This window comes from Pseudomonas brenneri, assembly GCF_007858285.1.
Lineage (GTDB): Bacteria > Pseudomonadota > Gammaproteobacteria > Pseudomonadales > Pseudomonadaceae > Aquipseudomonas > Aquipseudomonas brenneri.
On the sequence record NZ_VFIL01000014.1, the window covers coordinates 56,650 to 112,223 of the forward strand.

A 55,574-nucleotide genomic window follows, 5' to 3' on the forward strand; every position below is an offset into this window, starting at 1 on the left:
CGCTGGTACGTAGTACGTATCATGAGTCGACATGTATCCGTTCTCCTAATCGAGCCCGCAGGCACGCCTAGCCGCCGGTATGGACAGCCACGGGCGGTTGGCGCGCAGTGATATCGAACAGCGTGTACGCCAGGGTCAAATGCTTCACATCCTTGGGCATGTCGCGATCGACAATGAAGCGCACCGGCATCTCGATGCGCTCCCCCGGCTGCAGCACTTGCTGGGTGAAGCAAAAACACTCGGTCTTGTGGAAGTACATCGCCGCTTCGGCCGGGGAAATACTCGGGATCGCCTGGGCCGTCATCGGCTTGTTGCTGGGGTTGAAGGCCACGAACACCATCTCGTTGACCGCGCCAGGGTTGACCACGATTTCGTCGGCCTTGGAGTGGAATTCCCAGACCATATCGATGGCATTGGTCGACAGGAACTGCACCCGCACCTGGCGCGACGGATCGACCACTTGCGAGCCTTCGTACTGCCCAGCGGTCTTGCCATTGATACCGAACGCCTTGCACATCACGTCGTAGATCGGCACCAGGGCAAAGCCAAAGGCGAACATCGCCAGCACCAGAATCAGCAGGCGCGTGACCAGGCGGTTGAGGGGCACGGAATCAGCCATGGCGCCCACCCCCGCGTGACGGTTCTGTAGGAGCGAGCTTGCTCGCGAAAAACCAGAGCGCGCCGCGTTTATCCAGGCAACCCGCGTTATCGTTCACGCCCTTCGCGAGCAAGCTCGCTCCTACAGGTGGGCGGCCGCTGTTCATTTGACCTCCGGCGGCGTAGTGAAGGTGTGGTACGGCGCCGGCGAAGGAATGCTCCACTCCAGCCCTTCGGCACCATCCCACGGCTTGGCCGGCGCCGGCTTGCCGCCACGGATGCACTTGATCACGATAAACAGGAAGAAAATCTGCGTGGCGCCAAACATGAAGGCGCCAATCGACGACACCATATTGAAGTCGGCGAACTGCAGGTTGTAGTCCGGCACCCGGCGCGGCATGCCGGCCAGCCCGACGAAATGCATCGGGAAGAACGCCATGTTCATCCCCACGAACGACAGCCAGAAATGCAGCTTGCCCAGGGTTTCGTCGTACATGTGGCCGGTCCATTTCGGCAGCCAGTAGTAGGCCGAGGCGAAGATCCCGAAGATCGCCCCAGGTACCAGTACGTAATGGAAGTGCGCCACCACAAAGTAGGTGTCGTGATACTGGAAATCCGCCGGGGCGATGGCCAGCATCAGCCCGGAAAAGCCGCCGATGGTGAACAGGATCACGAAGGCCACGGCAAACAGCATCGGCGTCTCGAAGGTCAGCGAGCCTTGCCACATGGTGCTGACCCAGTTGAACACCTTGACCCCGGTGGGCACGGCGATCAGCAACGTGGCGTACATGAAGAACAACTCGCCCACCAGCGGAATGCCCACCACGAACATATGGTGCGCCCACACGATAAACGACAGGAACGCGATGCTTGCCGTGGCGTAGACCATCGAGGTGTAGCCAAACAGCGGCTTGCGCGAGAAGGTCGGGATGATCGAACTGACAGCACCGAAGGCCGGCAGGATCATGATGTACACCTCGGGGTGGCCGAAGAACCAGAACACATGCTGGAACAATACCGGGTCACCACCACCGGCGGCGCTGAAGAAGCTGGTGCCGAAGTGGATATCCATCAGCATCATGGTCACGCAACCGGCCAGTACCGGCATCACCGCGATCAGCAAGAACGCGGTGATCAGCCAGGTCCAGACAAACAGCGGCATCTTCATCAAGGTCATGCCGGGCGCACGCAGGTTGAGGATGGTGGCGACCACGTTGATCGCGCCCATGATCGAGCTGATCCCCATCAGGTGGATGGCGAAGATAAAGAACGTCACGCTTTCCGGGGCATAGGTGGTGGAGAGCGGGGCGTAGAAGGTCCAGCCGAAATTCGGCCCGCCGCCCGGGGAAAACAGGGTCGAGACCAGCAGCAGGAACGCCGCCGGCAGCAGCCAGAAACTGAAGTTGTTCATACGTGGCAAGGCCATGTCCGGCGCGCCGATCATCAGCGGGATCATCCAGTTGGCCAGGCCGACAAACGCCGGCATCACCGCGCCAAACACCATGATCAAGCCGTGCATGGTGGTCATCTGGTTGAAGAATGCCGGCTCGACGATCTGCAAACCTGGCTGGAACAACTCGGCCCGGATCACCATGGCGAACGAACCGCCGAGCAGGAACATGGCGAAGCTGAACCACAGGTACATGGTCCCGATATCTTTGTGGTTGGTGGTCAGCACCCAGCGCATCAAGCCCTTGGCGGGGCCGTGGGCGTGGTCAGCGGCATGACCGTGGTCGTCGATCACAGTGCTCATGGCCGTTCTCCTGCAAGCGGATGGGCGGGGCGGTTCAGGGCATACGCAATGAAGAGGTTCATTTGCTTTCCGCCTGTTTGATGGCCAGCACGTCTTTAGGCGTGACCATGTCGCCTTTGTTGTTGCCCCAGGCGTTGCGCTCGTAGGTCACGACCGCCGCAATATCGACTTCCGACAGCTGCTTGCCGAACGCCGCCATCGCGGTACCGGGCTTGCCGTGGTAGACGATGCTCAGGTGATCTGCCGCAGGTCCGGTGGCGATTTTCGAGCCCTTGAGCGCCGGGAACATCGGCGGCAGGCCCTGGCCTTCGGCCTGGTGACAGGCCACGCAGGTGGTGTGGTAGACCTTGTCGCCACGCGCCACCAGCTCTTCAAGTGTCCACTCCTTGGAGGTCAGCTCCTTGAGCTTGGCAGCCTCGACCTTGCGCTCGCCGAGCCAGGTTTCGTAGTCGGCCTTGGACTTGACCTCGACTACGATGGGCATGAACCCGTGGTCCTTGCCGCACAGCTCTGCGCACTGGCCACGGTAGATGCCGGGCTTCTCGACCCGGGTCCAGGCCTCGTTGACGAAGCCGGGGATGGCATCGCGCTTGACCGCAAACGCTGGCACCCACCAGGAATGGATCACGTCGGCCGCGGTCACCAAAAAGCGCACCTTGGCGCCCACCGGCAGCACCAGCGGCTGGTCGACTTCCAGCAGGTAGTGTTCGCCCTTGGTGGCCTTGTTCTGGATCTGCTCGGCGGGGGTGGCCAGGTTGCTGAAGAACTCGACGTCCTGGCCCAGGTATTTGTAGTGCCACTTCCACTGATAGCCGGTGACCTGGATATCGATATCCGACTCACTGCTGTCGTAGATGTTGATCAGGGTCTTGGTCGCCGGAATGGCCATGGCGACGAGGATCAGCAGGGGCACGACGGTCCAGAGAATCTCGACCGTGGTACTTTCGTGGAACTTGGCCGCCACCTGGCCCGTAGAGCGTCGATGCACAATCATCGACCAGAACATGGCGCCAAACACGATGATGCCGATCACCACACAGATCCAGAAAATGGTCATGTGCAGGTCGAACACGGCGTGACTGACTTCAGTGGCCCCTGGTGCCATATTCACCGTCCAGGCGGCCTGCGCCTGGCTGAATACTGACCACAAGAGTAAGCCCATCCAAACATGTGGATGTCGCGTCATTGCGGGTTCCCCTTATCGTTCTTGTTATCCCGCCGGTTTGCACCTGCGGCCAAGGGGGCGGCTTCCAAACTGCTTACATCCGCCAAGCCTTGCCTGCCTAATGCAGTCGGGCGTCATCAGCTAATTACGTACAAACCCGAGTATAGACAGCGACTGCGACCCCGCAATGTGTGGGGGCAAATCAGTAAAAAGAGACGAACGGCGCTAGCCGGCCAGCATATTCAGGGCCTATCCGACGAACGATGGCATTTCGATATAACAGCGGCGCATAACCATGAAATAATTATGACAAATGCGTCTTAGGGGCTCGTATAAACGAGCTACCTTATGCAGTCCCCTTTCCTACGCCCGTATTCCTGGAGCTTTCATGAACACCGCCGCATTGCGCGAGCAGATTTCCCGTGCCCATCAACATGAAGCGTCCACCGGCCAATTGGCTAAACAACTGGACGCTCAGTTACCCCACCTGCACTCGGCCATTTCCCTGGCCGAGGGTGATCGTAATGCCGTGATGACGCGTTTCGTCACCGCCTACATCGATCAGGTCCCGGACCTGCTGGATGCCGCCAACGACGTGGCCCGGGAAGCCGGGATTGAAAGCCAGATCAAGCCGGTGCTGAAAATCGCCGAGCATTTCTTTCTCCAGCCGCCCGCCATCCTGGCGGCTCATGAAGGCCTGAACGGCCTGCTGGACGAAGCCTACCTGGCCCACCGGCTGGTAGAAGAAGTAAACGATCTGTATATCAAGCATTTCGGCCAGCCGTTGATTCCTGCGGACACCACCGTGGCCAACGTGATTGCCCACCAACTGATCGGTGAAGATTTCGCCAATCAGCTGGACGAGGCCGTGCACCTGGCGGTGGATGAAATGCTCAATGAAGAGAGCTTCGCCCTGGAGTCCGTCGAAGCCTATCGCGAGCAACTCAAAAGCCCGGCAACGGAAGCCGCGTGGAAGCGCTGGCCGTGCCTGTCGCGCCAGTTGGGTGTGGAGTTGGAGCTGGATCAGCCGGCCTGAGTTTTCCTGCCTGACATAGAACAAATGTGGGAGCGGGCTTGCTCGCGAATGCGGTGTGTCAGCCAAGTAGCTGGTGACTGACACTACGCCTTCGCGAGCAAGCCCGCTCCCACATTTTTTAGCCGGTTTCGTCAGCCAACTGCGGGGCAGAGCCGATCCGGGTCGTGGTGCGTATCCGGCCTTCCAACCGACGCTTCAACCCGCGCGCTTCGATCACCAACTTCGAGCCCTTGGCCGCATTGGCCCGCCCCCATTCCTCCAGCAACTCCAGGCACGAATGATCCACATAGCTCAGGTTATTGAGCGGCACATGCACGGTGCTTCCCGCCGGCACTGTCGCCAGTACCTGGGTCAATGCGGGCACCTTGAGAAAGGTCGCCGCGCCTATCAACCGCAACTCCATTTCACCGTCCTGGGGCAAGTCGATCAGGCTGATTTTCAAGCGCGAAGCCTTCCACGCCAGTTTCACCAGGGTCAGGCCGAAGCCCACCAACACACCCGTCAGCAAGTCGGTGAAGATGATCGCCAAGGCCGTGGCAGCGTAGGTGAACATCGGCATCCGACCATAGCGCGCCAGGCCACGGAACGCCTTGAGGTCCACCAGCTTGATCCCGGTGTACACCAGCACACCCGCCAGGCTCGCCACCGGAATGCTTTGCAGCACGCTCGACAGTAGCAGCACGAAGGCCAGCAGCCAGAGGCCGTGGAACATCGCCGACAGACGCGTGGTTGCGCCCGCCTGGACGTTGGCCGAACTGCGCACGATCACCCCCGTCATGGGCAGTGCACCCACCAGCCCGCAGAGCATGTTGCCTACACCCTGGGCAGACAATTCCTTGTCGAAGTCCGAGCGCTGGCCGTTGTGCATCCGATCCACAGCCGCCGCCGAGAGCAAGGTTTCGGCACTGGCAATAAAGGCCACCGCGAAAGCAGCGATCAGCAGGTTGGGGTCGGCCAGGTTCAGCAGGTCGCTGGGGCGGAGCCAGTCGATGGCATCGGCGAGGTTTTCTGGCACTTCCACACGCTTGACCTGCAAGGCCAGCAGCAGGCTGGCTGCTGTCGCCAGGCCGACACCCAGCAACGCACCCGGTACAAAACGCAGTTTTTGCGGACGAAATTTATCCCACAACCACATCACCAGAATCGTCGACAACCCCAGCAGACCGGCTTGCCAGCCGAGACTGGGAATGGCCTGGGCCACTGCTGCGGGGAAGCCGGCAAGGTTATCCAGCCCAGACGGCTTGGGCGCGCCATCGAGCATCACATGCATTTGCGACAGGACAATCAACACCCCAATCCCCGCCAACATGCCATAGACCACCGCCGGCGCCGTCACCCGGAACCAACAACCCAGGCGCAGGCGCCCGGCCACCAATTGCAGGAAGCCCGCCAACAGCAGGATCGGCCCGAGCATAAGCATGCCGTGTTGGCGCACCAGCTCGAACACCAGCACCGCCAGGCCGGCCGCCGGGCCGCTGACTTGCAGGGGTGAACCGGCCAGCCAGCCCACCACCAGGCCACCAATGATCCCGGTGATCAGGCCCTTGGCCGGTGGCATACCCGATGCGATGGCGATCCCCATGCACAAGGGCAAGGCCACCAGAAACACCACCACCGAAGCCAACAGCTCCCGTGGCAGCACTGTTTTTAATTGAGCTGCACGCATGATGACTCTCCCGAGGCATTCGCCGGGCATGGCAAGGCCTGGCTGCATCCATGGCAGCCATCGCGTTACCCGGCAGGGGAATGTGTTAGAAGCGCGCTTTTGGCGTCGCCGAAGGGATTGGCCCGACGCCGTTCAACGGCAGGAACGTGGCCTGGTCAGCATCGTAGGCTTTGATTTCGCTGGTCTCGATGTTGTAGATCCAGCCATGGATAAACAAATGACCGTTGGCCATGCGCGAGGCCACGGAAGGGTGGGTGCGCAAATGTTGCAGCTGGGCAATGACGTTTTCTTCCGTCAACACCTGCATGCTTTCACCTTCGTTGGCGCAGTCGCAGTTGTCCTGGACCATGGTCTTGGCAACTTCGGCGTGGCGCAGCCAGGCTTTGACCGTGGGCATTTTTTCCAGGCTCTGGGGGTTGAGCACCGCCCGCATCGCGCCACAATCGGAGTGGCCGCACACAATGATGTGCTGCACGCCCAGGGCCAATACCGCGTACTCGATGGCCGTGGAAACACCGCCGTTCATCTGCCCATAAGGCGGTACGACGTTGCCCACATTACGGGTCACGAACAGGTCGCCTGGGGAGCTGTGGGTGATCAGCTCGGGAACAATGCGCGAATCGGCACAGGTGATAAACATCGCTCGTGGGCTCTGGGCCGTGGCGAGTTTCTTGAAGAGTTCTTCCTGCTGGGGAAAGACCTCGTTATGGAAATGCAAAAAGCCGTCAACGATGTGCTGCAGCGCTGCACCGGCAGACTCCGCCTCGTAAGGGGCTGAAGCCGACGCAGCCAACGGCTGTTTATCCTTGTCACTCATGATTCATCCTCTTGTTGGCGCAGGAGAGTTTTGCAGTTCAGCTCGACGCACGATTCGTAGCGCCGCCCCATGGGTCACTCGATAAACAAGGTAGCTGCCGAAACTTAACTCAAACTGAATGAACCGCTCTAGCTCGCTGCTTTCAGTGATGTCAAAACGCGACCACCCTCGCCGGGCTACCCACGTATTTGTGTCAGTCTACAACAAAGCCAGCTGCCTGCCGGGTGGACAGAATGCACTGCAATCGAGGTTGTACCCTTCCCGCCGATCGAGCCCCAAGCGCTTGATCGCCTTGGCAAATCGCTGTGCCAGCAGATCAGCAAACGGCCCCTCGCCGCGCATGCGTACACCGAAGCGGCTGTCGTAGACTTCACCACCACGCACCTGGCGCACCAGGCTCATCACATGGGCCGCCCGTTGCGGGTAATGGGCCGCCAACCACTCCTCGAACAGCGGTGCCACTTCAAGGGGCAGGCGCAGCATCATATAGGCCGCGCTCTGTGCGCCGGCAGCATGAGCCTCGGCCAGCAGGCTTTCCAGCTCGCTGTCGTTGATCATTGGAATCATCGGCGAACACAGCACGCCCACCGGGATGCCCGCCTCGCGCATCACCCGGATCGCCCGCAGGCGCGCCTTGGGCGCCGCCGTGCGCGGTTCCAGGATACGCTTGAGCTCATCGTCCAGGCTGGTGAGGCTGATCATCACCGCCACCAGCCGCTGCCGGGCCAGCTCGGTGAGCAGGTCAAGGTCACGCAGGATCAGCGAGCCCTTGGTCACGATGGTCACCGGGTGACGATAGCGCAACAGCACTTGCAAGATTTGCCGGGTGATCTTGTACTCGCGCTCGATGGGCTGGTATGGATCCGTGTTGGAACCCAGGTTGATCGGTGCACAGGTATAGCCGGGCTTGGACAGTTGCTGCTCCAGCACATCGGCGGCGTTGGTCTTGGCAATCAGTTTGGTTTCGAAATCCAGGCCCGGGGACATGTCCCAATAGGCGTGGCTGGGCCGCGCATAACAATAAATGCACCCATGCTCACACCCCCGGTAAGGGTTGATCGAGCGGTCGAACGGCAGGTCCGGCGAGGTGTTGCGGGTGATGATGGTCTTCGCCGTCTCGATGCGCACTTCGGTGCCCTGGGTCGGCGGGACTTCCTGATACCAGCCGTCATCCTCGGTCACGCTCACCGTGGGTGCGAAGCGATTATGCAGGTTGGTGGCGGTGCCTCGCCCGCGCGGCGGCAGAGGAGTGGACATAAAAGCACCTCGATACTGTTTTTATATACAGTATCGAGGCGCAGCGGATCTGACCAGTGCCATTGGGCGGCAAACGCCAAATCAGAACCTGCTCGTCACTCGCTGTGGTTTTTGCGCAAGTCTGCCACATCGCTGGCCTTGACCGGCGCCCCCTGGTTACCCCAACTGCCGCGAATGAAGCTGACCACCTGCGCCACTTCCTGATCCGACAGCCGCCAGGCAAACGCCGGCATCGTGAAGGTGGAAGGCGCGGCGTGAGTAGCCGGCAGGGTGCCGCCATTCAACACAATGTTGATCAGCGACGTGGCATCGGCCGTTTGCAACACCGGGTTGCCCGCCAGCGCCGGGAACACCCGGGTGTAGCCATGGCCATCGGTACGATGGCAGGCCGCGCAGTTGTCGATATACACCGCAGCGCCCGGCTGGCTGTCATCGCCCTTCCACAGCGCCTCGGCCACCTGTTTGTCGTACTGATGCGGCTGATCCTCGGGGTCCACCGCCGGCAGGCTCTTGAGGTAACGGGCGATAGCCGTCAGGTCATCTTCCGACATGTACTGCATGCTGTGGACGACCACATCGCTCATGCCGCCAAACACCGCGCTGCGATCACTGCGACCGGTCTTGAGGAATTGCACCAGTTGCTCTTCGCTCCAACTGCCGAGGCCATCCTTGTGGTCGCCGCGCAGGCTTTTGGCGATCCAGCCTTCCAACGGCGCACTGCCGGACAGGAACGCCGCACCTTCAGACGCGCTCAGGGCCTTTTCCTGCATGGTCAAGGCCCGAGGCGTGTGGCAGGCGCCACAGTGGCCGAGACCTTCCACCAGGTAGGCGCCACGGCTGATCACCGGGTCGGCACCGGCCTGGGCCTGATAGCCCGCCACCTCGGGTGCGAACATCCAGCGCCATGCGGCCAGCGGCCAACGCATGCTCAGAGGCCAGGGGATATCGCTGTCCTGGCTCTGCTGGGCGACCGGCTCCACACCTTTCATGAAGTACGCATACAACGCCTGCATATCGGTTTCGCTGACGCGTGCGTAAGACGGGTAGGGCATCGCCGGGTAAAGCGTACTACCGTTTTTGGCGACACCGTGGCGCACGGCCTTGTCGAAGTCTTCAAAGCTGTAGTCCCCCAGGCCGCTTTTGTCCGGGGTGATGTTGGTGGAGTAGATCACGCCGATCGGGGTTTCCATCGGCAGGCCACCGGCAAACGGCTTGCCGCCCTTGGCGGTGTGGCAGGCCACGCAGTCGCCGGCGCGGGCCAGGTATTCGCCTTGTTTGATCAGATCCGTTTGCGCGGCGCTCACCGAGCAACTGCTGATCAGGGCCAGGGTCGCGATAACAAATGCTTTCATGGTCGTCGCTCCTTATGCCTGAACCAGCGGGCCGGGGTTCTTGAGGTATTGCTCGCGAATCGCCCGGGCCGACCAGTAGGTCAGCGCAGCCACCAGGCCCGTAGGGTTGTAGCCCAGCCCTTGTGGGAAAGCTGATGCGCCCGGCACAAACACGTTGTGAACATCCCAGCACTGCAAATAGCGGTTCACAGCACTGGTTTTCGGGTCGGTGCCCATGATCGCGCCGCCGTTGAGGTGGGTAGTCTGGTAGGACGCAGTGTTGAAGTGTTCGCCGACTTTTTTGCCGAGCACGGCAATCGCCTTGGGGTTCATCGCTTCGGCGATCTTGCCCATTTTCTCGACCATGAAGCGGTTCATCTTGATGTCGTTTTCCTGCCAGTCGAAGGTCATGCGCAGCAGCGGCAGGCCGTAGGCATCACGGTACACCGGGTCCAGATCGAGGTAGTTGCCCCGGTAGGATTGATGGGCGCCGTGGGCGTCCATCGACACCTGGTGGGTGTAGTAATCGGCCGTGGCGCGCTTCCACGCGCTGCCCCAGGCCGGTGTACCCGGCGGGTTGGAGGTGCCGGCAATCGGCCGGCTGCCCGCCTGGTTGACCCACATCGGCGAGCCGCCGACGAAACCGTGGGGCCCATGATCGAAGTTGTCGGCGTTGAAGTCGTCCACCGCCACGCCATTGCCGCCAGCGCCGATGAAGTTGTTGGTGTGCACGTCTTTGTCGAAGTAGGCCTTGATGGTGGCCATGTTCTGGTAGGCGAAGTTCTTGCCCACCACCCCTTCGCCAGTGATCGGGTCGTAGGGTTTGCCAATGCCCGAGAGCAGCATCAGGCGCACGTTGTGGAACTGGAACGCGCCGAGAATCACCAGGTCTGCCGGTTGCTCGATCTCGCGGCCCTGGGCGTCGATATAGGTCACGCCGGTAGCCTTGCGCTTGGTGCTGTCGAGATTGACCTTGAGTACGTGGGAATTGGGCCGCAGCTCAAAGTTCGGCACCTGGCGCAACGCCGGCAGGATGTTCACGTTGGGCGATGCCTTGGAGTACATGTAGCAGACATAGCCGCTGCAAAATCCGCAGAAATTGCACGGCCCCATCTGCGCGCCGTAGGGGTTGGTGTAGGGCCCTGATGTATTGGCCGAAGGCAGGTTGTAGGGCTTGTAGCCCACATCGGCGGCGGCCTTCTGGAACAGCTGCGCCGAGTAGGTATTTTTCTGCGACTCCAGTGGGAAATGGCTGGAGCGATCCGGCGCGTAAGGGTTGCCGCCCTTGCCTTCTCCCACCCGTTGGCCGTTCACGGTCCAGGCCTGGCCGGAGGTGCCGAAGACTTTTTCGGCGTAGTCAAAGAACGGTTCCAGCTCTTCGTAGCTGACACCGAAGTCCTGGATGGTCATGTCCTTGGGTATGAAGTTTTTGCCGTAGCGCTCTTCGTAGTGGCTGCGCATGCGCAGCTCGATGGGATCGACCCGAAAATGCACGCCCGACCAGTGCAGGCCCGCGCCGCCCACGCCGTTACCCGGCAGAAAGGCGCCCAACTGGCGGTTGGGCAAGGCGATGTCATTCACGCTATGGCGAATGGTCACGGTTTCCTTGGAGACGTCCTGGAAGAGTTTCTTACGCACGCTGTAGGTCAGTTCATCGATCACTTGCGGGTAGTTACCGTCCGGGTAAGTGTCCTGCATCGGGCCGCGCTCCAGCGCTACCACGTGCAAGCCCGCTTCGGTCAACTCCTTGGCCATGATCGCGCCGGTCCAGCCGAAGCCGACAATGACTGCATCCACTTTCTTCATGATGGTCGCCACGTTTATGCCCTCTCGCCACGGATGGAAACAGCCGGGAAGGGGTATTGCTCGTTGCGTTCAACCCAATCCATGAAATCGGCGCGGGCGCCGGGGAAGCCGATCATGGTCCAGCCGACCATGCCTTTGTTGCCGCCGTGGATCGGGTCGCAGAAGAACCCTTCCTTGGTGTTTTGCAGCAACAAGTTGAAGAAAATCTTCGGCGGTACCGCCGCGAAATGCTCGCCGCTTTCGGCACCGCCAGCCTCCAGGCGGCGCAGCAAATCATCCTGGGTAGCGCTGTCTTGCCCAGCAAATGCTTTACCGTTGAACGCTTTCGACCAGGAATCCGTGGCAGCGATACCCAGGCGATAAATTTCCTTGGGCACCAGTTTGCTCTGCCAGCCCATCTCGGGCGGCGCGTCGGCATTGAACGGGCCTTGCATGAACCACAGGGCACCACTGGCGTAAGGGGTGTTCATCTGACGGTCGATGTATTCCGGCGCACCGGCCTCCAGGGCGCCTGGGCCTTGGGCATCGGCAGGAATCAAGCGCGCGACGGCGGCGTTGATAAAGGCCCATTCCTCAGCCGTGAAGTAGCTGGGCTCGTAGGCCTTTTCACTGGCGGGGGCCTTGGCCGGGCTGGCCTGGGCAGGCGCCGGCGTGGCCATCAGCATCGAGCCGCCAAGGCCGGTACTGGCAACCGTGACCACCGGGATCAAGGTCAAGGATTTGCGCAAAAAGTCACGCCGGGGGTTGTCTCGATCTTGATCAGACATGGTGGCACCTCATCATGTGGTCACGGTTTTTTAGCCACTTCTGGGAGTGGCTTGTGGTTTGGGCAGCGAATTGGGCCAAAAAGACCCTAGGAAATAGAACGCAGCGGTAATAAATAGTTACGAAATGATAGCAGCCTAAGCATCAGACGAATCGTTTCAGCCACAAAATATCCAGAAATAGCACACAACGCTGACCAAGGGCCTAATGAGCAAGTGGCTCCTGCCCCTGGAGCAAGATGCCCGGCGTCACACCGAGAAACACCTGCAATGACTCGCACAATGGCCGCGAATTACCTGGGGCCAATACGGTCTCCCGAAAAGCACGCCCCGCTTGCGGGCTGAACACCCCCTCACGCAGAAACCTTGAAAAAGCTTCTTTTGCGAGGACACCGGACCACCGGTAGGAATATAGGTTGGCCTCATAGCCTTGCATGATATGGGTCAGCTGATTGACCGGGCGCAGGCCGGACAGCTCGGTCAAATACCCGACTTGCACGGCGGCATCGTCGAAGACCTGCTCAATGCTGCGCCCGTCGCCCCAGGTCCTGTGCAATTCAAAATCGAATAGGGCAGCCATCAATAACTCGGCCGTGTCCCAGCACGTTTGAATGGAGAGATGGCTCACTTGCCTATGCGCCAAGCCGTCCGACAGACGCTCACCCGTCTGATGATGGCGGGACAGCCAAGTGAGTACTTCTGGCTGGAAGCACCACTGCTCAAGGAACTCGCCAATAAACTCCGAAGTGTCGCGCCCGTAGCCCGACGAACTCGAAACCTCACGGTGCTCGGCGCTTGTCAGTACTTGTTGCAAGCAGTGCCCAAACTCATGGAATAGAACTCTCAGTTGGGCGTGGTCAAGCAAATAGGGTTGCCCAGGCTCCTCCTGCATGAAATTACACTGCAAGACAACGCTCGGACGCGTCAGTAAACCCTCGGCATCCTTGTGCCGATCGCGCAAGGCAAAGCTGTTTGGAGCCTCATCCGCCCCCGCGCGCAAAAATGGTTCAAAGAACACATAGCCAAGGACTTCGTTGAACTCCTGCACCTCGAACAGACGAACAGACGCACTCCACCGATCAAAATCCGTGCGCTCAACGAACTGCACGCCAAACAATTGCTGGAAGAGTTCGCACAACCGAAAGAGCGTGTCATCCAACGTAAAATACTCACGTAACTGTTGCGCAGAAACACCGGCAACTTGCTGGCGAATCCTTTGCGCGAAGAACGCGTAGTCCCACAGTTTCAGATCAAAGACCCCATGGCTAGCGGCCATTGCCTGGAGTTGCAGTAGGTCACTGGCAAAGGTGGATTGCTCACTTGCCAGTTGTTTTTGCAAAAACGCCAGCACTTGGTCGGTGGACGTAGCCATTTGGTTTTCCAGCGCCAACTGGGCAAAGTTGTCGTAACCCAATAGTTTGGCGATCTCATGGCGCCCATCCATCACCACCCTCAGGTGGTCGCTGTTATCGTACAAGCCCGCGTGCGGACCGATATCAGAAGCACGACTATAAAATGCACTGCATACCTCCTGGCGTAGCCCCCGGTTCGCGGCTTGCGCGAGCAAACGTCGAACCGTCTCACCCTCCAATGTGACCAACCAGCCGGTCAATCCCTGCGCGCGGGCCTTGGCCGCCATCGAGTGCTTGAGGCTGGCGGGCACGCCCTCAAGCAATGTCTCATCCTGGATATGCTTGCTCCACGCAGCAGTTGCTTGAATGAGTTGGTAGGAAAAGTCGGCTTCAAGCTGCTGATTGACCGCTGTCAGGTAAGCCAGACGTTCACGGGACGTGGCCGGCAACATGGAGCCTGACCTTCGATACCGCGCCACGGTTTTTTCCAGTACGCGTTGACGCGACGGGTCGAAAAGCCGCGCTATCGGGCTCGCGCCAAGGCTTGCGTAGAGAGCATGCAGTTGCGGGCTGGCGGCCAGTTCTGCTCTATAAGCATTCAACTGATCATGGAAGTCGCTGGCGGCGCGCCTCCAGTCATCATCGATGGCTACAGAGTCCAGCACCATGACTATGCGCTGGGCCGCATCGAGGCGGGCGTAGAGATCACTCATGGCCAGCACCACGTCATCCCATGTAGGGAATAGCGCTTGGGTTTGTAGGGTTTCGTCCACCTGACGGCGGCTGTCGGCAATCAATGCCTGTGCCGCCGGCGCGAGGTGTTCGGTGTGGACCTGCGAGAACAGTGGTAGCTCACCGGTCTGTAGCAAGGGGTTGTGGCCAAACATGGGTTCGTTCCTTTTTGTCCTTCGAGTGGAACTCGAAAGTCTAAAAAAAACCAATCCGGGCCAAGCAATACCTATGTACATCGCCTTACGCCGCAGAGGGGCGAAAGGCGATGGGGTGTTTCAGTCAATCAGTGTTTTTTCAACTTGGGGTTGGGAAAGAACTGCACCGCCTGCACTTTGGCATCCGGTACTTTCAACGCCGAGGTGTTAACCCGAGTACCCAGCTCCCTGGGCACCGACAACCCCTGGTCATTGAGCGTGTCGGTATACCCACAAGCCACGCATTCGCGATGCGGCACGCTGTCCTCGGTCCACATCTTCAACTTGTCCGGCTCGCTGCACGCCGGGCACACGGCGCCGGCGATAAATTGCTTCTTGGTGATCACAGGTCCGTCACTCATGCTGCCGCGTCCTCACTCAGGCCGCTGTGGCGCAAGAGTGCGTCAATCGACGGTGCACGTCCGCGGAAGTCGACGAACAGCACCATCGGCGCCTGGGAACCACCACGGGCCAGGATCGCCTCGCGGAAGGCACGCCCGGTTTCAGGGTTAAGCACACCGTCCTCTTCAAACTTGGAAAAGGCATCCGCCGACAGCACTTCGGCCCACTTGTAGCTGTAGTAACCCGCCGCGTAACCACCGGCGAAGATGTGCGCAAAGCTGTTGGGGAAGCGGTTGTAGGCTGGAGGGCGCATCACCGAGACTTCGTCACGCACGCCTTCAAGCACCTGCGCCGCACTGCGGCCATCGCCGTGGGTGGCGTGCAGCTCAAAGTCGAACAGCGAGAATTCCAGCTGGCGCACCATCATCAGGCCGGACTGGAAGTTCTTCGCCGCGAGCATTTTCTCCAGCAGGTCCTGAGGCAGTGCTTCGCCGCTTTCATAATGGCCGGAGATCAGTGCCAGGCCTTCCGGCTCCCAGCACCAGTTCTCCATGAACTGGCTCGGCAACTCCACTGCATCCCAGGCCACGCCGTTGATGCCAGACACGCCCGCGTGTTCAACCCGGGTCAGCAGGTGGTGCAGGCCATGGCCGAACTCGTGGAACAGGGTAGTGACTTCATCGTGGGTCAGCAGGGCAGGTTTGCCGCTGTCGGCCGGCGTGAAGTTACACACAAGGTTAGCCACCGGGCTTTGCAGCACACCGTCAACGGTGCGGCGACGGTCGCGCGCGCCGTCCATCCAGGCACCACCACGCTTATTGGCGCGGGCGTACAGGTCGAAGAAAAAGCGGCCGACGTGCTGGCCGTTTTCCTTGATTTCAAACAGGCGGACATCCGGGTGCCAGGTGTCGAAGCCTTTCTGCTCGGCGATCTCGATGCCGTACAGGCGCTGGACGATGGCAAACAGGCCGCCCAGCACTTTGTCGATCGGGAAGTAGGCGCGCAGGGCTTCCTGGGACACGCTGTAGCGTTGCTCACGCAATTTTTCGCCGTAGAAACCGCTGTCCCAACTTTGCAGGTCGGCGCAGCCCTGTTCGGCGGCATAGGCCTTGAGCTGCTGCAGGTCCTGGGTGGCGAATGGCTTGCTGCGCTTGGCCAGGTCGCGCAGGAAACTCAGGACCTGATCGCTGGACTCGGCCATTTTGGTGGCCAGGCTCAGCTCGGAGAAGGAGGCGAAGCCGAGCAGTTGGGCCAACTCCTGACGCAGGTCGAGGATCTGTTCCATCACCGGGCCGTTATCGTTCTGACCGGCATTCGGGCCCTGGTCCGACGCACGAGTGCAGTAGGCAGCGTAAATTTCCTCACGCAGGGCGCGGTCCTGGGCGTAGGTCATCACCGCGTAGTAGCTGGGGAATTCCAAAGTGATCAGCCAGCCATCCAGCTCTTTGGCCTGGGCTGCGGCAGCCATTTGTGCCTTGGCGGAATCGGTCAGGCCGGCCAGGGTCGCTTCGTCGGTAACGTGTTTGGTCCAGGCCTGTGTGGCGTCCAGCAACTGGTTGGAAAACTTGCTGCCCAACTCGGAAAGCTTGCTTTGCACTTCGGCGTAGCGCTTTTGCTGTTCCGGCGGCAGGTCGATACCCGACAGGCGGAAGTCGCGCAGGGCGTGTTCCAGAATGGTTTTTTGCGCCACATCGAAACCGGCGGCTTCGGGGCTGCTGGCCAGGGCTTCGAACGCCTGGAACAGCTCGCGGTTCTGGCCCATCTCGGTAGAGTAGGCGCTCAATGCCGGCAGGCAGGCCTCGTAGGCTTCGCGCAGTTCAGCGCTGTTGCACACGGCATTGAGGTGGCTGACCGGGCTCCAGGCGGCGCCCAGGCGGTCGTTGAGTTCGTCCATGGCCAGGATCAGGCCGGCCCAGGTAGGATTTTTTCCCTGGCTTTGCAGGATGCCGTCGATGGCGACCCGGTTGTCGGCCAGGATCTGTTCGATCGCCGGTTGGACGTGCTCGGCACGGATCGCCGAGAACGGCGGCAGGTCGTAGGACTGCAAAAGAGGGTTGTTCGCGCTCACGGTTGGCACCTTGGCTGAAGAAACAGATAAGACAAAGATGGGGCCATCTTAATTACAATCAATGCCCACCGCAGCTATCAACCAAACAGAGAGAGGCTATCGTGACCCTTCGCACCTATCAGAATCACGCGCCAACCCTCGGCGCCGGGGCTTTTGTCGACGCTTCGGCGGTGGTGATCGGCGATGTTGAAATTGGCGCAGACAGTTCGGTCTGGCCGCTGACGGTGATTCGCGGCGACATGCACCGCATCCGCATCGGCGCACGCACCAGCGTGCAGGACGGCTGTGTGCTGCACATTACCCACGCCGGCCCCTTCAACCCTGACGGTTTCCCGCTGCTGATCGGCGACGACGTGACCATCGCCCACAAAGTCATGCTGCATGGCTGCACCGTGGGCAGCCGGATCCTGATCGGCATGGGCAGCATCGTGATGGATGGCGCCGTGGTTGCAGACGATGTGATCATCGGCGCCGGCAGCCTGGTACCGCCGGGCAAGAAACTTGAAAGCGGTTTTTTGTACGTGGGCAGCCCGGTTAAACAGATCCGTGCGCTGACTGACAAAGAACGCGCCTTTTTCACCTACAGCGCCGCGAACTACGTGAAGCTCAAGGACCTGCACCTGGCAGAAGGATTCGACCGATGACCCTGGATTACCAGACCGTTCTATTCGACCTGGACGGCACCCTGACCGACCCACGGGAAGGCATCACCCGTTCGATCCAGTACGCCTTGGGCAAGCTGGGCATCGATGAGCCTGACCTGACCAAGCTCGAACACTTTATCGGCCCGCCGCTGCTGCAGGCCTTTATGCAGTTCTATGACTTCGACGAGGCCCGCGCCTGGGAGGCCGTGAATTTCTATCGCGAGCGCTTCAAAGTCACCGGGCTCTATGAAAACCGCGTGTTCGAGGGGGTCATGCCATTGCTCGAAGCGTTGAATGGCCAGGGGCGCCAGCTGTATGTGGCCACCTCCAAGCCGTGGGAATTTGCCCGGGAGATCGCCCGGCATTTCGATTTCGCCAAGCACTTCAAGGTGATCTACGGCAGCGAGCTGGACGGTACGCGCACCAACAAGGTCGAATTGATCGCCCATTTGATGCGCGAAGAAGGGCTGGACCCGGCCAGCACCTTGATGGTCGGCGACCGCAAGCATGACCTGATCGGCGCGCGCAGCAATGGGCTGGATGCGGCGGCGGTGGGGTATGGGTTTGGTAGTTTTGAAGAGTTGAATGCCGAGGCGCCGCGCTGGCATTTTGAGACGCTGGCCGAGATGCATCAGGCGTTTTTGCGGCGGGTTTGAGCTCGCTATCGCGGGCAAGCCCGTTCCCACATTGGCCGGTGTTCACACATCAAAATGTGGGAGCTGGCTTGCCTGCGATGAGGCCCTAAAGGCCGCCTACCAACTGCCGCAACGCCACTTTGCGCGGCTCCACCGGCAAGCGCCCCAACTGTTCCACAGCCCTGTAGAACTTCAGCCAATCCCCACCTTCCTGCGCAAACAATGCCGCAAACGCCGGCACCCACTGGTCGTACAAACCAAACGGCAACAACCGCGCATTGTTCATCGGCTGGTTGATCCAGGCGTCATAACGCTTGTCGCCGGCCCACTGGTTGTCGCGCATCTGTCGATAATCATTGCGCAAACGCTCGAATTCGGCCGCCTTGGCCTGACGCATCGCATCCGCTGCCAAGGGCTGCGCATACAGGCGTTCCAGGCGGGTGCGGGTGTCGAGAATCAACTGGATAAACTGGTCGCGCTGTTTCAGGCTCGACTCGCTGGCAGGCGCAAGGCCACGGGCCGCGCGCCATTGCCGGGTGCCTTCCTGCTCGACAAAGGTGGCAAACGACTCATTGAACTCGGTGTCGTCCTTCACATAAAAACGCTGGTGAGCCAACTCGTGAAAAATCACCGTGGCCAAGCGCTCTTCGCCCCAGCGCATCATCGAACTCATGATCGGGTCGTCGAACCAGCCCAAAGTGGAATAGGCCTCGACCCCGCCAATCGACACATCCATGCCGCGCAGTTGCAGCAACGCCGCCTCGCCACGCGCCGCGCCCTGGCTGTAATAACCGCGATAGGCCACGCACCCGGCGATCGGGAAGCAATGGTTTTGGGGCAACAAGGAAAATTCTGAGGTAGCGAAGACATTCCAGACGACGTACGGCCGACCGATATCGGCATACAGCCGGTAACTCTGGTTGTCCGGCAGATGCAGTTGCTGGCTGGCGAAGCTACGCGCCTTCTGGGATTGCGCCAGGTGATCGCGCAGCACTTGTGGCCGCGCCGGGTCAGCAATGACCTCGGCCACCGGTTCGCGCGAGCGCAGCAACTGCCATTGGCCGCTGGCCAGTTGGCTGTAATAGCTGACACTGGAGCAGCCGCCGAGCACTACACACATCAGCCCCGCCAATAAATGCCATGCCATTTCAAACTGCTCCAGGGTGATGGGCCTGCCAGACTATCTGGCTTGTTGGCGCTATGCTCACACCATTCCTACCGTAGAGTGCCCAACATGCGTCAGCTCTTGCCTGCCCTGGTGGCGATTTTTCTCAGCGCTTGCGCTTCCACACCAATCCCGCCAGCCGACCCGCAACAGGCCTGGGTCGATTTCGCCACCCCGACGCCGGGCGCCAAGTTGGTCATGGCGCAGCGCCTGGATGGCAAAAATCTCAACGACGGGCGCTACTTCCAGGTGCCACCGGGTAGCCACGAATTGATGGTGCGTTTTGATTTCGAGGTGTATGCCGGCGGTGGCCTGGGCAGCGGACTGAGCCAGCCCCAGGACCGTACCTGTTTTATCACCGTGCAATACGACCAATTCGAAGCCGGCCAGCGCTATCGCCTGGAAGGGCGCTCGCTGGGCTTCACCCCGAATATCCGGCTGTATAACGCACAGCGTCAGTTGCTGGCAGAGGAACGCAGCGTCAACTGTATTCCCTGATCAGTCGTCATTGCGCTGGTAGATGATGCGTTTGGTGCCGTTTTCGCAAGAGCCGACGATCATGGCTTCGTCATGATTCTTGGCTTCTTCGGCAGTGATGATTTCCAGGGTGTAGGACGGAATCGCCTTGGCCTGCAGGCCAACTTCAATCTCTTTCCTGAGCTCTTCACAGTCTTTCGGTGCGGCCATTGCCGACGTGGCCAAAGCACCGCAGATAATCGCCAAGGCAAAACGTTTCATGTGTGAAGCTCCCTAAATGCATCGCGCACGGGTGTGCGCCAAAGGCTGCATGGATATGAGACCACATTTGCGAAACGCGAGTTCTGATTTAACGCACAACAAAATGTGGGAGCTGGCTTGCTCCCACAGTGGACCTGCGCAGATCAGTTGATGAGGGTGCCATCCAGGGTGATGGTCGCATTCAGGACCTTAGACACCGGGCATCCTTCCTTGGCTTTTTTGCTCAGCTCATCGAACTGCGCCTGGCTCGCGCCCGGGATCTTGGCCTTGAGGATCAGGTGCACCGCGGTGATCGCAAAACCACCGTCCACCTGGTCCAGGGTGACTTCGGCCTGAGTGTCGATGCTGTCGGCCTTGAGCCCGGCCTCGCCGAGAATCATGGAAAAGGCCATGGAGAAACAGCCGGCATGGGCCGCGCCGATCAATTCTTCAGGGTTGGTGCCCTTGCCACCTTCGAAACGCGCCTTGAAGCCGTAGGGCGCTTCACGCAGTACGCCGGTTTCGGTCGAGATAGAACCCAAGCCGGTCTTCAGGTCGCCTTCCCAGTGAGCGGAGGCTTTTTTCACGATACTCATAGCAATCTCCCAAGCAGTGGTTTTGCATCAGTAAGGTTCTGAGGATAGAAGCTCTGGCAAAGTTCACCTCATCAGAAAAACCTAGTGGCTCAGTAGGAAATTTCACGAGTGCTATTGAATCTCGGGTATATGCCCTCATTGCATAGAGCATGCACATGAAGCGGCAGGTTTTGGTTCGTCACAAGCCTGCGCCCTTAGGAGAAGCAGGCTTATGAAACCACTGTCCGATGTGAAGTTCTCGACCCTCGACCTGGTGCCGGTGCGCGCCAATGGCAGCCCGGCGCAGTCGCTGCGCAATTCCCTGGACCTGGCCCAGCACGTGGAAAAACTCGGCTACACCCGCTTCTGGGTGGCCGAACACCACAATATGGATGGCATCGCCAGCTCCGCGACCTCGGTACTGCTCGGCTACCTGGCCGGCGGCACCTCGACCATTCGCGTCGGTGCAGGCGGCGTGATGCTGCCCAACCACGCGCCACTGGTGATTGCGGAGCAATTCGGCACCCTGGAAAGCCTCTATCCTGGCCGTATCGACCTGGGCCTGGGGCGCGCGCCCGGCTCCGACCAGATGACCGCCCGCGCCCTGCGCCGCGAGCGCTCCGGCAGCGCCGATGACTTCCCCGAAGACGTGGCCGAACTCATGGCGTACCTGGGTCCACGCACGCCCGACCAACGGGTGATCGCGATGCCTGGCACCGATACCAACGTCCCGGTGTGGCTGCTCGGCTCAAGCCTGTTCAGCGCCCAACTGGCCGGTGAGCGCGGTTTGCCCTACGCCTTCGCCTCCCATTTCGCACCGCGCATGATGCATGAGGCGATTCGCGTCTATCGCAATCACTTCAAGCCTTCGGCTGTCCTCGACAAGCCCTACGTGATGCTCGGTGTACCACTGGTGGCCGCCGATACCGATGAGCAGGCCAATTACCTGGCCACCTCGGTCTACCAACGAATTCTCGCGCTGATGCGTGGGCAGAGCCTGGTGCAGCGCCCGCCGGTCGACAGCATGGACGGCCTGTGGCTGCCCCATGAGAAAGATGCCGTAGGCAGTTTCCTGGGCTTGGCGATGGTGGGAAGCCCGGCGAAGATTCGCGCCAAGCTGCAGGTACTGATCGAGCAGACCGGTGCCGATGAGCTGATCTTTACCTGTGACTTGTACGAGCATGCTGATCGGATTCATTCCTACGAGCTGCTGGCGCAAGTGATGAAAGGCTGACCCACAGGCACAAAAAAACCGACGCTCTGGCGTCGGTTTTTATGTCTGGCACACGGGATCACCCGCGGTTGTAGACGATTTCCTTGGTACCACCTTCGCAACTGCCGACCACTTCGCCATTGGTTGCAGTGCCTTTATCCACGATTTCCAGGGTGTACCCGGAGGCGCCATTGGCCTGGATCTTGGCGTCGATTTCGCTTTTCAGTTCGCCACACGGTTTGCCCGCCGCCAGGGCCGTACCCGCCAGGCTCAACAAACCTACCGCTAACAGAAGCTTTTTCATCCGTTACTTTCCTTGCGCTGATCAAAAAATGTACGCCGACGCATTTGGCATCGGCGCCCACAGGTGTAGCGCAGGTTATGGCAATCGGCCAGCGTGCAAGTTCAACCGAGCCTATCAACTATTGGCAATACGAAAGCCCACCTTGAGGGTCACCTGAAAGTGCGCGGCCTTGCCATCCTTGATGTGGCCACGGGTTTCGGTCACCTCAAACCATTCCAGGTGCTTGATGCTCTTGCTGGCCTCGGCCAGGGCATTGTTGATGGCGTCCTCGATGCTGGTAGGCGAGGAGCCCACCAATTCGACTTTCTTGTAGGTGTGATGATCAGACATGAGCGTTCTCCTGGGTCGTTGAATAAAGCCTAGCAGTGATTCTTCGTACTGCTTCTGGCGACCCTTCTCACTTGAAAGTTCAGATTTACTGCACTTTCTGAAAGCCCCGGAGTCGGAATCAACACATGCCACTCAATCACTCCAGGAGAGCCCACATGGCCAACACCTCTTTACGCAAAGCGTCATTGGAAAGCATGGAAGCCGAGATTTCGAGCCTGCTCAAATCCCTTGAGAGCCTCAAGGACGATGCATCGGACGAGTCGCGCAAAACCCTGAAGGCCCTCAAAAGCAATGCCGAGAATGCCCTCAAGCACTCCCGCCACCTGATCAGCGATGCCTACGAAGAAAGCAAAGTGAAAATCCGCGAGACCGGAGTTGCCACCCGTGACTATGCGCAGGAGCACCCTTGGACCACCGCCGGCGTTGCCGTGGGCGCCCTGGGCCTGCTGGCGGCCTACCTGCTGTGCAAACGCGGTGACTAAACCGGCTGGCGCTCAAGCTCAGTCTTGAGCCACTGCGCCAGTTGCCGGGCGCGCCCATCCGCGGCGCGCTTGGGTAGCCACAACGCCAGGTGCGCCGGGGTTTCACTGAATCCCCACGGCGCCACCAGGCGACCGCCGCGCAAGTCCTCCGCCACCAGCGGTTGCGGCGCAATCGCCACCCCCAGGCCCGCCACGGCCGCCTCCAGCAAATAATACAAATGCTCAAACCCCTGGCCGTATTTCAACGCGCCGGCCTCGATGCCATGGTGCTGGGCCCAGTTGGGCCAGGCTTGCGGGCGTGAGGTGGTGTGCAACAAGGCCTCGCCCAGCAACGCCTGCGCAGGCGCCTCGCGCAGCGCCTCGTAATGAGCAAAACGTGGGCTCATTACCGGGCCGATACGCTCGCTGGCCAGTTCGTAGACCTGCATATCCGCCGGCCATGGCGGCTCGGCGAACACCAGCAAGGCATCCAGGCCCGGACGCCGTGGGTCAAGATCGCCTTCACCCGCCGACAGGTGCAGGCGCAAATCCGGCAGATCGGCGTTAAGGCGACCCAGGCGCGGAATAAACCAGCGCGCCAGCAGGCTGCCGGAACAACCGAGGACGAACGGTGCGTCGGCGCTGCTTTGGGTCAACTCCCCGCACACATCCCGCAGGCGCTCGAACGCCTCGAAACTGGCATCGCGCAGCCGCACGCCTGCATCTGTGAGTTTAATGCCACGCCCATCCTTGACGAAAAGACTCAACCCAAGATGCTCTTCCAACACTTTCAGTTGTCGGCTGACGGCGCCGTGGGTCACGTGCAATTGCTCGGCAGCCTGGCTGACGCTGTTGAGGCGGGCAGTGGCTTCGAATGCGCGCAGGGCATTAAGCGGGGGAAGGTCTCGGTTCATCCGTGAGTTTTCCTGACAGGTTGTGGCGATCTTATCGGTTTTCACGGTCAAGCGTCAGAGGTAGAGTGACCGTCATTGCCTCTCCCACACTTTCTTCCTGGAGCGTCCCATGACTCAGTCCCAGACCGATTTACGCAACGGCCCTGACGCCAACGGCCTGTTTGGCGCGTTCGGCGGCCGCTACGTGGCGGAAACCCTGATGCCGTTGATCCTCGACCTGGCCCGCGAATACGAAGCGGCGAAGATCGATCCGGCATTCAACGAAGAGCTGGCCTACTTCCAGCGCGATTACGTCGGACGCCCAAGCCCGCTGTACTTCGCCGAACGCCTGACCGAATTCTGCGGCGGCGCCAAGATCTACCTCAAGCGCGAAGAGCTGAACCACACCGGCGCGCACAAGATCAACAACTGTATCGGCCAGATCCTGCTGGCACGGCGCATGGGCAAGAAACGCATCATCGCCGAGACCGGCGCCGGCATGCACGGCGTGGCCACCGCCACCGTCGCCGCGCGGTTTGGCCTGCAATGTGTGATCTACATGGGCACCACCGATATCGAGCGCCAACAGGCCAACGTATTTCGCATGAAGCTGCTGGGCGCCGAAGTGATCCCGGTAGTCGCCGGCACCGGCACCCTCAAGGATGCGATGAACGAAGCCCTGCGCGACTGGGTGACCAACGTCGACAGCACCTTCTACCTGATTGGCACCGTGGCCGGGCCACACCCATACCCTGCGATGGTGCGCGATTTCCAGGCGGTGATCGGCAAGGAAACCCGCGACCAGTTGCAAGCCCAGGAAGGCCGCCTGCCGGACAGCCTGGTGGCGTGCATCGGCGGTGGCTCGAACGCCATGGGCCTGTTCCACCCGTTCCTCGATGACACCAGTGTCGAAATCATCGGCGTCGAAGCGGCCGGCTACGGTATTGAAACCGGCAAGCACGCGGCCAGCCTCAACGGCGGCGTACCGGGTGTGCTGCACGGCAACCGTACCTTCCTGTTGCAGGACGACGACGGCCAGATCATCGACGCCCACTCGATTTCCGCCGGCCTCGATTACCCCGGCATCGGCCCGGAGCACGCCTGGTTGCACGATATCGGCCGCGTCCAGTACACCTCGGTGACGGATGACGAAGCCCTCGACGCCTTTCACAAATGCTGCCGCCTGGAAGGGATCATTCCTGCACTGGAAAGCGCCCACGCCCTGGCTGAAGTGTTCAAGCGCGCACCCACCCTGCCCAAGGATCACCTGATGGTGGTCAACCTGTCGGGTCGTGGCGACAAAGACATGCAGACCGTGATGCACCATATGGAAACCGCCAAGCAGGAGAAACACTGATGAGCCGCCTGCAAACCCGCTTTGCCCAACTCAAGGAACAAAACCGCGCCGCCCTGGTGACCTTCGTCACTGCCGGCGACCCGGGTTATGACACCTCCCTGGCGATCCTCAAGGGCTTGCCGGCAGCCGGCGCCGATGTGATCGAGCTGGGCATGCCCTTCACCGATCCGATGGCCGACGGCCCGGCCATCCAACTGGCCAACATCCGCGCGCTGACCGCCAAGCAGAACCTGGTGAAAACCCTGCAGATGGTCCGCGAGTTCCGCCAGGGCAATAGCGATACGCCGCTGGTGCTGATGGGCTACTTCAACCCGATCCACATGTACGGCGTGCCACGATTTATCGCTGACGCAAAAGAAGCCGGCGTCGATGGCCTGATCGTGGTCGATATGCCGCCGGAACATAACAGCGAACTGTGCGACCCGGCCCAGGCCGCCGGTATCGACTTTATCCGCCTGACCACGCCGACCACCGACGATGCACGCCTGCCCACGGTGCTCAACGGCAGCTCGGGGTTTGTGTACTACGTCTCGGTGGCCGGTGTGACCGGTGCCGGTGCCGCCACTCTGGAACACGTGGAAGAGGCCGTCGGCCGTCTGCGTCGCCATACCGACCTGCCGATCAGCATCGGCTTCGGCATCCGCACCCCGGAACAGGCCGCCGCCATCGCCCGCCTGGCGGACGGTGTGGTGGTGGGTTCAGCGCTGATCGACCATATCGCCAATGCCAGCAACGACCAGCAAGCAATTGATGGGGTGCTGAGTCTGTGCGCAGCCTTGTCGGAAGGTGTACGCAACGCCCGTAAATAATCCCCACCCCTTGTAGGAGCGAGCTTGCTCGCGAAGACCGTCAACGATAACGCGGGCATCCTGGATGAACGCGGTGTCTTGACGTTTTTCGCGAGCAAGCTCGCTCCTACAACAGATTTATTCCTTCAGTTCGATACGTTCGACCTTGCCCACCAGCAATATGTAGGACAGCGCCCCCAGCAGCGCCAGCACTGCAATGTAGGTAATCGCCGGCGCAAACGAATCGCCCGTGGCCAGAAAGCCAATCACGATGGGCGTGGTGATCGCCGCCAGATTGCCGATGAAGTTGAACACCCCACCCGTTAATCCCAACAACCGCGCCGGCGCCAGGGTCGAGACCAGCGACCAGGTGATCGAGGCCAGGCCGTTGCCGAAAAACGCCACCGCGAGGAACGCAATCACCAACGGCGTCGAGTCGACGAAGTTGGCGCCGATGATCGCCGTGGAGATCAGCAAGCCGCTGATGATCGGCAACTTGCGCGCAAAACCTACCGAGGCACCACGGCGGATCAGCCAGTCGGAAAACAGCCCGGAACACAACACACCGACAAACGCCGCAAGGAACGGCAACGAGGCGAGCAGGCCGGACTTGATGAAGTCCATGCCGCGATATTTCACCAGGTAGGTCGGGAACCATGTCAGGAAAAACCACAGGGTCGAGTTCAGGCAGAACTGGCCCAGGTAGATGCCCCACAGCTTGCGTTTAGTCAGAACGATGCCCAGGTCGACCCAACTGAACGGCGTCTTGCGCTTGGCCACTTGAGCGCTGAGGTCCACCAGCCCGCCGCCGTCGCGGATCAGCTCGATTTCCGCACTGTTGATGCCCTTGAAGTCCCGAGGCTCACGGTAGACCGCGTACCAGACCACCGCCCACAAGATGCCCACCGCCCCCGTGCTGATAAACACCATGTGCCAGCCATAGTGGTGCTGCAACCAGGCCAGGACGGGGGTGAGGAACGCCAGTCCGACAAACTGCCCGGAGGTATAGAAGCCAATGGCCGTCGCGCGCTCACGCTCGGGAAACCAACTGGTGACCACCCGGCTGTTGATCGGATAGGCCGGCGCCTCCAGGGCCCCCACTGCCATGCGCAGCACGAACAGAGCGATAAAGCTGGCGGCAAATCCCAGCATCACTGTGGCGATGGACCACAACAGCAGGGCGACGGTGTAGAGAATGCGCGGCGGCACCCGGTCCACCAGCCAGCCGCCGGGGATTTGCATGGCGGCGTAGGTCCAGCCGAACGCCGAGAAGATCAGCCCCACATGCACCGGGTCGATGCCCAGCTCGCTGGTCAGGGCCGGCGCGGCAATCGACAGGTTGCTGCGGTCCAGGTAGTTGATCACCACCGTGATAAACAGCAGGACCATGATGAAGTAACGCTTGCGGCTGGGCGTGACTAAAGACGCCTGGCCGGTGAGGGTTTCAGGTTGCATGGGGGGAGCCTCTTATTATGTTTATTGAGGTCTGAACAATTTGACTGAAGAAGCCGTATTCCGTGTGGGAGCGGGCTTGCTCGCTCCCACACGGACCGCGTTCCATTAGGCAAAAATCACCATTCGGCAAAGCTGCCATCGGCATGCCGCCAGATCGGGTTGCGCCAGCGATGGCCGATGGCGGCCCTTTCAATCACATATTCCTCGTTGATCTCAATCCCCAGCCCCGGCCCGTTGGGGATCTTCACAAAACCCTGGTCGTAGTCGAAAACACCGGGGTCGCGTACGTAATCGAGCAAGTCGTTGCTCTCGTTGTAGTGAATGCCCAGGCTTTGTTCCTGGATAAACGCGTTGTAGCAAACCGCGTCCAGTTGCAGGCACGCCGCCAGGGCAATCGGCCCCAGCGGGCAGTGCAGGGCCAGGGCCACGTCGTAGGCCTCGGCCATGTTGGCGATCTTGCGGGTTTCGGTGATGCCCCCGGCGTGGGACGCATCCGGCTGGATGATGTCGACGTAACCTTCACTGAGCACGCGCTTGAAATCCCAGCGCGAGAACAGCCGCTCACCCAGGGCAATCGGGGTGCTGGTCAAAGGTGCCAGCTCCTTGAGCGCTTCGTAGTTTTCGCTCAGTACCGGTTCTTCGATAAACATCAGCTTGTACGGGTCCAGCTCTTTCATCAGCACCTTGGCCATAGGCTTGTGGACCCGGCCGTGGAAGTCCACGCCGATGCCGACATTCGGGCCGACCGCATCGCGCACGGCGGCGACATTGGCCAGGGCTTGGTCAACCTTGTCAAAGGTGTCGAGAAACTGCAGCTCTTCGGTGCCGTTCATCTTCACCGCCGTAAACCCACGGGCCACGGCTTCCTTGGCCGCGCGGGCAGTGTCGGCCGGACGGTCGCCGCCGATCCACGAATAGACGCGGATCTTGTCCCGCACCTGGCCGCCCAGCAGGTCGCTGACCGACACACCGAGGGCCTTGCCCTTGATGTCCCACAGCGCCTGGTCGATGCCAGCGAGAGCACTCATATGAATCGCGCCGCCACGGTAGAAGCCGCCGCGATAGAGCACCGTCCAGATATCTTCGATATTGCGTGGGTCTTTGCCGATCAAGTAGTCGGACAGTTCCTCGACCGCCGCCGCTACGGTGTGGGCGCGGCCTTCAACCACAGGCTCACCCCAACCGGTCACGCCCTGGTCGGTTTCCACTTTGAGGAAGCACCAGCGCGGCGGCACGATAAAGGTGGTCAGTTTGGTGATTTTCATCTTCTTGTCTCTCTTGTCGGATGCAGCGCCTGGGTGCCAGGCACACTCAGTTCAAGGCGTTCCAGGCAGCGACATAAGCCTGGGCACGGCTCGCCACCTGATCGACCGTCATGCCAGGCTTGAACAGCCCGGAGCCCAAGCCAAAACCCTTGGCCCCGGCGTCGACGAAGACCTGCATGTTGTCCGGGGTTATCCCGCCTACCGGCAGCAACACCGTGCCGGCCGGCAACACCGCCAGCCAGGCCTTGATCACTGCCGGGCCCATTTGCTCGGCCGGGAACAGCTTCAGCACATCGGCACCTTCGGCCAGGGCGGCAAAGGCTTCGGTCGGTGTCGCAACACCGGGCGACAGGTACAGGCCCGCAGCTTTTGCGGCGCGCAGCACCTTGGCATCGCTGTGCGGCATGACGATGACCTGGCCACCGGCCGCCTTCACCTGTCCGACCTGTCCCGGCGTCAGCACGGTGCCGGCCCCGATCAGGCAATCGGCAGGCAAGGTCTCACGCAAGATGCGGATGCTGGTGTAGGGATCGGGCGAGTTGAGCGGCACTTCGATCACCCGGAACCCGGCCTGGTACAACACTTGGCCGACAGCTGCGGCCTCATCCGGGCGCAGGCCCCGCAGGATTGCGATCAAACCGTTGTGTGTGAGTGCTTGCTTGAGCATGTCAGGCCTCGATTGCAGGTTGAGTGAGCCCGGCGGCCAGCGCCAATTGCCAGAGGCCGCGCTCGGTCGCTTCTTGCGCGAGGCTGACTTGGCTGAAACCACACAGGGCGAGGGCGCGTTGATAACGGGCACAGAGGGCGCTGGCGCCTACCAAAATGATCGGCGTGTTGCGGGAACGGTCGGGCAAGCCGGCCAGTTCATGGCCGATCAGCAAGCCGGAGAGGTAATCCGGCTGCTGCTCGGGGGCCAGTTCGGCGGTCAGTCCCAGGGTGCGCGCGCTGAATAGCGTCGACAGCACACCGCGCTGGCCATCCTGTGACAGCGCCACACGCACGCCTCGATCAAAGGCGTCGGCCTGGAACTGCCCGGCAATCTTTTGCGTACGTCCGAGAATGCTGTGCTTGCTCAACACCGCGAACAGCTCACCAGTCATAAACGTGTCGAAGTGGGTGATGCAGCCGTCGACCACCTCGACCCACTTGGAATGGCTGCCGGGCAAGCCGATCAATAACTCACCGCTGGCCGGCAGGTTTTGCAGCACGCCGAGCACCTGGGTTTCTTCGCCGCGCATCACGTTGGGCAAACCGACCTGCTCGATCACGCCGGGCACGATATGCACATCGACACCGCGCAGGCTACGCACCTTGTGCAGCGCCTGGCCCAGGCTGGAGACGTCGACAGGCGTATTGCGATAGGCCGCTTCGCTCCAACCCTGGGCGCTGCCGACCATGCCGCAGGCAATCACCGGCAGATCGGGCTGGGCGTCGAGCCAGTCGCCGCAGGCCGCATCGAAGGCCAGTTCAAAACCGTTGCTGCTGTGAACACCGGCAATCAGCCGCGGTTCACTGGGTAAATGCATGATCCCCGACGCCAGCGAACGCTGTTCGAGGACCTGGCCACCAGAGCCGAGTTTGTAGGCACGAAGGGAACTGGTTCCCCAATCGAGCGCGATCAATTGCGCCGGCATCGCTTCACCTGAAATGTTGCAGAGGGCCGACTATAAACCTAAGGCCATGAATATCTCAATATATAAATATCAATCCCATATAGTGGAACAACACAAAGAAAATCCCCACGCCATCGTGCTTTTCATCGCACATGAACGTGGGGATTCGCTGACAGAAACGGCTTAAAAAATCGACAGATCCAAGGGCCGCATCGCGCCCATCCAGATCGCGTAGTCGGTGTGGTCCTTCAGGTCATCACCGGTATCGGGGTGCAAGAACACCACCAGCCCGTTGCGATTGAGCGCCAGCCACGGCAGCGCCACGCCGATGTATTGGGGATCGAACGCCAGCTGGCAGCTCCAGTCCGGATGCGGGCCCACCGGACGCTCATGCATGCGCCCCATGCGCACCGGGAAGATGGCCGCCGCGCTTTCACAAAGCTTGCGCGCCTGGTCGATCGTGCTGGCGTCGAAGTAGATGTGGGCGTGATAGCCCTTGATACGTTGCATGACTGGCTCCGGGCTCGTTGATCGGCCGATCCTAGACCTCAATCGACGGCAGGGCCAGCCCGGCCAGCGATTGCGCGCTGCTGGCCTGCTCGGCCACCAGCCAGTCGACAAACCGCTCGATCAACTGTCCGCGCCGCTTACGCTGGGGCAATACCACGTAATACCCAAAGCGCGAGATCACCGTGTCGCCAATCGGGCGGCACAGCCACTTTTGCTCCAACAGGTTATCCACCAGGTGGCGCCAGCCGATGGCCACGCCCTGGCCGGCAATCGCCGCCTGGATCAGCAGCGTGTAATTGTCGAAGCGCAGCGGCCCCGGGGTCGGCGCGGCGCTGATCCCCAGTTCGCGAAATACGCCGCTCCAGTCGAACCACTGACTGTTGTTCTCCTGGCGCAGGTGCAGCAACGGCAACGCTTGCAGGCTCTGCAACGACAACGGCGCGGTGCGGCCCTTGAGCAGTTGCGGGCTGCACACCGGAAACACTTCTTCGTTGAACAGCCACTGGCTGTCGCCCTGCTTGAAGCGACCGTCACCAAACAGCACCGCCACGTCGATATCGCTGCGCAAGGTCGCGTGATTGCGCTCGCTGGTGACCAGGCTCACATCCACCTGCGGGTTGGCTTCGTGAAAGCGATGCAGGCGCGGCATCAACCAATAGGCGGCGAAGGCAAAGTCGGTGGCCACTTGCAGCACTTCGTGCTGATCCTGTTGGGTGATCGTGCTCAGGCCCGTGTTGATGCTCTGCAAGCCGGCCTGGACGTGTTCGAACAGCAACACGCCTGCATCCGTCAATTCGATGCCTCGGTAGATACGGTCAAACAGACGCACCGCCAGTTGTTCCTCCAGGCGCTTGATCTGCTGGCTGACGGCCGGCTGGGTGGTGCCCAACTCCATCGCCGCCGCCGTGAAGCTGCGATGGCGGGCGGCGGCTTCAAAGGCCCGCAGCAGGTCCAGCGACAGGTTTCCCAGGGTTTCATACATAAGCGGCACTTATCCTAGACATTGCTTTTCATGGGCTTTACCACGTTTTCCATGGCCCGCATGCTCAATCGCATAAACATTGACTATGGAATGCTGCGAAACCATGAAGCGCAAGAACATTCTTTTCATCATGGCCGATCAAATGGCCGCGCCGTTGCTGCCCTTCTACGGTCCTTCGCCGATCAAGCTGCCGAACCTGAGCCGCCTCGCCGCCCAAGGCGTGGTGTTCGATGCCGCGTACTGCAACAGCCCACTGTGTGCGCCGTCGCGTTTTACCCTGGTCAGCGGCCAGTTGCCGAGCAAGATCGGTGCCTACGACAATGCGGCGGATTTCCCCGCCGATGTACCGACCTACGCCCACTACCTGCGTCGCCTCGGCTATCGCACGGCGCTGTCGGGCAAGATGCATTTCTGCGGGCCGGACCAGCTGCACGGCTATGAAGAGCGCCTCACCAGCGATATCTACCCCGCCGACTATGGCTGGGCGGTGAACTGGGACGAGCCGGATGTGCGCCCCACCTGGTATCACAACATGTCGTCGGTGCTGCAAGCCGGCCCGTGCGTGCGCACCAACCAGCTGGATTTCGACGAAGAGGTGGTGTTCAAGGCCCAGCAGTACCTGTTCGACCATATTCGCGAGGACGGCGACCAGCCGTTCTGCCTTACAGTTTCCATGACTCATCCCCACGACCCGTACACCATTCCCAAGCCGTTCTGGGATCTGTACGACGATGACGACATCCCGATGCCTACAACGCCGGCCCAGGCGGACCTGGACCCGCATTCCCAGCGCCTGCTCAAAGTCTACGACCTGTGGGACAAACCGCTGCCTGTGGATAAGATCCGCGATGCGCGGCGTGCCTACTTCGGGGCATGCAGCTATATCGACAGCAACGTCGGCAAACTCTTGCAAACCCTGCAGGACACTGGCCTGGCGGAAGACACCATCATTGTGTTCTCCGGCGACCACGGCGACATGCTCGGCGAACGCGGGCTCTGGTACAAAATGCACTGGTTTGAAATGGCCGCGCGGGTGCCGCTGCTGGTCAGTGCGCCGGGGCAATTTTCGGCCGGGCGGGTGAGTGCGGCCGTGTCCACCGCCGACCTGTTGCCGACCCTGGTGGAACTGGCCGGCGGCGAACTGGACGCCCACCTGCCCCTGGACGGCCGCTCGCTGGTCCCGCACTTGCTGGGGCAGGGCGGGCATGACGAAGTGTTCGGCGAATACATGGCCGAAGGCACCATCGGGCCGCTGATGATGATTCGCCGGGGCGCCTACAAATTCATCTACAGCGAGGATGATCCGTGCCTGCTGTTCGATGTGCATAACGACCCGCGTGAACAGGAAGAACTCAGCCAGTCAGCACAGCATCGCCCTCTGTTTGAGGCGTTCCTGGCTGAAGCACGGGCCAAATGGGACATCCCGGCGATCCACCAGCAGGTGCTCGCCAGCCAACGCCGCCGTCGCCTGGTCAGCCAGGCGCTGGCGGTGGGCAAACTCAAGAGCTGGGACCACCAGCCACTGGTCGACGCCAGCCAGCAATACATGCGCAACCACATCGACCTCGATGATCTGGAGCGCAAGGCACGTTATCCACAACCCTGCCAAAACCAATAAAACCAATGAGGGGAAGGCCATGCAAAAGTTATCCACAGCCGTGAGTGCCGTACTGTTGTTAAGTGCTACCCAGGTGTATGCCGACGCCCATTGCGAGACGGTGAAGATGGCCGATCCGGGTTGGAGCGACATTGCCGCCACCAATGCCATTACCGGCTTTTTATTGAACGGCATGGGTTACAAGGCCAAGGTCGACACCCTGGCGGTGCCGATTACCTTTGGTGGGCTCAAGGACGGCCAGGTGGATGTGTTTATGGGCAACTGGATGCCGGCGCAGCAGGGTTTCTACGACAAGTTCGTGGCCAATGGCGATGTGGTGCAACTGGCCAAGAACCTCGAAGGCACAGAGTTCACCCTCGCGGTGCCGGACTATGTGTGGGAAGCCGGAGTGCATGACTTTGCCGACCTGAGTAAATTTGCCGACAAGTTCGACAAGAAGATCTATGGCATTGGCTCCGGCGCGCCGGCCAATCTCTCGCTGCACGAAATCATCAAGAAAAACGACTTTGAGCTGGGGCAGTGGAAACTGATCGAGTCCAGCGAACAGGCGATGCTCGCCGAAGTCTCCCGGGCGGTGAAGCGCGAGCGCTTCGTCACCTTCCTCGGCTGGACACCGCACCCAATGAACGTGCAACTGAAGATGCGTTACCTCAAGGGCGGGGAAAAATACTTCGGCGACACCGGCAGCGTGTACACCCTGACGCGCAAAGGTTATGCACAGGCCTGCCCGAATGTGGCCAGACTGCTGACCAACCTTAAATTTACCCAGGACATGGAGAACAGCATCATGGCCGAGGTGGTGAACAACAAGGTCAGCAATAGCGAAGCGGCGAAGGCGTGGATCAAGGCCAACCCGGCGGTATTGGACACGTGGCTGGAGGGGGTTCAAACCCTCGATGGCCAGGACGCATTGGCGGCGGTCAAAGCCAAACTCTAAAACCCATCCCCTGTAGGGGCCGGCTTGCCGGCGAAGCACTCGAAAACGCCGCGTTTTTTCAGACAACCCGCGTTATCGTTACCCATCTTCGCGAGCAAGCTCGCTCCTACAGTATTTCGAGCGATCCATGTCCCGGCCCCACACTCTGCTCCCATTCCTGCGCTGGCTACCACGCCAGACCCGCGCCAGCGTCAGCCGGGATGCGCTGGTCGGCCTCAGCGGCGCGGTGCTGGCCTTGCCGCAATCGATCGCCTATGCCCTGATCGCCGGCCTGCCTCCCGAATACGGCCTGTATGCAGCGATCATCCCGGTGCTGATTGCCTGCCTGTGGGGCTCGTCCTGGCATCTGATCTGCGGCCCGACGGCAGCGATTTCCATTGTGCTCTACGCCAGTATCAGTCCGCTGGCGGTGCCCGGCTCCCAGGACTACATCACCCTGATCCTGCTGCTGACGTTTCTGGCCGGGGTCTTCCAATGGCTATTGGGCATGCTGCGCTTTGGCGCATTGGTCAATTTCGTCTCCCATTCCGTCGTGCTCGGCTTCACCCTCGGCGCTGCGGTGGTCATTGCCCTGGGCCAATTACCCAACCTGATGGGGCTGGACCTGCCCAGCCAGGGCACGGCGTTCAACAGCCTGCTGGCGTTGATCGACCACGGCGGCGAGTGGGATCGCCCCTCACTGGCCCTTGGGCTCGGCACCTTGCTGGTGGGCGTGCTGCTCAAATACTGGGCGCCGCGCTGGCCGAGCCTGCTGATTGCGCTGGTCCTGGGCAGCCTGGCGGCGTGGTTGTGGCCGGCGATGTTCGGGCATGTGGCGCGGGTCAGTGCGTTTGTCGGCCAACTGCCGCCGTTCAGCCCATTGCCGCTGGATGTGGACATGATCCTGCGCCTGCTGCCCAGTGCCGTGGCGGTGGGCATGCTGGGGCTGGTGACCAGCCTGTCGATTGCCCGCTCGCTGTCGGCGCGTTCGCAGCAATTGCTCGACGCCAATCAGGAAGTGCGTGCCCAAGGCTTATCCAACATCGTCGGCGGATTTTTCTCGGGCTACCTGTCGGCCGGTTCCTTCACCCGCTCGGGCCTGAGTTATGAGGCGGGCGCCTGTTCGCCGCTGGCGGGGGTATTTTCGGCATTGTGGGTCGCGCTGTTTGCGCTGTTCGGCGCGACGTTGATTGCGCACATTCCAATCCCGAGCATGGCCGCCAGCATCCTGTTGATCTGCTGGGGCCTGGTGGATCATCGCGGCATCCGCGCGTTGTGGCGGGTCAGCCGGGCAGAGTGTGTGGTGATGGGCCTGACCTGCCTGGCCACGCTGCTGCTGGAGTTGCAAACGGCGATCTATGCCGGGGTGCTGGCGTCGCTGTTTTTCTACCTCAAGCGGACGTCGCAGCCGCGGGTCCAGCAGTTGCGTGACGGTGAAGACGATGTGTTGCGGGTCGGCGGCTCGATTTTCTTTGGCGCCAGCCATTACCTGCAAGTGCGCTTGCAGCGCCTGCAAGGCCAGCGGGTGGTGATCGAGGCGCAGCAGATCAACTTTATCGACTATTCCGGGGTGGAGATGCTGCACCAGGAAGCACGCCGGTTGCGCGGGTTGGGGCGTAGCCTGACGTTGCGCCGGGCGCGGCCGCAGGTGGTCGAGGAGTTGAAGAAACTGGAAGGGGCCGACAAGTGCCCGATCCATTTCGAAGACTGACACGGTCAAACACTGTAGGAGCTGGCTTGCCTGCGATAGCGGTGTATCAGTTGGCACATCCGGCGCTGACCCACCGCTATCGCAGGCAAGCCAGCTCCCACATTAGAATTAGTTAGCCGCCAGTAGTTTGCGCAGTTCAGCCAGCACCGGCGCCGAATCCGGCCGCACGCCACGCCACAGATAGAAGGCTTCCGCCGCCTGCTCCACCAGCATGCCCAAGCCGTCCATCGCCACCACGGCGCCGTGCCCTGTGGCCCAGCGGCAGAATGCGGTCGGCTCCTTGGCGTACATCATGTCGTAGCAAAAGGTCTTGCCTGGTTCGATCAAGCTACTGGCAATCGGCGGTACATCGCCTGACAGACTGGCCGAGGTGGCATTGATGATCAGGTCCACCGGCTCACTCAGCCAATCAAAACCGCTGGCGGACACCGGCCCCAAGTCGTCGAACAGCTCGGCCAGCAGCTCGGCTTTTTCCACGGTGCGGTTGGCGATGATCAGCGAAGCGGGTTGTTGCGCCAGCAGTGGCTCCAGTGCTCCGCGCACCGCGCCACCGGCGCCGAGCAGCAGGATGCGCTTGCCCGCCAGGCTCAGGCCGGCATTGACGGTCAGGTCGCGTACCAGGCCGGCGCCATCGGTGTTATCGCCCAACAGGCTGCCATCGGCCAGCTTGCTCAGGGTGTTCACCGCGCCGGCACGCTGGGCGCGCTCGGTCAGGGCATTGGCCAGGCGATAGGCTTCTTCCTTGAACGGTACGGTGACGTTGGCGCCGCGCCCTTGCTGGAAAAATTCGCGAGCGCAGCCGGTGAAATCCTCCAGTGGCGCCAGCAACGTGCTGTAGTCCAACGCCTCACCGGTCTGCTCGGCAAACAGGCGATGAATCAGCGGCGACTTGCTGTGACCGATGGGGTTGCCGAACACCACATAACGATCCATCAGCTGGCCACCTGGGGCGCAGCAAGGCCGAGCCAGTCACGGTCTTGCAGGAAGTAGTCGGTCAGGCGGGCTTCTTCGCTGCCGGCGGTAGCCTTCCAGTCATAGCTCCAGCGCACTTGCGGTGGCAGCGACATCAGGATCGACTCGGTACGCCCACCCGACTGCAGGCCAAACAGCGTGCCACGGTCGTAGACCAGGTTGAATTCCACATAGCGACCCCGGCGGAACTCCTGGAACTGGCGCTGCTCCTCGGTGTAGGCCATCGCTTGACGGCGCTGGACGATCGGCAGGTAGGCGTCGATGTAGGCATCGCCAATGGCACGTATGAAGGCGAAGCAGGTGTCGAAGTCCCATTCGTTCAAGTCATCGAAGAACAGGCCGCCGATACCACGGGGCTCGTTGCGATGCTTGATGTGGAAGTAGCTGTCGCACCAGGCCTTGTAGCGTGGGTAAACGTCTGCACCGAACGGCGCGCAGGCCTGCTCGGCCACGCGGTGCCAGTGGATGCAGTCCTCTTCGTTGCCGTAGTAGGGCGTCAGGTCGAAGCCGCCACCGAACCACCACACCGGTTCTTCACCTTCCTTCTCGGCGATGAAAAATCGCACATTGGCGTGGGACGTCGGCACATGTGGGTTATGCGGGTGGATCACCAGCGATACGCCGAGGGCTTCAAAACCGCGTCCGGCGAGTTCCGGGCGGTGGGCGCTGGCGGACGGTGGCAGACCGCTGCCGAACACGTGGGAAAAGTTGACGCCGCCTTTCTCGATCACCGCGCCATTTTCGATCACACGGGTGCGACCGCCGCCACCGGCAGGCCGGGTCCAGGCGTCTTCGATAAAGCGGGTATGCGTCTCGAAGGTTTCCAGGGCGCTGCAAATGCGGTCTTGCAGGTCGAGCAGGTAGGCTTTTACAGCCTCGGTGCGGGTAGTCATGGCATCACCTTGAATCGGGCAAAGCTACGCGAGGCCATTGGGCGTCGGCGGCAAAGGGGCGCACAGGATACCACCGCGCCGGGCGCTGCCACAGTTGACGAAGATCAAGCATAGGAGTCCGATAGGAGCCCTTCACGAAATTGACTTGAGGACAGAGCAGATGGCCAGACGTATCCAGTTCAGCGCCCACGGCGGCCCCGAAGTACTTGAGTATGTGGACTACACGCCGGCAGAACCGGGCCCGCAACAGGTCCGTGTGCGCAACAAGGCCATTGGCCTGAATTTTATCGACACCTATTACCGCAGCGGCCTGTATGCACCACCGGCCTTGCCCTCGGGCCTGGGCGCCGAAGGTGCTGGCGTGGTGGATGCGGTGGGCAGCGAAGTCACGCAGTTCAAGGTCGGCGACCGCGTGGCCTACGGCAGCGGCCCACTGGGTGCCTATAGCGAACTGCATGTGCTACCCGCGGCCAACCTGGTGCATCTGCCAGACGCGATCAGCTTCGAACAGGCCGCTGGCGCCATGCTCAAGGGCCTGACGGTGCAATACCTGTTGCGCCAGACCTATGAACTCAAAGGCGGTGAAACCATTCTGTTCCACGCCGCTGCCGGTGGCGTCGGCTCCCTGGCCTGCCAATGGGCCAAGGCCCTGGGCGTGAAGCTGATCGGCACGGTCAGTTCGCCGGAAAAAGCCGCCTTGGCCAAATCCCTCGGCGCCTGGGAAACCATCGACTACAGCCATGAAAATGTCCCACAGCGCGTGCTGGAGCTGACCGACGGCAAGAAGTGCCCGGTGGTGTATGACGGCGTGGGCAAGGACACCTGGCTCGCCTCACTGGACAGCGTCGCGCCCCGTGGCCTGCTGGTGAGTTTCGGCAATGCGTCGGGCGCGGTGGACGGGGTTAACCTGGGGATTCTGGCGGCGAAAGGCTCGCTGTACGTGACCCGGCCGACGCTGGCGACCTACGCCAACAATCCGCAGAACCTGCAGGCCATGGCCGATGACCTGTTTGCCATGATCGAAAGTGGCAAGGTGCGGATTGATATCAACCAGCGTTATTCGTTGGCAGAGGCGGCGAAGGCGCAGGTGGAGTTGTCGGGGCGGCGGACCACTGGGTCGACCATTCTCTTGCCATAAGATCTCGGTTGTTTGGCAGACCGCTCCCACATTCGCCCGATTTCCAACATGGGAATGCGCTCGAATGTGGGAGCGGGCTTGCCCGCGATGGCTGCACCGCGGTCTCAAGACGGGCGCCGCACCTCGCCCGTTGCCAGATCCCGAATCAAACTCGGGTTCTTGCGCCCACCCAGGCTGCCACCCAACACCAGATCCACCTGACCACGGAAATACTGCTCCACCCGGATCCGCGAACGCGCCGCCGGTCGGCCTTGTGGGTTGGCAGAGGTGGAAATCAGCGGCCCCACCAGCGAGCACAAATCGCGCACCAGCGGATGATCACTGACCCGCAATGCCACCGTGTCATGCACACCGGTAATCCATTCAGGCAATAAGTCCTGGTGAGGCACCAGCCAGGTATTGGGCCCAGGCCAGGTACTGGCCATGCGGTCGATCCAGGTGTCCGGGAAGTCTTCGAACAGAAAGTCGAATTGCCGGATATTGTCAGCGATCAGGATCAAGCCCTTGTCCACCGAGCGACCCTTGATCGCCAGCAAACGATCCACCGCGTCCTCGTTCCACGGATCGCAGCCCAGGCCCCACACGGCCTCGGTCGGATAGGCAATCACCGCGCCTGCGCGAACCTCTCGTGCGGCTTGTTGCACACGCCACCTGTTGACCATTACTTACTCTCCGGACTAAAGCTCTGCGCAGTTTACCGATCTTCGTTACAAAACCTAACTGCGCGCAAACCAGCGGCCACTTTCGCAGATCACCCGGCCCGCAAGCTCCAGTTCGGTGAGGCTCGCCAACACCTGGGACAAGGTCTGGCCACTGGCAATGGCCAAGCCTTCGCTGGTCTGGGGCGCGGCGTGCAACAGCGCCACCAGCGGATGGGTCACCGCCATTGGCGCAGGCCGCGATAACGCCTGCCAACCGCGCAATCCTTCAAGGATGTGTTCGATGGTTTCCACCAGCACTGCGCCATCGCGGATCAATTGATGGCAGCCTCTGGCGCCGGGATGATGAATCGACCCCGGTATTGCATACACCTCGCGCCCCTGTTCGGCGGCCAGCCGTGCGGTGATCAGCGAACCACTGGCAACACTGGCCTCTACCACCAGCACGCCCAGGGACAAGCCACTGATAATGCGGTTGCGCCGTGGGAAGTTACCGGCCTGGGGACCGGCGTCCAGTGGGAACTCGGAAACCACCGCGCTGCCCTGGGCAATCATCGCCTCGGCAAGCCGTCGGTGACGCTGTGGATAAAAATTTTCCAGGCCAGTGCCCAACACCCCGATTGTCTGACCACCGACATCTAATGCCGCTTGGTGGGCCGCCCCATCAATGCCCAGGGCCAGGCCGCTGGTGATGACAAAACCGGCACTCGCCAGGCTGCGGGAAAAGGCCGCCGCCGTATCCATTCCGGGCCTGGACGCACGTCGGCTGCCAACCATGGCCAACTGCGGTTTTTCCAGGATGGCGGGGGTTCCGGCCACGAATAACAACGGTGGCGCGTCGTCCAACTCGGCCAGCAACGCCGGGTAGTCGGGCTGGTCCCACATCAGCAAATGTTGGGCCGGACGCTCTAGCCAGGCCAATGCAACGCTGGCGCCATCGCGCACTTGCGCACTGCGCCGGGCCTCGGCGCAGGCTGCCGGCAACCCCAGCGAACGCCAGGCACTGGCTGGGGCGCCGATGGCTTTCGAGGCGCAGCCAAAGGCTTCGATCAATGTTTTGAAACGCCTGGGACCCAGCTCCGGCATGCGGTGCAAACGCAGACGGGCTTCGAGCTCGGCAGGGGAAATATCCGGGGTCTGGATTACTGACATATGATCATCCTTGATCAGGAACAAGCTGTGGATAACTCTGTTGGTAACTTCTTTAGCAGGCTAATTATTGCAACTGGTTATTGCCGCCCAACCTGGCGGCACGTTTTGAAGACGAGTAGCGATTTCCTCACGGGGGCAATCTCCTTTATTATGTGCGTTCGCGTGAAATGCCTTGGCCTTCGCGGCTTGCGAGCGTTTCACACCGGCCATGCGGGTTGTACCCCGACGCCGATTTGCCTTTACCTCACATGTGCAGCAATTACGCTTATGGCTATTTTGAACATCCTCGAATTCCCGGACTCGCGCCTGCGCACTATCGCCAAACCGGTGGCCGTAGTGGACGACAAGGTTCGTCAGTTGGTCGATGACATGTTTGAAACAATGTATGAAGCCCCGGGCATCGGCCTTGCCGCGACCCAGGTCAACGTGCACCTGCGCGTGGTGGTCATGGACCTGTCCGAAGACCGCAGCGAACCGATGGTGTACATCAACCCCGAGTTCGAGCCGTTGACCGAAGAGATGGGCGAGTACCAGGAAGGTTGCCTGTCGGTGCCGGAGTTCTACGAGAACGTCGAACGCCCGCTGCGCGTCAAGATCAAGGCCCTGGACCGCGACGGCAAGCCATTCGAGCTGATTGCCGAAGGCCTGCTGGCGGTGTGTATCCAGCATGAGTGTGACCACCTCAACGGCAAGCTGTTTGTCGATTACCTGTCCACGCTCAAACGCGACCGGATCAAGAAGAAACTGGAAAAGAAGCATCGCCAGCAAGCTTGATTCCCTTCTTTCAAAGGCTTGCTCCGGCAAGCCTTTTTCTTTTGTGAGACGTTTCCCATGACCGAGCCACTGCGCATCGTTTTTGCCGGCACCCCCGAATTTGCCGCCGAACACCTCAAGGCCCTGCTTGCCAGCCCTTATGAAATCGTCGCGGTGTACACCCAGCCGGATCGGCCGGCCGGCCGTGGGCAAAAACTGATGCCCAGCCCGGTCAAGCAACTGGCCTTGGAGAACGGCATTACCGTGCTGCAGCCGCCGACACTGCGTAATGCAGAGGCCCAGGCTGAACTGGCCGCGCTGAAGCCTGACTTGCTGGTAGTGGTGGCGTACGGCCTGATCCTGCCGCAAGCGGTGCTGGATATTCCACGCCTGGGCTGCATCAACAGCCACGCCTCGCTGCTGCCACGCTGGCGCGGCGCCGCACCGATCCAACGTGCGGTGCAAGCCGGTGACGCCGAAAGCGGCGTGACGGTAATGCGCATGGAGGCCGGCCTGGACACGGGCCCGATGCTGCTTAAAGTCACCACGCCAATCACGGCTCAAGACACCGGCGGCAGCCTGCATGACCGCCTGGCCGAGATGGGCCCGCCTGCGGTGATCCAGGCGATTGCCGGCCTCGCTGCCGGCACCTTGGAAGGCCAAGTGCAGGACGACAGCCTCGCCACCTACGCCCACAAGCTGAACAAGGACGAAGCGCGCATCGACTGGCGCCGCCCGGCCGTTGAGCTGGAGCGCCTGGTACGTGCCTTCAACCCGTGGCCGATCTGCCACAGCACCCTCAATGGCGAAGCGCTGAAAGTCCTCGCCGCCAACCTGGCCGAAGGCCATGGCGCGCCCGGTGAAATCATCGGTGCCAGCAAGGATGGCCTGCTGGTAGCGTGCGGGGAGCAGGCCTTGTGTCTGACCCGTCTGCAATTGCCTGGCGGCAAGGCGCTGAACTTCAGCGATTTGTTCAACAGCCGTCGTGAGAAATTTGCCCCCGGCATCATCCTTGGAGTGGACGCTTGATGAACCCGCGTTTGGCCGCCGCCAAGGCCCTGGCCGCCGTGCTCAATGGCAAGGCTTCCCTGAACAGTTCGCTGCCGGTGCAACTGGATAAAGTCGAAGACCGTGATCGCGGTTTCACCCAGGACCTGGCATTTGGCACCGCGCGTTGGCAGCCGCGTTTGTCGGCCCTGGCCGCCAAGTTGCTGCAAAAGCCGTTCAAGGCCGCCGATGCCGACGTCGAGGCGTTGCTGCTGGTGGGGCTTTACCAACTGCTCTACAGCCGCGTGCCGGCCCACGCCGCCATCGGTGAAACCGTGGGCTGCGCCGACAAGCTGAAAAAGCCCTGGGCCAAGGCCCTGCTCAACGCTGTGTTACGCCGCGCCCAGCGTGAAAGCGAAGCCCTGCTGGCCGAACTGGAGCACGACCCGGTAGTGCGCACCGCGCACCCACGCTGGCTGCAAAAATCCCTCAAGGCGTTCTGGCCAGAGCAGTGGGAAGCCATCTGCGCTGCCAACAACGCCCACCCGCCAATGATTCTGCGGGTCAATCGCCGCCACAGCAGCCGCGATACCTATCTCACGCTGCTGGCAAATGCCGGCATCAATGCCAGCGCCTGTGTGTACAGCCAGGACGGTATCGTGCTCGAAACGGCAGGTGATGTACGCAGCCTGCCAGGCTTTGCCGAAGGCTGGATAAGCGTGCAGGACGAAGCCGCGCAACTGGCCGCCGACCTGCTCGACCTGGCGCCGGGCCAACGGGTGCTGGACGCCTGCTGTGCGCCTGGCGGCAAGACCTGCCACATCATGGAAGTCCAGCCGGGCCTGGCCGGCGTGGTTGCCGTGGATCTGGAAGCCAAGCGCCTGGTGCGTGTGCGCGAAAACCTCGCACGCCTGGGCCTGGAAGCCGAGTTGATTGCCGCCGACGGTCGCGACACCGCCACCTGGTGGGATGGCAAACCGTTCCAGCGCATCCTGCTCGACGCACCGTGCTCTGCCACCGGCGTGATCCGCCGCCATCCGGATATCAAACTGACCCGCCAACCCGATGACATCGCCGCCCTGGCCGTACTGCAAGGCGAGTTGCTGGACGCGTTGTGGCCGACGCTGGAAGTCGGTGGCATCCTGCTCTACGCCACCTGCTCGACGTTGCCGACCGAGAACACCGAGGTGATCCAAGCCTTCCTCGCCCGCACCAGCGGCGCACGGGAGTTGGACATCGCCACCACAGCCGGCATCAAGCAGCCCCATGGCCGCCAGTTGCTGGCGCAGGAAGGCGGGCACGATGGCTTCTATTACGCCAAGCTGATCAAGATTGCCGCTGCACGCGGTTGAATGGTTTTTAAGGGAGTGAACGGATGAAGATCATCATCCTCGGAGCAGGGCAGGTTGGCGGCACGCTGGCCGAGCACTTGGCCGGTGAAGCCAACGACATTACCGTGGTCGACACCGATGCCGAACGCCTGCGAAGCCTGGGCGACCGCCTGGATATCCGTACGGTGCAGGGGCGGGCCTCGTTTCCGACCGTATTGCGCCAGGCCGGCGCCGATGACGCCGACATGCTGGTGGCGGTAACCAACAGCGACGAGACCAACATGGTCGCCTGCCAGGTCGCCCATACACTGTTCCACACCCCGACCAAGATCGCCCGGGTGCGTGAAGCGGCCTACCTGACCCGCGCCGGCCTGTTCGACAACGACGCGATTCCGGTAGACGTGCTGATCAGCCCGGAGCAAGTGGTCACTCACTACATCAAGCGCCTGATCGAAATCCCCGGCGCGCTACAGGTGATCGACTTCGCCGAAGGCAAGGCGCAACTGGTCGCGGTCAAGGCTTACTACGGCGGCCCGCTGGTCGGCCAGCAATTGCGCCAACTGCGCGAACACATGCCCAACGTAGATACCCGTGTGGCCGCGATTTTCCGCCGCGACCGGCCGATCCTGCCCCAGGGCGACACGGTGATCGAAGCCGACGACGAAGTATTCTTCATCGCCGCCAAGGCCAATATTCGTGCAGTGATGAGTGAAATGCGCCGGCTCGACGAGAGCTACAAGCGCATCGTCATCGCGGGCGGCGGGCAGATTGGCGAGCGCCTGGCCGAGGCCATCGAAAGCCGCTACCAGGTGAAGATCATCGAGATGAACCCGGCACGCTGCCGCTATCTGTCCGATACCCTCGACAGCACCGTGGTCCTGCAAGGCAGCGCCTCGGACCGCGACCTGCTGATGGAAGAAAACATCGCCGACGCCGATATCTTCCTGGCCCTGACCAACGACGACGAAGCCAACATCATGTCGTCGCTGCTGGCCAAGCGGCTGGGGGCCAAGAAGGTGATGACCATCATCAACAACCCGGCCTATGTGGACCTGATCCAGGGCGGTGACATCGACATCGCCATCAGCCCGCAATTGGCGACCATCGGCACCTTGCTGGCCCACGTGCGGCGCGGCGATATCGTCAGCGTGCACTCACTGCGCCGAGGCGCGGCGGAAGCCATCGAAGCGATTGCCCATGGCGACTCGAAGTCGAGCAAGGTGATCGGCCGGGCGATTCGCGATATTGGCTTGCCACCGGGCACCACCATTGGCGCGATCATTCGGGATGAAGAAGTGATCATCGCCCATGACGACACGGTAATCGCCACAGGGGACCATGTGATTCTGTTCCTGGTGGATAAGAAACATATCCGCGATGTGGAGAAGCTGTTCCACGTGGGGTTGAGCTTCTTCTGATCAAACGGAGTGATTGAAATGCTCGAATCCCTGGAAAAAATGCTCGCCAAGGGTGTGGATAACTCACTGCTGCGCTTTGGTTTGGGCAAGGGTTACCTGGACCTGAAAGACAACGCCAAAGCGGCTGAGCATTTGCAAAAATGCGTCGAGTTCGATCCGAAGTATTCGGCGGCGTGGAAGCTGTTGGGCAAGGCGCATGCGGGTTTGGGTGATAACGCTGCGGCGCGGCTGGCGTGGGAGCAGGGGATTGCAGCGGCCCTGGCCCATGGCGACAAGCAGGCCGAAAAAGAGATGACGGTGTTCCTGAAAAAACTCGATCGCCTGGCTTAACCAAAATCAAAATGTGGGAGCAAGCCCGCTCCCACATTGGTTTTGTGTCGACCTTGAATCAGTACCACCGCGCCTCGCCCGGCGGGCGTTTCTTGAAGCGTTTCATGCTCCACATGTACTGGCTCGGGTACGCCCCGACATAACGTTCCACCACCTTGCTCATCGCCGCGCAGGACGTGGCCGTGTCGGTGCTGTACATATCTTCCGGCGCCGCTTCCAGGATCACTTTGTAGCCCGAGCCATCCGGCAGCCGCAGGGCATGCAGGAACACACCCACCGCCTTATGACCCGCGAGCATGTTCGGCACGAATTTGCTGGTCAGCGCCTGGGTGGCAAAGAACGGTACGAAGATTCCGGCCGACTCTGCCGGTTCCGGGTCAGCGGGGATCCCCACCTGGCCGCCCTTGCGGACTTCCTTGATCACACTGAGGATGCCTTCCTTGGTGGACGCCGCCACACGGTTGCCCAATTGCACACGCTGTTTGCGCAACAGTTCGTCCACCGCCTTGAGCTTGGGCGGACGATAGAAAATGATCGGTTTGCACTGGCTGCAATAGAAGTGGTTCAACACTTCCCAGTTGCCCAGGTGACTGGTGATGCCCACCACACCTTTGCCCGAAGCCAACGCCTCATGCAGGACCTCCAGGCCTTCGACTTCGCGCACCAGGTCGATGGAGCGCTGGGCCGGCCAGATCCAGGCGCAGGCACTTTCGGTCAGGGACTTGCCGATATCCATCAGGCTCTGGCCCACCAGGCGCTCGCGCTCGGCCGGGTCCATGTCCGGGAAACACTTGGAGAGGTTGATCCGCACCGTGTCGCGGGAGCGGTTGGGGGTTTTCCACATGATCCAGCCGATGGCCGTGCCCACCGCCTGGACGGCGCGCCAGGGCAGCAAGGCAAACAACCGAAGAGCGCCTACCAGCAAGGCGCCTTTTAACTTTTCCACAGGTCACTCCTGATGTTGTGCGGTGCGCAAAGTGCGCCATTCTACCCGGCGTTGACCAAGTCCGCGTAACGGTCGCAGTCCTGAGTGTGGTCCATGACCATGCCCGAGGCCTGCATGAACGCGTAGCAGATGGTCGGCCCGACGAACGTGAAGCCGGCTTTCTTGAGGGCTTTGCTCATGGCCTCAGCCTGTAGCGTAATCGCCGGGACTTCGCTGCGGTCCTTGAAATGGTTGACCTTGGGCACGCCGCCGACAAACGACCAGAGCAACCCCACCGGGTCCTCTAGCGCCAGCCAGGCCGCGGCATTGCGCCGGGTGGCGTTGAGCTTGAGACGGTTGCGCACGATGCCCGGATCGAGCATCAATGCTTCGATCTCGGCGTCAGTCAGTTGCGCCAGACGCTGTGCATCAAAACCAAACAAGACCTTCCGATAATGCTCGCGTTTGCGTAAAACGGTGATCCAGGACAGGCCTGCCTGGAACCCTTCGAGCAAAAGCAGTTCAAACAAACCCTGCGCATCGCGCAGCGGCGTTCCCCACTCCTGATCGTGATAAGCCATGTACAGCGGATCTTCAGAACACCAAAAGCAGCGTGGCATAAGGCTCCAGGGAGTGGTGGCAGGGCCGAATCGGGTATACTGCCGCCCTTTAAATCGCAGCCCAAGTAACAGGTGAATTTTGTGAGCCAGCCTACGCCAGCCGTGCGTACCTTCCAAGACTTGATCCTCGCCCTCCAGCAATACTGGGCCGAGCAAGGTTGTGTGGTACTTCAGCCCTACGATATGGAAGTAGGCGCCGGCACTTTCCACACCGCAACATTCCTGCGGGCCATCGGCCCGGAAACCTGGAACGCCGCTTATGTGCAGCCCAGTCGTCGCCCGACTGACGGCCGCTACGGCGAAAACCCCAACCGCCTGCAGCACTACTATCAGTTCCAGGTCGTCCTCAAGCCGAACCCGGACAACTTCCAGGAGTTGTACCTGGGCTCGTTGAAGCATGTCGGCCTGGACCCGCTGGTCCACGACATCCGTTTCGTCGAAGACAACTGGGAGTCGCCAACCCTGGGCGCCTGGGGCCTGGGCTGGGAAGTCTGGCTCAATGGCATGGAAGTGACGCAGTTCACTTACTTCCAGCAAGCCGGTGGCATCGAGTGCTACCCGGTGACCGGCGAGATCACCTACGGCCTTGAGCGCCTGGCCATGTACCTGCAAGGCGTGGACTCGGTCTACGACCTGGTGTGGGCTGACGGCCCGTTCGGCAAAGTGACCTACGGCGATGTGTTCCACCAGAACGAAGTGGAGCAATCGACCTACAACTTCGAACACGCCAACGTCGAGAAGCTGTTCGAACTGTTCGACTTCTATGAAAGCGAAGCCAAGCGCCTGATCGAACTCGACCAGCCGCTGCCGTTGCCAAGCTATGAAATGGTGTTGAAGGCGTCCCATACCTTCAACCTGCTGGACGCCCGCCGTGCCATCTCGGTAACCGCGCGCCAGCAATACATCCTGCGTGTACGCACCCTGGCGCGTGCCGTCGCCCAAGCCTACCTGCTGGCTCGCGCCAAGCTGGGCTTCCCGATGGCCACCCCGGATTTGCGTGATGAAGTGTTGGCTAAGCTGGAGGCTGCACAATGAGTGCTCAAGATTTCCTGGTTGAACTGGGCACCGAAGAGCTGCCACCCAAGGCCCTGAACACCCTGGCCGATGCATTTTTGGCCGGTATCGAAAAAGGTCTGCTGGCTGCAGGCCTGACGTTTGAAGCCAAGAAGGTCTACGCCGCGCCACGTCGTCTGGCGGTGTTGCTGACCGCGCTGCAAACCCAGCAGCCGGACCGCAGCATCAACCTCGACGGCCCGCCACGCCAGGCTGCCTTCGATGCCGACGGCAACCCGACCCAGGCCGCCCTGGGTTTTGCCAAGAAGTGTGGTGTAGAGCTGAGCGAGATCGACCAGAGCGGCCCGAAACTGCGTTTCAGCCAGGTCATCACCGGCAAGCCGACCGCCAGCCTGCTGCCGACCATCGTTGAAGACTCGCTGAACGACCTGCCGATTCCCAAGCGCATGCGCTGGGGTGCGCGCAAAGAAGAATTCGTACGCCCGACCCAATGGCTGGTGATGCTGCTCGGTGATGACGTCATCGATTGCACCATCCTCGCCCAGAAGGCCGGCCGCGATTCCCGTGGTCATCGCTTCCACCATCCGCACAGCGTGCGTATCAGCGCACCCGCCAACTACCTCAATGACCTGCGCGCTGCCTATGTGCTGGCCGATGCCAACGAGCGTCGCGAGCTGATCAGCAAGCGCACCGAAGAGCTGGCCCGCCTGCAGGAAGGCACCGCCATCGTGCCGCCAAGCCTGCTCGACGAAGTGACCGCGCTGGTCGAGTGGCCTGTGCCGCTGGTGTGCTCGTTTGAAGAGCGCTTCCTCGATGTACCGCAAGAAGCCCTGATCACCACCATGCAGGACAACCAGAAGTACTTCTGCCTGCTGGACGTGGATGGCAAGTTGCTGCCGCGCTTTATCACCGTGGCCAACATCGAAAGCAAGGACCCGCAGCAGATCATCGCCGGTAACGAAAAAGTCGTGCGCCCGCGCCTGACCGACGCCGAGTTCTTCTTCAAGCAAGACAAGAAGCAAAAGCTCGAAGACTTCAACCTGCGCCTGCAGAACGTGGTGTTCCAAGAGAAGCTGGGCAGCGTCTACGACAAGGCTGTGCGGGTTTCCAAGCTGGCGGCCTACATCGCGCCACGCATTGGCGGCGATGCTGCCCTGGCCGCGCGCGCCGGCCTGCTGTGCAAATGCGACCTGGCCACTGAGATGGTCGGCGAGTTCCCGGAAATGCAAGGCGTTGCCGGTTACTACTACGCGCTCAATGACGGCGAGCCTGAAGACGTCGCCCTGGCCTTGAACGAGCAGTACATGCCACGTGGTGCCGGTGCCGAGCTGCCAAGCACCCTCACCGGTGCGGCCGTAGCCATCGCCGACAAGCTGGACACCCTGGTCGGTATCTTCGGTATCGGCATGTTGCCTACCGGCAGCAAAGACCCGTATGCCCTGCGCCGTGCGGCCCTGGGCGTGCTGCGCATCCTGATCGACAAGAAACTGGACCTCGACCTGACCCAGGCCGTGGTGTTCGCGGTTGGCCAGTTCGGTGGCAAGGTCAAGCAAGCCGGTTTGGCCGAGCAAGTGCTGGAGTTCGTGTTCGACCGCCTGCGTGCGCGCTACGAAGACGAAGGCGTGGACGTTTCCGTCTACCTGTCGGTACGTGCCCTGCAACCGGGTTCGGCGCTGGACTTCGACCAACGCGTACAAGCCGTACAAGCGTTCCGCAAGTTGCCAGAAGCCGATGCCCTGGCCGCCGTGAACAAGCGTGTGTCGAACCTGCTGAGCAAGGCCGACAACGCCGGTTCTGTCGAGGTCGACCCTGGCCTGTTTGCCGATGCCAAGGAGTTCTCGCTGAACTCGGCCATTGCCAAGGCAGAGAACGCAGTGAAACCGCTGATCGCCGAACGCAACTACGCCGAAGCCCTGGCGCGCCTGGCCACCTTGCGTGAGCCGGTGGATGCGTTCTTCGAAGCGGTGATGATCAATGCCGAAGATGCTGGCGTGCGCAAAAACCGCTACGCCATGTTGGCGCGCCTGCGCGGCTTGTTCGTCAACATCGCTGACATTTCGACGCTGAGCTGATCATGTTGAAACTGCTGATTCTCGATCGGGACGGGGTGATCAACTATGACTCCGACGCTTACATCAAGTCGGTGGAGGAGTGGATCCCGCTGCCCGGCTCGATCGAGGCCATCGCGCAGTTGAGCAAGGCCGGCTGGACGGTAGCCATTGCTACCAACCAGTCCGGCATCGCTCGCGGCTACTACGACATCGCCACCCTGGACGCCATGCACGCGCGCCTGCGCACGTTGGTGGCAGAGCAGGGCGGTGAGGTGGGGCTGGTTGTGTACTGCCCCCATGGACCGGACGAGGGCTGCGATTGCCGCAAACCCAAGCCTGGCATGTTGAAAATCATTTCAGAACATTACAAGGTGCCCCTGGCTGGGATATGGTTCGTCGGGGACAGTCTCGGTGACCTGGAGGCGGCCAAAGCCGTCGACTCTCAGCCAGTTTTGGTAAAAACCGGAAAAGGCGAAAAGACCCAGGCGAAAAACCTGCCGGTAGGCACCTTGATTTTTGACGATCTGGCGGCGGTTGCCGCAGAACTTATCAACAACTAGTCGCCCTCGACTTCCTGACCAAGGACTGTTCGGGAGTGCACTTTTAACAGGCGGGCGTTGTCCCGCAACGGTAAATGCTGCCATGTCGATTTTGCAGGCCATCAGAACCTTCTTCTTTTACCTGCTACTGGGCACCAGTTCGTTTCTCTGGTGCACCCTGAGCTTTTTTATTGCGCCCTTTTTGCCATTCAAGGCGCGCTATCGCTTTATCAACGTCTATTGGTGCCGCTGCGCGTTGTGGCTGTCCAAGGTGTTCCTGGGTATTCGTTTCGAGGTCAAGGGCGCCGAGAATGTCCCGGACCAGCCGTGCGTGATCCTGTCGAACCACCAGAGCACCTGGGAAACCTTTTTCCTTTCTGCCTACTTCTCGCCCCTGAGCCAGGTGCTCAAGCGTGAGTTGCTGTTCGTACCGTTCTTTGGCTGGGCCATGGCCATGTTGCGCCCGATTGCTATCGACCGGGACAACCCCAAGGCCGCACTCAAGCATGTGGCGAAGAAGGGTGACGAGTTGCTCAAGGACGGTGTTTGGGTACTGATCTTCCCTGAAGGCACCCGCGTGCCCTTTGGCACTGTAGGCAAGTTCTCACGAGGTGGTACGGCATTGGCCGTCAACGCCAACCTGCCGGTGCTGCCGATTGCTCACAATGCTGGCAAGTTCTGGCCCAAGGAAGGCTGGGCCAAGCGTAAAGGCACCATCACCGTGGTGATCGGCGAGCCGATGTATGCCGAAGGGGAAGGACCGCGTGCAATTGCAGCGCTCAATGACCGCGCGGCGGCCTGGAATGAAGCGCAACAGCGGGCCATGGGTTCGCTGCCGCCACTACCGGTTGCAGAAGACCAGGCAGTGATCTGACGTTCTGTGGATAACCTGTGTACGGTTTGTTGGCGAAATGCAGTTTTTAGCTTGTAGGCTTATGATTTTATTACATATTTCTTAAGCTAATAAAACAGCGAAAAACGTGCATAAGTTTTGCAGGCACTTAAAGTGCCGGCCCTTGTGGCCGGTTTTTTATGCACAACTTTTTACTCTTCCCACACCGGCAATTGCAGGCTGAAAACCGTACCTTGCCCCACCACACTCTCACAGCCGATACGGCCACCGTGGCGATCCATTACCGCCTTGACCATCGTCAGCCCCAAGCCCAAGCCTTCACTGCCCTGAGACGAGGCAAAGCGTCGGTACTGGCTGAACAACTCAGGTAGTTCTTCAGCCGCAATACCTGGGCCTTGATCCTGGATATGGCACACCAACCCTTGGTCGTTACGTTCGAGCCTCACCGTAACCGTGGTGCCGGATGGGCTGTATTTGATCGCGTTCTGGATCAGGTTGAACAAGGCACGGGTCAACAGCGATTGATCCGCCAGGACCATGTCTTCACCGGCCTCGTCCAGGTCATGGACCAATTGGATATTTTTCAATTGGGCCAACAACGCCACCTGGTCAAACGCATCGAGTACCAGCATCGCAAACAGGCTGGGCTGGAATTGGTAGCCGTCGGACTCAGCCTTGGCCAGTTGCACGAACGACTCGGTCAAGTTCAACGCGCGGCGCACTTGCTGCTCGATCTGGGTAAACACCTGCGTGACGTCTGTGGCCTCATGCCGCTGCACGTCCAGCAACGCCAGGATTGCCGAGTGGGGTGCCCGCAGGTCATGGGACAGGAACTGCAGCAGGGTTTCACGTTGCTGTTGGGCATCACGTTCGACGCTCAGGTCGGTCAGGCTCAGCAACCAGCCCAGTGCAATGTCCCCGTCAGCCGGTAGCAACGGGGCAAGCTCCAGGCGCAGGCTGCGTTGCTGGATATCTCGGAATTCGACGATTTCCAGGGCTGACAGCGGTGTATCGAGCTTGCCTTGCAACGGTGGATAACCCAGCGCCGCCAGCTGCTCCAGCAGGTTTTCGGAAATCAGTTCGTTGCCAAACACATCGCGGGCAATGCGGTTGGCCAGCAGGATATCGCCCTGCGGATCGGTGATCAGCGTAGCGACCGCCAGGCATTCCAGGCCATCAGCCATGAAGCGCCGGGTGTCGCGGGTACGGCTGACGGCTTGCTCCAAAGCCACAATGCGGCCCTGCAACACGTCGCCACTACTGACGGGGACACGGCGGCGTTCCGGCAACACCTTGGGTTCGCTGTCGAGACGCGCCAGTTCCCAGCCGAAATAGGCCAGGATCACGCTCAGGCGGCGCCAGTTCCAGATCAGGTAGCCCAGCAGCATGCCGATCAGCGTGGCGGCTGGCGACCACCAGTGGCCCAGGCGCAACAAGCCCCAGGAGGCGAGGAGGGCAGTGCTCATGCAGGCCAGGGTCAGCCACAGCGCGTAGCGTGGGCGCAACAGCAACAAGCCCATCAGCAATGCCACCATCGAGGTGGACAACAGCGTGGCCAGCCACGTTGGAAACACCGTAATACTGCGGTCTTGCAGCAGCCCGTTGAGGATATTGGCCTGAATCTCCACACCCGGTGTAGTACCGACGCTGGCCGACAGCGGCGTTACATAACGATCACCCATGCCGGGCGCGATAGCCCCCACCAGAATCACGCGATCACGCAACAGTTGAGCCGGGACTTCACCGCGCAGGACGCTGACATAAGGGACGCTGGGAAAGCCCTCATCGGCAGCGATAAACGGAATACGGATGGCATTGTCCCGCTGCCAATCAGTATCGCCAGACGCCACTGACAACCCGGGCATATCGGTTTGCTGGCCAGTCAGTTCGAACGCCAGCCAAGCCAATTGCGGTACCAGTTGCCCAGGAGGCCCCTCACGCAGGTACAGGCTACGCACAATGCCGTCGCTGTCAGCTTCAACGTTGATATGGCCAACGCTCCTGGCGCAATCACGCAAGGGCTGCACGGGCAGGATCTGTGTCACAGGTTGCCCCAGGCGCTGCGTGCCTTCGCGAATCAAAGGCAACAACACATTGCCGGCATTGCAGATGGCCTGAGCCAGGCGTTGGTCGTTGGCAGGCTCGCGCGCCGGCTCGCTGAAGATCACATCGAACAGGATCCCCGCAGGCTTGGCGGCACTTAAATGGTCAAGCAGATCAGCGTGCAGGCGGCGTGACCAGGGCCATTGGCCGAGTTCCTTGAGACTCATGTCGTCAATGGTCACCAACAGGATCCGCGAGTCCACGGGTAACGGCGCCAGGCGCCGCAGGCTGTCATACAACAGGTTATTCAGGGAAAGCCCGGGGCTCAGGGAGAGAAAGGCCGTCAGCGGCAGCAGGAGCAGGCTGATCCACAGCCATTCCCTGACCAGTCCATTGAACAGGCGCTGGGCCTGGGTCGGCTGGCGCTGTTCAGCCCGACGCCACCACTTCACCGTACGAACGCCGCGGTGCTACTGCACACGGGTGGCAGGTGGGTAATAGAAGATGTCATAAACGCCTGCTTCTCCTTCCAGTCCCTGGTCATCGAAGGCCGACACGCGAACGTGATAGAACGAGGCCTTCAGTCCAGTGAAGCTCAAGCGCGGCTCACTGGAGAAGTTTTCCTGCTTGATGTTCATGAACGTTGTATCGGTAGCCACTTGCGCACGATAGCGCCGGGCACCCGGTTGCGGATGCAGGATCAACGTCCAGACCGGCGCGTCGCCTTTCTGGCCGTCCTGGCCCATCAGGCGCGGAGCGGGCAATAGGTCGACCGTCTTCAACTCACCCTGTGTCTTGAGCAGCACCCCTTGTCGGGCGCCGACCTTCAATTCACCTTCCACCGGGCCCGTCTGCGGTTTTTTCTTGAGCTGTTTGCCCACCGGATGCGGTTCGGTACGGCTGGCGGCTACCTGACCGTTGAGCACCTCGACGACCGATTGCTGATCGTCGTTACGCACACGAAAGTGCGTACCGCGCACACCCAGTACGCCCACCGGGGTCACGATCTGAAAACGGTCATAGTCGCTGGCACGCTTGAGTACGTAGGCTTCCACTTGCCCTTGTTGCAGGATTACCTGGGGGATCGCCTGCTCCTCCACCAGGTGCAAACGCACCTCGGAGCTGGAGGGCAGGACAATCCGCGAGCCATCACCCAGCAACAAGCTGACAAACGCCGATGGCGAGGTTTTTACACTTTCCTGCTCATCGATCAGCATGCCTTCTTCCAACACACTGGGGCGCCCCTTGGCATCCAGCTTCCAGGCTTCACCGTTGAGGTGCTGGACTACAGCAGGCAGCGGTTGCGCCCTGCACAGCAGGTTGTCATCAATGTAGGGCGCACGCACAGGTGCAGATTTTTTGGCCAAGGCCAAGGGACTGTTGATACAGAGCGCCAGGACCAGGCCTGAGCCCAGCAGCGAGGAAAGGGCAGAGCGATAGTGACGGGGAGAGAGAGTCATGGTGCTCATCAAGGGTCTAGTTCTAAAGGTTCATCAGACTGCACGTTCAGAAAGCGTCTTGCAGTGGCAGGACCTTGAATGATGCCTACGATACCCGATGACGTATCGCACTCGATAGCCGTAGAAGGCATGACGGGTTTTACGGGAAAGGTGACACATCCCTGTGTCTGCCGAATCGGCAAGGCCGAACCGGGTATACATCGAAGAAATACTGTCCCTCACATCCCTCCGACAGCAGCCCGAACAAGCTCCGGACTACGGATGATACGTCCCTGTATCGAGCGCGCTTCCCGCGTGCGCCCTCCCTGTGGTCACTCAGCAATAGAGAATTTACCTACAAGCAAGGTGCATAGGGCGGCATCGCAACATTTGTTCAGATTTAAAAGATCCAGCGTTGGTCCTGG

At 60.9% G+C, this 55,574-nt stretch carries 55 protein-coding genes (2 of these 55 only partly in view); 21 read left to right on the forward strand and 34 right to left on the reverse strand.

All coding sequences use genetic code 11. The annotated features are described in order from the left end of the window. From FJD34_RS24630 to coxB, 4 genes are all read right to left on the reverse strand, one after another. A protein-coding gene (locus FJD34_RS24630) for a cytochrome c oxidase subunit 3 (RefSeq protein ID WP_032862634.1) crosses the window boundary here: on the reverse strand, positions 1-33 show its start. 855 nt of this gene lie to the left of the window's left edge; the window shows 33 of its 888 coding nt (coding positions 1-33); its start codon is at positions 31-33; its stop codon lies off the left edge, out of view. Between the two features lie 34 nt (positions 34-67). Then, positions 68-619: a cytochrome c oxidase assembly protein gene (locus FJD34_RS24635; RefSeq protein WP_032862633.1), complete on the reverse strand. Its 552-nt coding sequence runs from the start codon at positions 617-619 to the stop codon at positions 68-70. A 141-nt stretch (positions 620-760) separates the two neighbouring features. Further along, a complete protein-coding gene (gene ctaD / locus FJD34_RS24640) occupies positions 761-2,350 on the reverse strand; it encodes a cytochrome c oxidase subunit I (protein ID WP_029290313.1) in 1,590 nt (529 codons plus the stop codon). 58 nt (positions 2,351-2,408) lie between these two features. Then, positions 2,409-3,536, reverse strand: coding sequence for a cytochrome c oxidase subunit II (gene coxB / locus FJD34_RS24645; RefSeq protein WP_090292603.1), 1,128 nt, complete (start codon positions 3,534-3,536; stop codon positions 2,409-2,411). A 367-nt stretch (positions 3,537-3,903) separates the two neighbouring features. Between coxB and FJD34_RS24650 the strand changes: the two genes are divergently transcribed. Next, positions 3,904-4,551 carry a hypothetical protein gene (locus FJD34_RS24650; RefSeq protein WP_032862631.1) on the forward strand — a complete coding sequence of 216 codons (648 nt, stop codon included), beginning with the start codon at positions 3,904-3,906 and terminating at the stop codon, positions 4,549-4,551. Positions 4,552-4,669: 118 nt separating this feature from the next. On the opposite strand, the gene FJD34_RS24655 is transcribed toward FJD34_RS24650, so the two are convergent. The 9 genes from FJD34_RS24655 to prlC form a co-directional block, all read right to left on the reverse strand. Beyond that, positions 4,670-6,217: a SulP family inorganic anion transporter gene (locus tag FJD34_RS24655; RefSeq protein ID WP_032857085.1), complete on the reverse strand. Its 1,548-nt coding sequence runs from the start codon at positions 6,215-6,217 to the stop codon at positions 4,670-4,672. An 85-nt stretch (positions 6,218-6,302) separates the two neighbouring features. Next, on the reverse strand, positions 6,303-7,034 hold the full coding sequence (locus FJD34_RS24660) for a carbonic anhydrase (RefSeq protein ID WP_032857087.1): 732 nt from the start codon (positions 7,032-7,034) through the stop codon (positions 6,303-6,305). 198 nt (positions 7,035-7,232) lie between these two features. Next, a complete protein-coding gene (locus tag FJD34_RS24665) occupies positions 7,233-8,291 on the reverse strand; it encodes a PA0069 family radical SAM protein (protein ID WP_032857088.1) in 1,059 nt (352 codons plus the stop codon). A gap of 95 nt (positions 8,292-8,386) precedes the next feature. Beyond that, positions 8,387-9,643 carry a cytochrome c gene (locus FJD34_RS24670; protein ID WP_090292601.1) on the reverse strand — a complete coding sequence of 419 codons (1,257 nt, stop codon included), beginning with the start codon at positions 9,641-9,643 and terminating at the stop codon, positions 8,387-8,389. 12 nt (positions 9,644-9,655) lie between these two features. Further along, positions 9,656-11,440 (reverse strand): GMC family oxidoreductase, encoded by a 1,785-nt coding sequence (locus tag FJD34_RS24675; protein ID WP_090292599.1) that lies wholly within the window; start codon positions 11,438-11,440, stop codon positions 9,656-9,658. Between the two features lie 2 nt (positions 11,441-11,442). Then, on the reverse strand, positions 11,443-12,195 hold the full coding sequence (locus FJD34_RS24680; RefSeq protein ID WP_032857094.1) for a gluconate 2-dehydrogenase subunit 3 family protein: 753 nt from the start codon (positions 12,193-12,195) through the stop codon (positions 11,443-11,445). 202 nt (positions 12,196-12,397) lie between these two features. Beyond that, the gene (locus FJD34_RS24685) at positions 12,398-14,431 is read right to left on the reverse strand and encodes a M3 family metallopeptidase (protein WP_157695993.1); all 2,034 of its coding nucleotides are present in this window, start codon (positions 14,429-14,431) and stop codon (positions 12,398-12,400) included. 128 nt (positions 14,432-14,559) lie between these two features. Beyond that, on the reverse strand, positions 14,560-14,832 hold the full coding sequence (locus tag FJD34_RS24690) for a YheV family putative zinc ribbon protein (protein WP_032857097.1): 273 nt from the start codon (positions 14,830-14,832) through the stop codon (positions 14,560-14,562). Continuing rightward, positions 14,829-16,880, reverse strand: a complete 2,052-nt coding sequence (gene prlC, locus FJD34_RS24695; RefSeq protein ID WP_032857098.1) for an oligopeptidase A — start codon at positions 16,878-16,880, stop codon at positions 14,829-14,831. The genes FJD34_RS24690 and prlC overlap by 4 nt, the downstream gene beginning before the upstream one ends. A 101-nt stretch (positions 16,881-16,981) precedes the next feature. Between prlC and FJD34_RS24700 the strand changes: the two genes are divergently transcribed. Both FJD34_RS24700 and FJD34_RS24705 read left to right on the forward strand, forming a co-directional pair. Then, entirely contained in the window at positions 16,982-17,524 is a 543-nt protein-coding gene (locus FJD34_RS24700) for a gamma carbonic anhydrase family protein (protein WP_032857099.1), read from the forward strand. Continuing rightward, positions 17,521-18,180, forward strand: coding sequence for an HAD family hydrolase (locus tag FJD34_RS24705; RefSeq protein WP_090292595.1), 660 nt, complete (start codon positions 17,521-17,523; stop codon positions 18,178-18,180). The genes FJD34_RS24700 and FJD34_RS24705 overlap by 4 nt, the downstream gene beginning before the upstream one ends. Positions 18,181-18,265: 85 nt before the next feature. Here the strand turns inward: FJD34_RS24705 and FJD34_RS24710 are convergent, their stop codons facing one another. After that, the gene (locus FJD34_RS24710; protein WP_032857102.1) at positions 18,266-19,306 is read right to left on the reverse strand and encodes an aminopeptidase; all 1,041 of its coding nucleotides are present in this window, start codon (positions 19,304-19,306) and stop codon (positions 18,266-18,268) included. An 87-nt stretch (positions 19,307-19,393) separates the two neighbouring features. On the opposite strand from FJD34_RS24710, the gene FJD34_RS24715 reads away from it, so the two are divergent. Further along, complete coding sequence (locus FJD34_RS24715) at positions 19,394-19,822, forward strand: PA0061/PA0062 family lipoprotein (RefSeq protein ID WP_032857104.1); 429 nt, start codon at positions 19,394-19,396, stop codon at positions 19,820-19,822. Here FJD34_RS24715 and FJD34_RS24720 read toward each other — a convergent pair whose 3' ends face one another. Together FJD34_RS24720 and FJD34_RS24725 are read right to left on the reverse strand one after the other, a co-directional pair. Continuing rightward, positions 19,823-20,062, reverse strand: a complete 240-nt coding sequence (locus FJD34_RS24720; RefSeq protein ID WP_032857106.1) for a DUF1161 domain-containing protein — start codon at positions 20,060-20,062, stop codon at positions 19,823-19,825. It abuts the gene before it with no gap. A gap of 143 nt (positions 20,063-20,205) precedes the next feature. Then, the gene (locus FJD34_RS24725; RefSeq protein WP_032857107.1) at positions 20,206-20,637 is read right to left on the reverse strand and encodes an OsmC family protein; all 432 of its coding nucleotides are present in this window, start codon (positions 20,635-20,637) and stop codon (positions 20,206-20,208) included. A gap of 211 nt (positions 20,638-20,848) precedes the next feature. Between FJD34_RS24725 and FJD34_RS24730 the strand changes: the two genes are divergently transcribed. After that, a complete protein-coding gene (locus tag FJD34_RS24730) occupies positions 20,849-21,850 on the forward strand; it encodes an LLM class flavin-dependent oxidoreductase (protein WP_090292593.1) in 1,002 nt (333 codons plus the stop codon). 58 nt (positions 21,851-21,908) lie between these two features. On the opposite strand, the gene FJD34_RS24735 is transcribed toward FJD34_RS24730, so the two are convergent. Both FJD34_RS24735 and FJD34_RS24740 read right to left on the reverse strand, forming a co-directional pair. Continuing rightward, positions 21,909-22,133 carry a DUF1161 domain-containing protein gene (locus FJD34_RS24735; RefSeq protein WP_032857111.1) on the reverse strand — a complete coding sequence of 75 codons (225 nt, stop codon included), beginning with the start codon at positions 22,131-22,133 and terminating at the stop codon, positions 21,909-21,911. Between the two features lie 114 nt (positions 22,134-22,247). Then, positions 22,248-22,463: a dodecin gene (locus tag FJD34_RS24740; RefSeq protein WP_032857113.1), complete on the reverse strand. Its 216-nt coding sequence runs from the start codon at positions 22,461-22,463 to the stop codon at positions 22,248-22,250. A gap of 155 nt (positions 22,464-22,618) precedes the next feature. Here FJD34_RS24740 and FJD34_RS24745 point away from each other — a divergent pair, with 155 nt between their 5' ends. Then, positions 22,619-22,945, forward strand: a complete 327-nt coding sequence (locus FJD34_RS24745) for an ElaB/YgaM/YqjD family protein (protein WP_003170746.1) — start codon at positions 22,619-22,621, stop codon at positions 22,943-22,945. Here FJD34_RS24745 and FJD34_RS24750 read toward each other — a convergent pair. Then, entirely contained in the window at positions 22,942-23,838 is an 897-nt protein-coding gene (locus FJD34_RS24750; RefSeq protein ID WP_032857115.1) for a LysR family transcriptional regulator, read from the reverse strand. The genes FJD34_RS24745 and FJD34_RS24750 overlap by 4 nt on opposite strands. 109 nt (positions 23,839-23,947) lie before the next feature. Here FJD34_RS24750 and trpB point away from each other — a divergent pair, with 109 nt between their 5' ends. Then, positions 23,948-25,174, forward strand: coding sequence for a tryptophan synthase subunit beta (gene trpB, locus FJD34_RS24755; RefSeq protein ID WP_032857117.1), 1,227 nt, complete (start codon positions 23,948-23,950; stop codon positions 25,172-25,174). Then, positions 25,174-25,983: a tryptophan synthase subunit alpha gene (gene trpA, locus FJD34_RS24760; protein WP_090292591.1), complete on the forward strand. Its 810-nt coding sequence runs from the start codon at positions 25,174-25,176 to the stop codon at positions 25,981-25,983. Before trpB ends, trpA begins: the two co-directional genes overlap by 1 nt. A 117-nt stretch (positions 25,984-26,100) precedes the next feature. Here the strand turns inward: trpA and FJD34_RS24765 are convergent, their stop codons facing one another. The 6 genes from FJD34_RS24765 to FJD34_RS24790 all read right to left on the reverse strand — a co-directional run bounded on the left by FJD34_RS24765 (position 26,101) and on the right by FJD34_RS24790 (position 31,787). Continuing rightward, positions 26,101-27,417: an MFS transporter gene (locus FJD34_RS24765; RefSeq protein ID WP_065942467.1), complete on the reverse strand. Its 1,317-nt coding sequence runs from the start codon at positions 27,415-27,417 to the stop codon at positions 26,101-26,103. Between the two features lie 116 nt (positions 27,418-27,533). Next, on the reverse strand, positions 27,534-28,682 hold the full coding sequence (gene dgoD, locus FJD34_RS24770) for a galactonate dehydratase (RefSeq protein ID WP_032857121.1): 1,149 nt from the start codon (positions 28,680-28,682) through the stop codon (positions 27,534-27,536). A gap of 46 nt (positions 28,683-28,728) precedes the next feature. Further along, positions 28,729-29,349 carry a 2-dehydro-3-deoxy-6-phosphogalactonate aldolase gene (locus FJD34_RS24775; protein ID WP_090292589.1) on the reverse strand — a complete coding sequence of 207 codons (621 nt, stop codon included), beginning with the start codon at positions 29,347-29,349 and terminating at the stop codon, positions 28,729-28,731. A gap of 1 nt (position 29,350) precedes the next feature. After that, complete coding sequence (locus tag FJD34_RS24780) at positions 29,351-30,316, reverse strand: 2-dehydro-3-deoxygalactonokinase (protein ID WP_090292588.1); 966 nt, start codon at positions 30,314-30,316, stop codon at positions 29,351-29,353. Positions 30,317-30,478: 162 nt separating this feature from the next. Beyond that, complete coding sequence (locus FJD34_RS24785; RefSeq protein ID WP_032857125.1) at positions 30,479-30,805, reverse strand: DOPA 4,5-dioxygenase family protein; 327 nt, start codon at positions 30,803-30,805, stop codon at positions 30,479-30,481. A 31-nt stretch (positions 30,806-30,836) separates the two neighbouring features. Beyond that, positions 30,837-31,787 (reverse strand): choline sulfate utilization transcriptional regulator, encoded by a 951-nt coding sequence (locus FJD34_RS24790; protein WP_090292586.1) that lies wholly within the window; start codon positions 31,785-31,787, stop codon positions 30,837-30,839. Between the two features lie 103 nt (positions 31,788-31,890). On the opposite strand from FJD34_RS24790, the gene betC reads away from it, so the two are divergent. From betC to FJD34_RS24805, 3 genes are all read left to right on the forward strand, one after another. Continuing rightward, positions 31,891-33,405, forward strand: coding sequence for a choline-sulfatase (betC, locus tag FJD34_RS24795; protein ID WP_065942470.1), 1,515 nt, complete (start codon positions 31,891-31,893; stop codon positions 33,403-33,405). Between the two features lie 19 nt (positions 33,406-33,424). Further along, positions 33,425-34,342, forward strand: a complete 918-nt coding sequence (gene choX / locus FJD34_RS24800; protein ID WP_032857128.1) for a choline ABC transporter substrate-binding protein — start codon at positions 33,425-33,427, stop codon at positions 34,340-34,342. A 127-nt stretch (positions 34,343-34,469) separates the two neighbouring features. After that, positions 34,470-36,032: a SulP family inorganic anion transporter gene (locus tag FJD34_RS24805; RefSeq protein WP_032857129.1), complete on the forward strand. Its 1,563-nt coding sequence runs from the start codon at positions 34,470-34,472 to the stop codon at positions 36,030-36,032. 108 nt (positions 36,033-36,140) lie between these two features. Here the strand turns inward: FJD34_RS24805 and aroE are convergent, their stop codons facing one another. Beyond that, entirely contained in the window at positions 36,141-36,965 is an 825-nt protein-coding gene (gene aroE / locus FJD34_RS24810) for a shikimate dehydrogenase (protein WP_090292583.1), read from the reverse strand. After that, positions 36,965-37,897, reverse strand: a complete 933-nt coding sequence (gene hemF / locus FJD34_RS24815; RefSeq protein ID WP_032857131.1) for an oxygen-dependent coproporphyrinogen oxidase — start codon at positions 37,895-37,897, stop codon at positions 36,965-36,967. The genes aroE and hemF overlap by 1 nt, the downstream gene beginning before the upstream one ends. Before the next feature lie 160 nt (positions 37,898-38,057). Between hemF and FJD34_RS24820 the strand changes: the two genes are divergently transcribed. Continuing rightward, positions 38,058-39,035, forward strand: coding sequence for an NADPH:quinone reductase (locus FJD34_RS24820; RefSeq protein WP_032857132.1), 978 nt, complete (start codon positions 38,058-38,060; stop codon positions 39,033-39,035). A 104-nt stretch (positions 39,036-39,139) separates the two neighbouring features. On the opposite strand, the gene FJD34_RS24825 is transcribed toward FJD34_RS24820, so the two are convergent. Then, complete coding sequence (locus tag FJD34_RS24825) at positions 39,140-39,697, reverse strand: L-threonylcarbamoyladenylate synthase (protein WP_090292582.1); 558 nt, start codon at positions 39,695-39,697, stop codon at positions 39,140-39,142. Between the two features lie 54 nt (positions 39,698-39,751). Beyond that, positions 39,752-40,846 carry a DNA-processing protein DprA gene (gene dprA, locus FJD34_RS24830; protein WP_032857134.1) on the reverse strand — a complete coding sequence of 365 codons (1,095 nt, stop codon included), beginning with the start codon at positions 40,844-40,846 and terminating at the stop codon, positions 39,752-39,754. A 267-nt stretch (positions 40,847-41,113) separates the two neighbouring features. Between dprA and def the strand changes: the two genes are divergently transcribed. Genes def through FJD34_RS24855 form a run of 5 tightly spaced genes read left to right on the forward strand, consistent with a single transcriptional unit; the run spans position 41,114 to position 45,665 of the window. Continuing rightward, positions 41,114-41,620: a peptide deformylase gene (def, locus tag FJD34_RS24835; protein ID WP_032857135.1), complete on the forward strand. Its 507-nt coding sequence runs from the start codon at positions 41,114-41,116 to the stop codon at positions 41,618-41,620. Between the two features lie 57 nt (positions 41,621-41,677). Next, complete coding sequence (fmt, locus tag FJD34_RS24840) at positions 41,678-42,628, forward strand: methionyl-tRNA formyltransferase (RefSeq protein ID WP_090292580.1); 951 nt, start codon at positions 41,678-41,680, stop codon at positions 42,626-42,628. Beyond that, positions 42,628-43,938 (forward strand): 16S rRNA (cytosine(967)-C(5))-methyltransferase RsmB, encoded by a 1,311-nt coding sequence (gene rsmB, locus FJD34_RS24845; RefSeq protein WP_090292578.1) that lies wholly within the window; start codon positions 42,628-42,630, stop codon positions 43,936-43,938. Before fmt ends, rsmB begins: the two co-directional genes overlap by 1 nt. 23 nt (positions 43,939-43,961) lie before the next feature. After that, a complete protein-coding gene (gene trkA / locus FJD34_RS24850; protein WP_032857141.1) occupies positions 43,962-45,335 on the forward strand; it encodes a Trk system potassium transporter TrkA in 1,374 nt (457 codons plus the stop codon). Between the two features lie 18 nt (positions 45,336-45,353). Beyond that, on the forward strand, positions 45,354-45,665 hold the full coding sequence (locus FJD34_RS24855; protein WP_032857142.1) for a hypothetical protein: 312 nt from the start codon (positions 45,354-45,356) through the stop codon (positions 45,663-45,665). 58 nt (positions 45,666-45,723) lie between these two features. On the opposite strand, the gene FJD34_RS24860 is transcribed toward FJD34_RS24855, so the two are convergent. Together FJD34_RS24860 and FJD34_RS24865 are read right to left on the reverse strand one after the other, a co-directional pair. Beyond that, a complete protein-coding gene (locus FJD34_RS24860; protein WP_032857144.1) occupies positions 45,724-46,611 on the reverse strand; it encodes a lysophospholipid acyltransferase in 888 nt (295 codons plus the stop codon). Positions 46,612-46,652: 41 nt separating this feature from the next. Beyond that, entirely contained in the window at positions 46,653-47,210 is a 558-nt protein-coding gene (locus FJD34_RS24865) for a DNA-3-methyladenine glycosylase I (RefSeq protein ID WP_090292576.1), read from the reverse strand. Between the two features lie 81 nt (positions 47,211-47,291). Between FJD34_RS24865 and glyQ the strand changes: the two genes are divergently transcribed. From glyQ to FJD34_RS24885, 4 genes are all read left to right on the forward strand, one after another. Further along, positions 47,292-48,245 carry a glycine--tRNA ligase subunit alpha gene (glyQ, locus tag FJD34_RS24870; RefSeq protein WP_032857150.1) on the forward strand — a complete coding sequence of 318 codons (954 nt, stop codon included), beginning with the start codon at positions 47,292-47,294 and terminating at the stop codon, positions 48,243-48,245. Beyond that, the gene (gene glyS / locus FJD34_RS24875; protein ID WP_032857153.1) at positions 48,242-50,296 is read left to right on the forward strand and encodes a glycine--tRNA ligase subunit beta; all 2,055 of its coding nucleotides are present in this window, start codon (positions 48,242-48,244) and stop codon (positions 50,294-50,296) included. The genes glyQ and glyS overlap by 4 nt, the downstream gene beginning before the upstream one ends. Continuing rightward, on the forward strand, positions 50,296-50,835 hold the full coding sequence (gmhB, locus tag FJD34_RS24880) for a D-glycero-beta-D-manno-heptose 1,7-bisphosphate 7-phosphatase (protein ID WP_169870889.1): 540 nt from the start codon (positions 50,296-50,298) through the stop codon (positions 50,833-50,835). Before glyS ends, gmhB begins: the two co-directional genes overlap by 1 nt. Positions 50,836-50,917: 82 nt before the next feature. After that, positions 50,918-51,688 (forward strand): lysophospholipid acyltransferase family protein, encoded by a 771-nt coding sequence (locus tag FJD34_RS24885; protein WP_032857155.1) that lies wholly within the window; start codon positions 50,918-50,920, stop codon positions 51,686-51,688. Positions 51,689-51,858: 170 nt separating this feature from the next. Here the strand turns inward: FJD34_RS24885 and FJD34_RS24890 are convergent, their stop codons facing one another. The 3 genes from FJD34_RS24890 to FJD34_RS24900 all read right to left on the reverse strand — a co-directional run. Beyond that, positions 51,859-54,162: a CHASE2 domain-containing protein gene (locus FJD34_RS24890; protein ID WP_032857157.1), complete on the reverse strand. Its 2,304-nt coding sequence runs from the start codon at positions 54,160-54,162 to the stop codon at positions 51,859-51,861. 18 nt (positions 54,163-54,180) lie between these two features. Further along, complete coding sequence (locus tag FJD34_RS24895) at positions 54,181-55,179, reverse strand: FecR family protein (protein ID WP_032857159.1); 999 nt, start codon at positions 55,177-55,179, stop codon at positions 54,181-54,183. Positions 55,180-55,549: 370 nt separating this feature from the next. After that, positions 55,550-55,574, reverse strand: partial view of a hypothetical protein gene (locus FJD34_RS24900; RefSeq protein WP_090292574.1) — the end only. 236 nt of this gene lie beyond the right edge of the window; the window shows 25 of its 261 coding nt (coding positions 237-261); its start codon lies off the right edge, out of view — the gene reads right to left on this strand; it ends in the stop codon at positions 55,550-55,552.

What these genes read in the sequence shown, in the direction of transcription:
- betC (WP_065942470.1), top strand. Translation starts at nt 31,891, where the DNA reads ATGAAGCGCAAGAACATTCTTTTCATCATGGCCGATCAAATGGCCGCG.
- FJD34_RS24750 (WP_032857115.1), bottom strand. Translation starts at nt 23,838, where the DNA reads ATGAACCGAGACCTTCCCCCGCTTAATGCCCTGCGCGCATTCGAAGCC.
- FJD34_RS24665 (WP_032857088.1), bottom strand. Translation starts at nt 8,291, where the DNA reads ATGTCCACTCCTCTGCCGCCGCGCGGGCGAGGCACCGCCACCAACCTG.
- trkA (WP_032857141.1), top strand. Translation starts at nt 43,962, where the DNA reads ATGAAGATCATCATCCTCGGAGCAGGGCAGGTTGGCGGCACGCTGGCC.
- aroE (WP_090292583.1), bottom strand. Translation starts at nt 36,965, where the DNA reads ATGGATCGTTATGTGGTGTTCGGCAACCCCATCGGTCACAGCAAGTCG.
- trpA (WP_090292591.1), top strand. Translation starts at nt 25,174, where the DNA reads ATGAGCCGCCTGCAAACCCGCTTTGCCCAACTCAAGGAACAAAACCGC.
- FJD34_RS24785 (WP_032857125.1), bottom strand. Translation starts at nt 30,805, where the DNA reads ATGCAACGTATCAAGGGCTATCACGCCCACATCTACTTCGACGCCAGC.
- FJD34_RS24635 (WP_032862633.1), bottom strand. Translation starts at nt 619, where the DNA reads ATGGCTGATTCCGTGCCCCTCAACCGCCTGGTCACGCGCCTGCTGATT.
- coxB (WP_090292603.1), bottom strand. Translation starts at nt 3,536, where the DNA reads ATGACGCGACATCCACATGTTTGGATGGGCTTACTCTTGTGGTCAGTA.
- FJD34_RS24690 (WP_032857097.1), bottom strand. Translation starts at nt 14,832, where the DNA reads ATGAGTGACGGACCTGTGATCACCAAGAAGCAATTTATCGCCGGCGCC.
- glyS (WP_032857153.1), top strand. Translation starts at nt 48,242, where the DNA reads ATGAGTGCTCAAGATTTCCTGGTTGAACTGGGCACCGAAGAGCTGCCA.
- FJD34_RS24855 (WP_032857142.1), top strand. Translation starts at nt 45,354, where the DNA reads ATGCTCGAATCCCTGGAAAAAATGCTCGCCAAGGGTGTGGATAACTCA.
- FJD34_RS24895 (WP_032857159.1), bottom strand. Translation starts at nt 55,179, where the DNA reads ATGAGCACCATGACTCTCTCTCCCCGTCACTATCGCTCTGCCCTTTCC.
- FJD34_RS24745 (WP_003170746.1), top strand. Translation starts at nt 22,619, where the DNA reads ATGGCCAACACCTCTTTACGCAAAGCGTCATTGGAAAGCATGGAAGCC.
- FJD34_RS24865 (WP_090292576.1), bottom strand. Translation starts at nt 47,210, where the DNA reads ATGCCACGCTGCTTTTGGTGTTCTGAAGATCCGCTGTACATGGCTTAT.
- FJD34_RS24705 (WP_090292595.1), top strand. Translation starts at nt 17,521, where the DNA reads ATGACCCTGGATTACCAGACCGTTCTATTCGACCTGGACGGCACCCTG.
- FJD34_RS24715 (WP_032857104.1), top strand. Translation starts at nt 19,394, where the DNA reads ATGCGTCAGCTCTTGCCTGCCCTGGTGGCGATTTTTCTCAGCGCTTGC.
- rsmB (WP_090292578.1), top strand. Translation starts at nt 42,628, where the DNA reads ATGAACCCGCGTTTGGCCGCCGCCAAGGCCCTGGCCGCCGTGCTCAAT.
- FJD34_RS24650 (WP_032862631.1), top strand. Translation starts at nt 3,904, where the DNA reads ATGAACACCGCCGCATTGCGCGAGCAGATTTCCCGTGCCCATCAACAT.
- FJD34_RS24775 (WP_090292589.1), bottom strand. Translation starts at nt 29,349, where the DNA reads ATGCTCAAGCAAGCACTCACACACAACGGTTTGATCGCAATCCTGCGG.
- FJD34_RS24825 (WP_090292582.1), bottom strand. Translation starts at nt 39,697, where the DNA reads ATGGTCAACAGGTGGCGTGTGCAACAAGCCGCACGAGAGGTTCGCGCA.
- trpB (WP_032857117.1), top strand. Translation starts at nt 23,948, where the DNA reads ATGACTCAGTCCCAGACCGATTTACGCAACGGCCCTGACGCCAACGGC.
- dprA (WP_032857134.1), bottom strand. Translation starts at nt 40,846, where the DNA reads ATGTCAGTAATCCAGACCCCGGATATTTCCCCTGCCGAGCTCGAAGCC.
- choX (WP_032857128.1), top strand. Translation starts at nt 33,425, where the DNA reads ATGCAAAAGTTATCCACAGCCGTGAGTGCCGTACTGTTGTTAAGTGCT.
- FJD34_RS24730 (WP_090292593.1), top strand. Translation starts at nt 20,849, where the DNA reads ATGAAACCACTGTCCGATGTGAAGTTCTCGACCCTCGACCTGGTGCCG.
- FJD34_RS24710 (WP_032857102.1), bottom strand. Translation starts at nt 19,306, where the DNA reads ATGGCATGGCATTTATTGGCGGGGCTGATGTGTGTAGTGCTCGGCGGC.
- FJD34_RS24740 (WP_032857113.1), bottom strand. Translation starts at nt 22,463, where the DNA reads ATGTCTGATCATCACACCTACAAGAAAGTCGAATTGGTGGGCTCCTCG.
- ctaD (WP_029290313.1), bottom strand. Translation starts at nt 2,350, where the DNA reads ATGAGCACTGTGATCGACGACCACGGTCATGCCGCTGACCACGCCCAC.
- FJD34_RS24685 (WP_157695993.1), bottom strand. Translation starts at nt 14,431, where the DNA reads ATGTTTGGCCACAACCCCTTGCTACAGACCGGTGAGCTACCACTGTTC.
- FJD34_RS24670 (WP_090292601.1), bottom strand. Translation starts at nt 9,643, where the DNA reads ATGAAAGCATTTGTTATCGCGACCCTGGCCCTGATCAGCAGTTGCTCG.
- FJD34_RS24780 (WP_090292588.1), bottom strand. Translation starts at nt 30,316, where the DNA reads ATGCCGGCGCAATTGATCGCGCTCGATTGGGGAACCAGTTCCCTTCGT.
- FJD34_RS24725 (WP_032857107.1), bottom strand. Translation starts at nt 20,637, where the DNA reads ATGAGTATCGTGAAAAAAGCCTCCGCTCACTGGGAAGGCGACCTGAAG.
- FJD34_RS24820 (WP_032857132.1), top strand. Translation starts at nt 38,058, where the DNA reads ATGGCCAGACGTATCCAGTTCAGCGCCCACGGCGGCCCCGAAGTACTT.
- FJD34_RS24805 (WP_032857129.1), top strand. Translation starts at nt 34,470, where the DNA reads ATGTCCCGGCCCCACACTCTGCTCCCATTCCTGCGCTGGCTACCACGC.
- FJD34_RS24660 (WP_032857087.1), bottom strand. Translation starts at nt 7,034, where the DNA reads ATGAGTGACAAGGATAAACAGCCGTTGGCTGCGTCGGCTTCAGCCCCT.
- hemF (WP_032857131.1), bottom strand. Translation starts at nt 37,897, where the DNA reads ATGACTACCCGCACCGAGGCTGTAAAAGCCTACCTGCTCGACCTGCAA.
- fmt (WP_090292580.1), top strand. Translation starts at nt 41,678, where the DNA reads ATGACCGAGCCACTGCGCATCGTTTTTGCCGGCACCCCCGAATTTGCC.
- FJD34_RS24735 (WP_032857111.1), bottom strand. Translation starts at nt 22,133, where the DNA reads ATGAAAAAGCTTCTGTTAGCGGTAGGTTTGTTGAGCCTGGCGGGTACG.
- FJD34_RS24655 (WP_032857085.1), bottom strand. Translation starts at nt 6,217, where the DNA reads ATGCGTGCAGCTCAATTAAAAACAGTGCTGCCACGGGAGCTGTTGGCT.
- def (WP_032857135.1), top strand. Translation starts at nt 41,114, where the DNA reads ATGGCTATTTTGAACATCCTCGAATTCCCGGACTCGCGCCTGCGCACT.
- FJD34_RS24790 (WP_090292586.1), bottom strand. Translation starts at nt 31,787, where the DNA reads ATGTATGAAACCCTGGGAAACCTGTCGCTGGACCTGCTGCGGGCCTTT.
- FJD34_RS24765 (WP_065942467.1), bottom strand. Translation starts at nt 27,417, where the DNA reads ATGCAACCTGAAACCCTCACCGGCCAGGCGTCTTTAGTCACGCCCAGC.
- FJD34_RS24885 (WP_032857155.1), top strand. Translation starts at nt 50,918, where the DNA reads ATGTCGATTTTGCAGGCCATCAGAACCTTCTTCTTTTACCTGCTACTG.
- FJD34_RS24720 (WP_032857106.1), bottom strand. Translation starts at nt 20,062, where the DNA reads ATGAAACGTTTTGCCTTGGCGATTATCTGCGGTGCTTTGGCCACGTCG.
- dgoD (WP_032857121.1), bottom strand. Translation starts at nt 28,682, where the DNA reads ATGAAAATCACCAAACTGACCACCTTTATCGTGCCGCCGCGCTGGTGC.
- FJD34_RS24680 (WP_032857094.1), bottom strand. Translation starts at nt 12,195, where the DNA reads ATGTCTGATCAAGATCGAGACAACCCCCGGCGTGACTTTTTGCGCAAA.